The organism is Streptomyces sp. NPDC056224, from assembly GCF_042267665.1.
Taxonomy (GTDB): domain Bacteria; phylum Actinomycetota; class Actinomycetes; order Streptomycetales; family Streptomycetaceae; genus Streptomyces.
This window is the reverse complement of record NZ_JBHJTK010000003.1, coordinates 283,627-338,856: the sequence shown is the minus strand read 5'-3', so window position 1 is coordinate 338,856 and position 55,230 is coordinate 283,627. Positions and strand designations below refer to the sequence as shown.

Sequence of the window (55,230 nt, the reverse complement as noted above, 5' to 3'; positions counted from 1 at the left end):
TCGCCGGGGCCGGCGAGCCGCTGGCACCGGGCATCTGCTCGGTGCTGGCGAGTGAACACCTCGCGGCGGTCCGGACAGGCCGCAGGGGTCCGCACCGGATCTCCATTCAGGGTATTACGTACTCCCTCTTCCCGATCAGGGGACACGGCCGCGCAGCCGCCGGCCCGGCCGCCCGGGACGTGCGCGAGAGCGTGCTGTCGGACTGGCTGCTGGCCGTCGAGGCGGACGCGGGCGACTGGCCCGCCGAACGCCTGGACCTGCTCCAGGGCGTCACCCAGCTGATCGCCGTCGAGCGGGACCGGCGCGACGCCGCCCGCACCGTGCGCCGCCGCCTCGCACAGGAGGTCCTCGAACTGGTCCAGACGGGTGCCCCGCCCGCCGAGATCGCCGCCCGCCTGCGCGTGGCCGCCCCCGTGCTGCTGCCGGGACTGGGCGCCGCCCCGCACTGGCAGGTCGTCGTGGCCCGGGTCGACTGGGAGGGCGGGGACATCCCCGGCGGCCCGGTGGCGCAGTCGCTGCTGGAGGAGATCCTCGTCGACCCCTCCGTCTCGGGGCCGGAGCCCTCGGACCGGATCGCCGTCGCCCACGCCGGGGACGAGGCCATCGCCCTCGTACCGCTGCCGTCGCTGTCCGGGGAGGGCGGGGAGGAGGCGGGCCCCGAATCGGCCCTGCACGCCGACGACCTGCTCTCGGCCGTACGGGACCCCCTGCAGGCCGGCCTGGCCGACGACGGGCGCCTGACGCTGGGCGTCAGCGCGGCCGTGCACTCCGCGGAGGGGCTGCGCGGCGCGCTGGAGGAGGCCCGGCACGCCCGCCGGGTCGCCGCGGCCCGCCCGGGCCGGGTCTGCGCGGCGGGCCACCACGAGCTGGCCTCGCACGTGCTGCTGCTGCCGTTCGTACCGGACGACGTGCGCCGGGCCTTCACGGCCCGGCTGCTGGACCCGCTGCGCGACTACGACCAGCGCCACCGCGCGGAGCTCATCCCGACCCTGGAGGCCTTCCTCGACTGCGACGGCTCCTGGACCCGCTGCGCGACGCGGCTGCACCTGCACGTCAACACGCTGCGCTACCGGGTCGGGCGAATCGAGCAGTTGACGTCGCGAGACCTGTCCCGGCTGGAGGACAAGCTCGACTTCTTCCTGGCACTGCGCATGAGCTGAGGAGATCCGCCCAGGCGGCCGGCCCGGTCCGGCCGGGGTTGGCTGATGATCCGTCCGGACTTTGTGAAAAGGTTCACCCGACCCCTTGGCCGGAGCCTGCGATCCGTGCTCTCATTTCGCCCCAGGGCTCAACGATGTGCTGCTTGAATTGCTTTGGGGAGGGCAATGTGGCGGATACCGCCATGTCGAGTGCCGGATCCACCGGGGGAGACGACCCCCTCCAGCGGGCGATATGGCGGCTGCGCTCGCGCGGCTGTTGGACCGACGCCGCGGCGCTGCTGACACCACACGGCGGCGGGGCCGCCCACGCGGGAGCCGCCGTGCAGCGGACCGCGCTGCTGGTCGAGCGCTGCCTGTTCACCGGGCAGGGCTGGGCCGAGGCCGAGGACGCGCTGCGGATCGCCGAGGCGGTGGCGCGGGACGACGACGACCGCGGCGCGGCCGCGTGCGAGCGGGGCCAGCTGGCGTACGCGGCCACCGTGCTCGGCGTACGCGACCGGGCCGACGAGGCCCGTTCCGCGCTGGGCCGTGCGGCGGCCCTGCTCGCGCCCGGCTCCCGGACCCGACCGCTGCTGGACTTCCGGCGCGGGCTGGTCGCGGAGCACCTGGCGGACGATCCGCAGTCGGCGCGTCCGGCGTACCACCGGGCGCATGCGGGGGCCGAGGCCCACGGGGACGCTCTGCTGCTGTCCTTCACCTGGCGGCACCTGGCGGCGCTGGCCCTGCGGGACGGCGAGGTGGCGGAGGCCCGCGAGGGGTTCACGGAGTCCCTGCGGATCCGCGAGGAGCTGGGCTTCCTGATCGGCACGGCCCCGGCGCTGGCCGCGCTGGCCGAGGTCGAGCCCGAGCCCGAGGCGGCCCGTCTGCGCGCGGAGGCCCGCCGCTTGTTCCACCTCCTGGGCGGCATCCCCACGTGGCTGGCGGACCAGCTCCGGCCGGCCCCGTCTCCCGCGGCGTAGCCCGCGTACCGACACGGCGCCGCGCGCCCGCGTTCCGTACGCGGGCGGGGCGGGATTGCCCTGCGGGGCGATCCCGCCCCGCGGGCACGCCCGGCCCCGGCGGCGACGCCGCAGACGTTTCAGCGCCGGACGTTTCAGCGCCGGACGTTTCAGCCGCAGACGTTTCAGGGGGCCGCCGTCGCGAAGTGTTCGCGTACGAGGGACTCCACCACCGCGAGGTCACCGGCGATCAGCGCCTCCAGCAGCGCCGAGTGCTCCGCCGCGTCGGCGACGAGCTCCGCCCGCCGCACCCGCGCAGCGCCCGGCAGGGGCCATTGCGCCCGGCGGTGCAGTTCCTCGGCCACCTGGACCAGCTGGTCGTTGCCGGCCAGCGCGAGCACCTCCCGGTGGAAGGCCCGGTCCGCCTCCGCGTAGGCCGGTACGTCGCCCGCCGCGGCCGCCTCCGCCGTCGCGGCGGCCGCCGGCCGCAGGGCCTCCCACGTCTCCGCGGGCACCCTGCGGGCCAGCCTCAGCATCACGGGGACTTCGAGCAGGGCCCGTACCTCGGCCAGCTCGGCCAGCTCGCGCGCGGTGTGCGACAGGACGCGGAAGCCCCGGTTCGGGAGGCATTCCACGGCACCCTCCAGCGCCAGTTGCTGCATCGCCTCGCGTACGGGCGTCGCGGAGACCCCGAAGCGCTCCCCCAGCGCGGGCCCCGAGTAGATCTCGCCCGGCACCAGCTCGCCGTCCACCAGCGCCGCGCGCAGGGCGTCGAGGATCTGCCCGCGCACCGAATGGCGTAGCACCTTCCGGGTTTCTTTCTGCGCCGGGATCAACGGCACGCGGTCCTCCTCCAGCTCTCGACCTGTTCTGAGAGGATACGACCTGATCGCGATCGGGTAAGGTAAGGCTAACCTGTTAACGATCGCGCGATTCGGTGGTCCGTCATGACCGTCACGGCCGTTTTCCCCACCCCGGACGTCACGTCCGCCCCGCCCGGCTCCGCGGTGGCGGACGCGTACGCCCGCCTGACGGAGGCGTTCAGCGGCCTGCGGGTCACCGAACGGGCCGCGCACGAGGACCCTCCCGGCGGTGCGGGCTGGGTCCGCGCGGAGGACCTCGCGGCGGGCGGGCCGGCCCTGGACGCCTTCCTCGCCTGGGACGACGCCCAAGTGCTGCGGGACTACGGGCGCCAGGCCCGCCCCGACGTGGTCGCGAGCTTCGGGCTGCACCGGTACGCGTGGCCGGCCTGTCTGCTGGTCACCGTGCCGTGGTTCCTGCACCGACGGGTCCCCCGACTCCCGGTCCGCGAGGTGGCCTTCCACCGGACGCTGGGCCGGATGACCGTGCGGGTCGACGGCTTCGCCTGCCTGCCGGACGACCCGGCGGCCGCCCTCCCGGGTGCCCGCGTCGTGCCCGACGAGGAGGCCCTGCGCGGCGAGGTGCGGGCGGCGGTGGCCCAGCACCTCGGCCCCGTGCTGGAAGGTTTCGGCCCGCGCATGAGACGCGGCCGCCGCGCCCTGTGGGGCATGGTGACCGACGAGGTCGTCGAGAGCCTCTGGTACGTCGGCCACCTGCTCGGCGAGGAGCAGCGGGCCATGGCCGAGCTGGAGGCGCTCCTGCCCGGCTCGACCGCCCCCTACACCGGGGGCGCGGGCTTCCGCACCCTCTGCGGCCCGGACGGCACGGAGCTGCCCACGCGGGACCGGGCCAGCTGCTGCCTCTTCTACACGATCCGGCCGGACGACACCTGCGTCACCTGCCCCCGGACCGGCGACGCTGACCGCGTCGCCCGGCTCACCGCCGCCGCCGCCACCACCGCCACCGCCACCGCCTGAACCCACCCACAAGGGTGACCGTATTCGAACTCAACCACGTCCGGACGGGCGCCAGTTCGAATAACAACACCCTATCCGGCGGGCCCGGCCCCCCGATGGCGTCCTCTTGCCCCGAATCCCGCGTGCACGCCCGGCCACCTGCGCCACTATGGCGCCCGGAAGCCGCACAGCCGCAGACGCGAGGCAAGGAAATCCGCATGAGACTGACCGACATATCGCTGGACTGGCTGCTGCCCGGCAGCCTGCTGATCCTGGGCGTACTTGCGGCAGTTGCGGTACTGGCCCGGGGCAAGCGCGAGAGCGAGAAGGCCGCGGCCGAGGACAGCTGGGAGCGCAGCGAGGAGCGCCGCAGGCGCAAGGAAGCCGTCTACGGGACCGCCTCGTACGTCCTGCTCTTCTGCTGCGCGGCGGTCGCCGCCGCTCTCTCCTTCCACGGGCTGGTCGGCTTCGGCCGGCAAAACCTCAACCTTTCCGGCGGCTGGGAGTACCTGGTCCCCTTCGGCCTCGACGGCGCCGCCATGTTCTGCTCGGTGCTCGCCGTCCGCGAGGCCAGCCACGGCGACGCGGCCCTCGGCTCGCGCATGCTGGTCTGGCTGTTCGCGGGCGCGGCCGCGTGGTTCAACTGGGTGCACGCGCCGCGCGGGATGGGCCACGACGGGGCCCCGCAGTTCTTCGCCGGCATGTCGCTCTCGGCAGCCGTCCTCTTCGACCGGGCCCTCAAGCAGACCCGCCGGGCGGCGCTGCGCGAACAGGGCCTGATCCCCCGGCCGCTGCCGCAGATCCGCATGGTCCGCTGGCTCCGGGCACCCCGGGAGACCTTCGGCGCGTGGTCGCTCATGCTGCTGGAGGGGGTGCGCACCCTCGACGAGGCCGTGGACGACGTGCGCGAGGACAAGAAGGAGAAGGCGAACGACCGGCACCGCAGGCGGGAGCAGCACCGCCTGGACCGTGCGCACATCAGGGCGCTGGGCCGGCAGAACAGGGCGTTCGGGCGGGCACGCGCCCGCGAGGGCGACATGCCGGGGCTGGCTCCCGGAACGGGCTCCGCGCCGGTCGGCGCGGAGCCGGCCATACCGGACCGGGACCAGCTGCCACCCCTGCGCCGAAGGCCCTCCCTGCAGGCCGTCAACGCGACCGACTCCTTTGAGGTGACCGGCCCCCGGACGGTGGACCTCACCGCCGAGGACGACACCCAGGCGCTCCCCCGGCTCGACTCGCTGGAACGCAAACTGAAGGACTTGGAGCAGCAGTTCGGCTGAACGGTCCTCCACCGGAACACCCGGTGGAACCCCGGAACCCCCGAACCCCGGCCCCGGAACCCCGGCTCCCGAACCCCGGAGGGCTCGTCTGTCTCAGGCGAGCCCTCCGTCCAGTTCGAACCAGACCACCTTGCCCCGGCCCGGCCCCGCCACCTCCACGCCCCAGGCGTCGGCGAGCGCCTGCACCAGCATCAGCCCCCGGCCGTGCGTACCGTCGTCGGCGGTCGGTACGTACGGCCGGGGCCGGCGGGAGGCGTAGTCCCGGACCTCCACCCGTAAGCGGGTGGAGGCGAGGCTCGCGGACACTTCCGCGCCCTGCTCGGTGTGGACGAGGGCGTTGGTGACGAGCTCGGTGATGAGGAGTTCGGCCACCTCCGCGCAGTCGGTCCCGCACCGGTGTCGCATCAACTCCCGTAAGGACCGCCGGATTTCGCCCACGGCCTTCAGGTCGGCCCGGCGCACGCTGCGGGTGATCTCCGCCCCGTCCCCCGCTTCCCCGTCCCCGACCGACGGTTCGCGCGGTACGGGCCGGCCCCTCCCCCACGGCTTTGCTGTCTTCGCCCCCACCCGCACGGCGATGTCCCTCCCGTGTCCACTGCTCTCGAACAGGTCTACGGGATGCATGCCCCCTGGGCGGTTCCGCACTCCTTCGGGCTTATGGACGCGGTACGTTGCGGAGGTTGGATCGAGCCATCTGGATCATCCGGCCCACCCCGCCGTCCAGCACGATCTTGCTGGCGGAAAGTGCGAATCCGGTCACCATCTCGGCGCTGATCCTCGGCGGAATCGACAGGGCGTTGGGGTCGGTCACCACATCCACCAGAGCGGGCCCCCGGTGCTTGAAGGCGTCCTTCAGAGCCCCTGTGAGCTGCTTGGGCTTCTCCACGCGCACCCCGTAGGCGCCCGCCGCGCGGGCGAGGGCGGCGAAGTCCGGGTTCTTGTTCGCCGTGCCGTAGGAGGGCAGGCCGGAATCCAGCATCTCCAACTCGACCATACCGAGCGATGAGTTGTTGAAGAGGACCACTTTGACGGGCAGGTCGTACTGCACCAGGGTGAGGAAATCTCCCATCAGCATCGAGAAACCGCCATCACCCGACATCGACACCACTTGACGGTTCCGGTCGGTGAACTGTGCGCCGATGGCCTGCGGGAGGGCGTTGGCCATGGAGCCGTGACTGAAGGAGCCGATGATGCGCCGCTTGCCGTTCGGGGAAAGATAGCGCGCGGCCCACACATTGCACATGCCGGTGTCGACGGTGAATACGGCATCCTCATCGGCGAGTTCGTCGAGGACCGAAGCCACGTACTCGGGGTGGACGGGCGTGCGCTTCTCCACCTTGCGCGTGTAGGCCTTGACCACGCCCTCCAGCGCGTCCGCGTGCTTCTTGAGCATCCGGTCCAGGAAGCGGCGGTCCGTCTTGACCTTCACGCGCGTGTTCAGGGCGCGCAGGGTCTCCCGTACGTCTCCCCAGACCGCGAGGTCCAACTGGGAGCGGCGGCCGAGGTGTTCGGGCCGGATGTCCACCTGGACGATCTTCACGTCGTCGGGGAGGAAGGCGTTGTACGGGAAGTCCGTGCCGAGCAGGATCAGCAGGTCGCACTCGTGGGTCGCCTCGTAGGCCGCGCCGTAGCCGAGGAGCCCGCTCATGCCGACGTCGTAGGGGTTGTCGTACTGGATCCACTCCTTGCCGCGCAGGGCGTGCCCGATGGGTGCCTTGACCCGGCCGGCGAACTCCATCACCTCGGTGTGCGCACCGGCGGTGCCGCTGCCGCAGAAGAGGGTGACCTTGTCCGCCTCGTCGACGAGGCGGACGAGCTTCTCGATCTCGCCGTCGCCGGGGCGTACCGAGGGCCGGGCGGTGACCAGGGCGTGCTCCACGGTCTTCTCGGGCGCGGGCTCGGCGGCGATGTCCCCGGGCAGCGCGACCACGCCGACGCCGCTGCGGCCGATGGCGTGCTGGATGGCGGTCTGCAGCACGCGGGGCATCTGGCGGGGGTTGGAGATCAACTCGCTGTAGTGGCTGCACTCGGTGAACAGCCGGTCGGGATGGGTCTCCTGGAAGTAGCCGAGGCCGATCTCCGAGGAGGGGATGTGGGAGGCGAGCGCGAGCACCGGGGCCATCGAGCGGTGGGCGTCGTACAGGCCGTTGATCAGGTGCAGGTTTCCCGGGCCGCAGGATCCCGCGCAGGCAGCGAGACGACCGGTGATCTGCGCCTCCGCGCCGGCCGCGAAGGCCGCCGTCTCCTCATGGCGGACCTGGATCCATTCGATGTCACCCGTCCGGCGGATCGCGTCCACCACGGGGTTGAGGCTGTCGCCAACGACCCCGTACATCCTGCGGACACCGGCGCGCACGAGGATGTCGACGAACTGCTGCGCCACGTTCTGCTTGGCCATGGGGGAGGCACCCTTCGCGGTCTGCGGACCGGTCTCGTCCGCGTCTCCGTTGCGTGTGCCTCCCATCCAGCCATGTATGCGCCGGTTACGCCTCCCAGACGGCGGCGGCCGTGCGGTCGTCGGCGTAGCCCTTGAGGCGGAGCTGGGTGTCCGCGAGGAAGGCGGCGAGGCCCGGCGGCTGCGGGTCGGCCCAGCGCGCGGCGAGTTCCGCCGCGAGGAGCGCCTCCTCCCGCATCGGCTCGGCCAGGCCGCCCGAGCACAGCATCAGGGTGTCGCCCGGGCGGGCCACGGACGCGCGGAACCGGAAGCCGCCGTCGACGGGCTCGGTGGCCTCGGATGCCGCCGCGGCGGTCCCGGCCGGGTCGCCGGGGAATCCGGCCGCCGGTTCCAGGTCCTGCCACGCACCGGACCGGAGCCGGAACAGCCCGCCCGCGCCGGCCCCGAAGCACACACGGGTCCGGCATTCGGGGTCCACCGGGAGCAGCAGCCCGCGCACTCCGGCGGTGTACGCCTCCTCGGCGAGCCCCAGCTCTGCGGCACGGGCCCGCAGCCGCCCGTACCCCCGGTCGGTGAGGCGCTGGAGGCCGGAGCGCAGGGCGTCGCGGCGTCCGGCCCGGATGTCGTCGGCCAGCCGCTCCTGGCTGCGCCCGACGGCCGCCGCGATGGTGCGGCAGAGCTCGGCGGCGGCCTCGGCGGCTCCGGGGGCGGCCCGGTCGCCGCCGGCGAGGGCCACCAGTACCAGGGCGTCGTCGCCGCTGCCGAAGCGGGCGGTGATCAGGAAGTCCCGGCGGGCCTCGCCGCGGAAGCGTGCGGAGTCCCCGCGCAGGGAGGCGGCGCGCAGGGTGTACGTGCCGTAACGGGCGCCCTCCAGGACGGTGTCGGGGGTCAGCGCGTCGAGAGCGGCGGGGTCGGCGGGCGGGAGCGCGCCGGGCTCGGCCGCGTACGTGGGGGCGCGGTCGCCGAGGTGGCGCACCTCGGGCCGCCGCCGCTCGGGGTCCGCCGGTTCGGGTGCGGGTTCGGGTGCCGGTGCGGGCTCGGGTGCGTCCCAGTGCCGGGTCGGCGGCCCCGACGGCGGGACCGGCGGCACGTCCACGTCCCCGAGGACGTACGCGGTGACACCCCCCGCCCGCGGATCGCGCGGGGGCGCCGGGGGTACGGCTGGAGCGGCGGGTACGGGTGGCTGCTGCTCCGGGGCCGGACGCGGGCCCGGGAGCGGGGCGTGCGGCGGGGCCGGAGGCGGGGGCAGGCCCGGAAGGGGGGCCTGCGGCGGCCCCGGTACGCCGGACTCCGGCGGCGGAGCCGCGTGCGGCGGTCGCACCGGCAGACCCGAATCCCGGCCCGGCACCTGCCCAACGCCCGGAAACGGAACCTGCGGCGGCCCCGGTACGCCGGACTCCAGCAGCGGAGCCGGTGGTGGTGCGGGCGGCCAGCCCGGCGGAGGCGGGGGCGGGGAGCGGCGGGGGCCCGGGAGCAGTGGCTCCGCCGCGGGAGGGGCGGGCGGCGGCTCCGGTGGCCGCACGGGCACCGCCTCGGGCCCCGGCGCCGCCGGAACCTCGCCCGGTCCCGGGTCCCATCCCGGTCCCGGTCCCGGTCCCGGTCCCGGTCCCGGGTCCGTCGTCAGGACCGACGCCGAACGGAAGCGGTTGTCCAGGGTGTCCCCCTGGTCGGCTTCCGGGACCGCGTCCGGGTCCTCGTAGAGCTTCTGCCACCAGTCGTCCGCGCCCGCGCCCTGCTGACTCATGTCCCCATTCTCGGCCTCCCGGTCGGGCGGAGAACGCCGAATGCACGAAAAGGGTCCACCGGACCGCCGCCCGGTGGACCCCTCTGTCATGCCCCGTGACGACTGGCGGACGTCACACGCCCGAGCTGCCGTCCGGGTCACGGATGCGCCGTTCGCGGCAGGTTCGGCCGGTTCGGTCGGTCCGGCTTCAGCGGGACCGGACTCCCCGGCTGAATTCCGGCCAACTACCGCATTGCACGGCAAGCTGCCGCGTAAATGGCGTCTGACCAGCGGATGTTGATGCTGTGGCGGCGTCACCTTGGCAGAGTGGCGGGGGGTGCGGTGATGATGTCCGCGGCGGGTACGCGCCGTGGCCGCTTCCCGCCGGGCGGCGGGTGCTGAGAGATGGGTGGACGGGTTGCTGGGTGCGATAGGCCTGGACGAGGGTCAGGAGTCGGCGTACCGCGCGCTGGTGGCGCTGGGGGCGGTGGAGGTGCCCGATCTCGCGCACCGGCTGACCCTGCCGGTGCCTCAGACCGAACGGGCGCTGCGGCACCTGGAACGGCAGGGCCTCGCCGCGCAGTCCTCCGCCCGGCCGGGGCGCTGGGTGGCGGCCCCGCCGGGAGTCGCCCTGGGCGCGCTGCTCACCCGGCAGCGGCAGGAGCTGGAGCAGGCGGAGCTGGCGGCTGCGCGGCTGGCCGAGGAGTACCGGGCGGAGGCGGCCGAGCCGGCGGTTCACGACCTGGTGGAGGTGGTGCAGGGCGCGAGTGCGGTGGCGCAGCGCTTCCGCCAGGTCCGGCTGGGCGCGGCGGAAGAGGTGTGCGCGCTGGTCACCGGTCGGCCGCAGGGGGTGCCGGGCACGGACGACGAGGCGCAGGACCGGGTCTGCGCACGCGGCGTCGAGCACCGGGTGGTCATCGAGCGGGAGGTGCTGAGCACGCCGGGCGGCATGCGCGAGGCGTCGACGGCGCTGGCCCGGGGCGAGCGGGTGCGGGTGACGGGGGAGGTCCCGACGAGGCTGGTGATCGCGGACCGGAGGCTCGCCGTGGTCCCGCTGACGGCGGGCGGGGCGGAGCCCTCGGCGCTGGTGGTGCACGCGTCGGGGCTGCTGGAGTCCCTGATGGGCCTGTTCGAGGCGGTGTGGCGGGAGTCCCTGCCGCTGCGGCTGGGCGCGTCGGGCTCCCCGGAGGAGTCGGACGGCGCGCCGGACGCCACGGACCTGGAGGTACTGACCCTGCTGCTGGCGGGGATGACGGACGCGAGCGTGGCCAAACACCTGGAGCTGGGCCTGCGGACGGTACAGCGACGGGTGAAGGGCCTGATGGAGCTGTCCGGGGTCACGACGCGGCTCCAGCTGGGCTGGCACGCGTACGAGCGGGGCTGGGTGGCCCGATAGCCCCTGATCGGTCACGCTGAGCAGATGGATCCGCCTCAGCTGCTCCTGGTGGGGCTGGTGCTGCTGCTCGGGCTGCTGGGGGTGCTGGTCCCCGGCGTACCCGGTACCTGGCTGGTGTGGGCGGGCGTCATGTGGTGGGCGCTGCGCGTACGGTCGGCGGCGGCCTGGTCCCTGCTGGTCGCGGCGACGGCCCTGCTGCTGGTGGTGCAGGTGGTGAAGTGGCTGCTCCCGCCGCGCCGGCTGCGGGGAGTGGCGGCGAGCCGCAGGATGGCGGTGTACGCGGGGGCCGGCGCGGTCCTGGGCTTCGTGCTGATCCCGGTGGTGGGGGCGGTCCCGGGTTTCGTGGGCGGCATCTACCTCTGCGAACGGCTCCGCCTCGGGACGCACGGCGAGGCGTGGGCGTCGGTACGCGCGGTGATGCGTGCGGTGGGTACGAGCGTGCTGGTTGAGCTGTTCGCTTGCCTGATGGTGGTGGGCGCGTGGTTCGGCGCGGTGGTGGCGGGGGTCTGACGGCCTAGGACCGCGGCCCGATGCGGGGGGCCACCGCGCCTGCGAGGCTTCCCGTATGACGGACTTCGAGGGTTTCAGCGAGGCGGAACTGACCTACCTCCGCTCACAGCGCCTGGGCCGCCTGGCCACGGTGGACGCGGCCGGACAGCCGCAGGCGAACCCGGTGGGCTTCTTCCCCCAGGAGGACGGCACGATCCTGGTGGGCGGCATGGCGATGGGCACGACGAAGAAGTGGCGCAACCTCCAGCGCAATCCGCGGCTGGCACTGGTCGTGGACGACCTGGTGAGCACCCGCCCGTGGCGCGTGCGCGGCATCGAGGTCCGGGGCCACGCCACACTGGAGGTGGGCCCGCACACCCTGGGCCCCCATTTCAGCCCCGAGGTCATCCGCATCCACCCGGACCACGTCCACACGTGGGGCCTTTGAGGCACCGGGAGGGCTCCCCGCGCCGCACATGCCCGGGCGGGGCCGGCAGTACCAGCCCCTCGGTGGTGAGGGGTTCGCAGGTCCGGCCGGGTCAGGAGATGGGTTCGTCGGCGTACTTTCCGCCGACGCACATCCACAGGCCGGTATCGGAGTCGTACTGGACCTTTCCGCCATTCGCCATGCACGTACGCCCGTCGACACCGGGCACGGCGGCCTGGGCGGCAGAGCCCACGGTTCCAAGAACGGCCAATATCACGGCAGCGGCAAACCCGATAAGTCGTGTACGCATGCGGAGCTCCCGTCAGGACGAGTGATTCGTCGTGCCCAGGTTCACCCCGCACCGCGTCACGGCGCCCAGCCTGTTAGCCCAATCGGGTGATAGGCGTACCTCCGTCATGACACGGATGGCGCACCCGGGGCGCACGTTCGAGGGGCGGGCACCCTGCACAAGCGGCAGGCTGGTGTCATGGCCAACACGCCCGTGATATCCGTAGGGGCACCGGATGAACTCGGCTTGCGGAAAGTCATCATCGACGGTAAGCCCGCAGGCAGGGTGTGGTCCCCCAGGGAGCTGCAAAGACTCCTGCACCGTGCCGGTGTGCCGTTCGGGCACGACATCCATTGGATCGGCGGGGACAGCACCGTCTGGCCGGATCGCCCATGGCCCCGGCGAATCGTCGGCACCGTCATGGCAATCGGCCTCCTGGCGACCGCGAGCGTGCTCGCCAAGATCGGCATAGCGGACACCCTGGACGCCCTCACCTACGGCGGACGAATCGCAGGGTTCACCTTCCTCGTCCTGGCCCTGATCGAAGTGATTGCCACACTGGCCGCCGTCGACTACTGGCGCAAGCGACAGGCGAAGTACTCAGGGGCGGCCGTCCTGTTCGGAGCCCTGATCGCCCTCGGCATCAGCTCGGTGCTCCTCATGGTGCAGATCAGCGGCCATGTGTACAACATTTACCTGCTGCTGTGGGTGCCCCTCACGCTCTGGTCCTCATGGGCGCTGTGGATACTCACCCGCTGCCGGGCGTGGGAAGGAATCCGCAATCCCAGGCGCATCGCCATCGGGGCGGTCATCCCCGCCCTCCTCGCAGCCACCAACCTGACGTATTCGCAATTCTATGTCCCCTATGTGACATCTCCATTGGTGCAGAGTGGAGCCGAATTCAGAACGCCAAGCCTGAACAAGGACAGGAAGACGATGTACCTGCCGGTCCACCTGTACGTGAAGAACTCCGGACAGGTCCCCGTCTATATCCTCGGCAGCATCTTCTGGCTCAAGGGTCTATTGCCCAAAAACAACGGGAGGCCCACCCAGATCGACTCCCGCGAGTTCGTCACACCACCAGGGCGGGCTTTGAACCCCGGAGAAGAGATCGCACAAGACGCGGTCGTCGAGATCAACGATCCAGACAAGTTCAATTTTGAAGCGGTCAGCGCCCAGACCGAACTTTACGTGATCAGAAAAGACAGAATGACAATGACTGCCGATTATGAGCGCTCAAAGAAGGGGATGAAGGAGCTCAGGGCGAGAGGAAAGGATATCCCCAAAGGACCTCCTGGCGCAGAGTTCAGGTATCAATCGGTGATCTCGAACAGCAACGAGCTCCTCAATGTGACCAGAGGCCGACAGTGTGTATCACTGTGGTGGGTGCGGGACACGGACGGTACGACATACATCCATGTGGACGTGACGCCGCCGGGGGAAAGTAAAGCCGCCCTTGACTTCGACAATCCCTATGCGAACAAAGCGACTATCAATCGGTACGGCCTGACGAGGGTACGCGGCTCCATGGCACAGACACCCTTCGTGGAACTCCAGGAGAAGGCTCAGGACCAGCGTTGAGGGTTGTCCCGCACCTCGGCAGGTGAGTCGACCGCCCTCCGCCGAAGGGCGTGACGAGCGTCCGCACGTCCCGTCCGAGCCACCCCGCGCCGACCACGCCCCGCACCGGAACGATTGAATACCCACGTGATCGATTGGACGCAGGTGCTCGACCCCCGCGGGACCGCCGGGCGGGTGCCCGCCCTCCTGGACCAGGTGGAACGCGTCGGCGGCGCCGAAGCATGGGACGGCCTCTGGGACGAGTTGTGTCTCGATGGCGAGACCGTGGTTCCGGCGAGCTTCGCCGCACTTCCACGCCTGGTGGCACTCGGCCGAACAAGCCCCCAGGCGCTGAGCCTGGCCGGATCCATCATGCGCGGGGCCCTCCAGGACCACGGCGCCGACGACCTGCTGCTGAAATGCACCGACGCGGCGGCCCGGCTCCGCAAGCTCCTGGACCAACGCCTGGAGTCCCGGCCAGCCGGCTATCTGCACGCCTTCCGTGACCTGCTGGCCGCCGACGGGCAATACCACTGGAGCGCCGTACTGGGGGACTTCACGGACGACTTCTACCACCTGCGCTGCCCGCACTGCGACGTGGAGGTGACCGTCGCCATCGGCGACTACGGCCGGTACTCGGCGATCCGGGACTGGCATGCCGGAGACACGGAAAGACGCGATCTGAGGCCCGCGCCGCCCGAAGACCTCGTCGGCACCGGACGATGGATGTACGACACGGCGGTCCGTGACGGCCAGGACCGGCTCGCCACCGGCCTCACCTACCTCTTCGGGCGAGCCGAATGCCCTCGGTGTGCCAGCACGTTCGTCATCGCGGCGGAGTACACGGCCGCCAACCTCCCTTCCCCGGGCGAGTGACCCGGGAGCGCGGTGCCGATCGGACCCGATCGAATCGGTTCGGTCACGGCTCTCGCCTGTGTGGTAGCTGTGCGCACGGGAGTTGATCGCTCGACGTGGGCAACGGCTGTACGGCCGGCCCGTGCGTCCGCCCCGCCGCAGGGGGGGGCGGCTGCGGGCAGACGGGATCGGGGGGCCGGGCACGCCGGACACGTTCCGTACGCAACTCGGGCACCGCGTCCTGTGCGGGTGGCGCGGCGGATCAGTCGCTCGTGGCAGCAGACGGCGGCGGCACGTCGTCGCTGCACCCGGGGCCCTGGGCACGGACAGGTGCCGCACAGACACGCGCCCGCGCCCAGGGCCGGGACCTAGGCCCGGCCGCCGCGCTTCGCCGCGTAGTTGGCCCGGCCCTGCGCCGTTTTGAGGCGCCAGTCACGGCGCAGCTCCGAGCGGAGCCTGGCGTCCGTCTTCGCCACGATCCGCTGGTTCTCCCTCAGCAGCTTGCGGTAGCTGTCCAGGCGGCGCTCCGCCAGCTCGCCCGAGGCGACCGCTGCCAGCACCGCGCACCCCGGCTCCGCCTCGTGGGCGCAGTCGTGGAAGCGGCACCTCGCCGCGTACTCCTCGATCTCCGAGAAGACCTGGCCGACCCCGGCCTCGGCGTCCCAGAGCCCGACGCCGCGCAGCCCCGGCGTGTCGATCAGGACGCCGCCGCCCGGCAGGGCGAGCAGGTTGCGCGTCGTCGTGGTGTGGCGGCCCTTGCCGTCGACCTCGCGGGCCTCCTGGACCTCCATGACCTCGGCGCCGAGCAGCGCGTTGGCCAGCGTGGACTTGCCGGCGCCCGAGATGCCGAGGAGCACACTGGTGCCGTCGGCGACGACGGCGGCGAGGACGTCCGTGCCCTCCCCGGTGAGGGAGGAGACGGTGAGGACCTGAACCCCCGGCGCGGTGGTCTCCACGTCCTGGACGAGGTGCGCGAGCGTCGCCGGGTCCGGGACGAGGTCCGTCTTGGTGAGGACCACCAGCGGCTGCGCTCCCGATTCCCACGCCAGGGCCAGGAAGCGCTCGATGCGCCCGAGGTCCAGTTCGACGGCGAGAGAGACGGCGATGATCGCGTGGTCGACGTTGGCGGCGAGGATCTGTCCCTCGGACCGCTGCGAGGAGGTGGAGCGTACGAATGCGGTCCGGCGCGGCAGGTAGGCCTTCACGTAGCGCGGGTTGCCCGCCGCTTCCACGGCCGCCCAGTCCCCGGTGCAGATGACCCGGAGCGGGTCGTGCGGGGTGACGAAGGCGGTGTCGGCGCGGACGATGCCGTCCTCGGTCATGAGGTCGCACTGACCGCGGTCGACGCGCACGACCCGGCCGGGCACGAGACCCTGCTCGGCGTACGGAGCGAACTCGGCCGCCCAGGCATCGTCCCAGCCGAAGGGGCTGAGCGCGTGCGAGAGCGAAGAGGCCTGCGGGAAAGAAGAGAAAGACAAGGGAAACCCTTCACAGGGTGGCCCCGGCAGCATGCGCCCGCTCGATGGCGGTGCGCGAAGAAGTGAGTGAGGTCAGCCGGAGACCACGGAAGTGACATTGATGGTCTTCTGAGTGCGGGCAGCGCCCTGCGCGACGACAGTCATCAATGAACTCACCTCCGGGTCATGCACGTGCTGGCGGTTCCGCACCGGTCGGCGGGAACGGATCCACCGTAACAAGTCCTCTCACGCGCACGCCAATTCTTTTTCCGCCTCCCGTATTCCGCCTCCCGTACGGGGTTCTACGGGCCGCCCGGGTACGAGGCCTCGGCGCGGCCCGAGGCCGCCTCGATGTCCAGCGTGCGGGGCGAGCCGGGGTCGCGCAGGGCGTCCGGCACCTCGCACCGGCCCGCTCGGGCCTCGCAGTGGACCCGGAAGCGGGTGGCCCGGGGCACGGTGAGGACCGTGTGGCCGGAGCCGACGCGGGCGGTCAACCGGTCCGGCGGGGCGGTGAAGGTCGTGTCTGCGTTGCCGGACCCGACGCGGATGTCGGCCCGGGCCGAGGTGAGGCCGGCGGCCCGCAGGTGCCCGGAGCCGATCTCCGCGCGCAGGTCGCCCCGCAGGGCGCTGATGTCGATCTGGCCGGAGTCGACCCGCGCGTCGACGTCGCCGCCCAGACCGCTGAGGGAGACCCGGCCGCCGTCGGCCGTCACCGTCACCGGGATGCCCGCGGGTACGGTCACCTGCAGCCTGACCGAGCAGCCGGACCCGGCGGTCACCCAGGAGCCCGCGCCGGGGCAGTGCGGGGTCAGTCGCAGGGTGTCGCCGAGCCAGCTCTGCTCGATGGTGGGCGCCTTGAGCGCCCAGCTGAGCTCGGCGCGGTAGCCGACCTCCTGGTCCCCGCGGGGGGTGACGGTGACGTCGGAGTCACCGCCCACGATCTGCAGGGCGGTCACGGGCCGGCCGCCGCTGCCGCCCTCCAGGACGAGGCTGTGCACGGTTCCGTACGCCCGGGCCTGCCAGATGACCGGCGTGAGGACGAGCAACGCGCTGAGCAGCGCGGCGACGGTCCACGCCGGCCGCTGCCCCGGCCGGTCCCGCGACGGAGCCCGGAGGGAAGCCGGAGCCGGACCAGAAGGTGATCCCGTGGCCGGGTCCTGAGCCGCGGTCACGGAGTGCCGTCCAGGAAGCGCAGGACGGCGAGGACCCGGCGGTGGTCGCCGTCGGCCGGGGGCAGGTCGAGCTTGGCGAAGATGTTGTTGATGTGCTTGGCCACCGCGCTCTCGCTCACGACGAGTTCGGCCGCGATCCCGGCGTTGGAGCGGCCCTCCGCCATCAGGGCCAGCACCTCGCGCTCGCGCGGGGTGAGGCGCTCCAGGGGGTCCGGTCCGCCGCCCCGGCGCAGCAGGAGCTGGGCGACGACCTGCGGGTCGAGCGCCGTGCCGCCGGAGGCCACGCGCCGCAGCGCGTCGATGAACTCCTCGACGTCCGCGACCCGTTGTTTGAGCAGGTAGCCGATGCCGGAGCCGCTCTGGGCGGCCAGCAGCTCGGCGGCGTACCGCTCCTCCACGTACTGGGAGAGCAGCAGCACCGCGGTACCGGGGCTCTGCCGGCGGATCATCAGGGCCGCCCGGACTCCCTCGTCGGTGAAGCCGGGTGGCATCCGCACGTCGACGAGCGCGAGGTCGGGGCGGTGTTCCTCGACGGCGGCGAGCAGACCCTCGGCGTCGCCGGTCTCGGCGGCCACCTCGAATCCGGCCATTTCGAGGACCTTGACGAGTCCTATGCGCAGGAGGACGGAGTCCTCGGCGATCACAGCGCGCACGGCAGCTCCACGGTGATGACGGTCGGGCCCCCGAGGGGGCTGTGGATCATGATGGTTCCGTCGACCGACCCTACGCGTTTGCGCAGGCCGACCAGGCCGGTGCCGCCCGCCGGGTCGGCTCCGCCCACCCCGTCGTCGGTGACGGTGACGCGCAGCAGGTCCCCGCGGCGGCCGGCCCCGCCCGGCGCGAGGTCGCGTACGACCCGCACCGAACACCGTTCGGCGCGGGCGTGTTTGGCCACGTTGGCGAGGGTCTCGGAGACCACGAAGTAGGCGACGGCCTCGATGGTGGCGCCCGGCCGGGTCCCGATGTCCACGGTCAGTTCGACGGGGAAGGGGGCGCGGGCAGCGATCCCGGAGAGCGCCGCGTCGAGCCCGCGGTCCTCCAGTACGGCCGGATGCAGGCCCCGTACCAGGCTGCCCAGTTCCTCGATGGCCTCTTTCGCCTCGCGGTGGGCCTCGTCGATGACGGCCTTGGCCTCGGGCGGCAGGTCGGTGAGGGTGGCGCGGGCGATGCCCAGGTTCATGGCGAGGGCGACGAGGCGCTGCTGGGCGCCGTCGTGCAAGTCCCGTTCGATGCGTCGGCGTTCGAGGTCGGCGGCGTCCAGGACACCGGCCCGGCTCTCCGCGAGGTCCTCGACCCGCCGCTCCAGTTCCCGGGAACGGTTGGGGCCGAGGAGGGCGGCCGCCGCCGACGCGTCCAGGCGGGCCGCGAGGGCGGCCGCCCAGGGCGCGGCGAGCAGCAGCAGGACGCCGGCGGTGGTGACGAGGTCGTACTCGCCGGTCCAGCCCGGGGTACGGGTGTCCGCGGGCAGGATCCAGCACCAGGCGTAGACGGACGCGCCGGCTGCGCCGCAGGCCCAGATGAGGACCACCAGCGCCCCGGCCGCGGCGGCGAGCGGGCTGACCAGGAGGTGGTAGCCGTACTGCCGCCAGGTGGCCTCCGAGCGCAGCCGTTCGGCCAGTCCGCGCGGGGTCCACCAGCTGCGCTCCCGCACGATCTCCGGCACGTCGAGGCCGAGCAGCGCCCAGAAGCGGCTGCGCTGGAGCGTGGTGAGCAGCGGGCAGAGGGCCAGGACCAGGACCAGCGGGACGGGGCTGCGACCGGGCGCGAGGGCCGCGTACGTGAGGCCGAGGAGGGCGGGCAGGGCCGGCGGGATCGCGGCCACGGTGAAGGTCGTGTTGCGCCGGGCCCACGCCGACCACGGTGTGTGCGCCGCGATCCAGGTGTACGTACGCCTCGGTGCGCCGGGAGTTGCCATGTCCGTACGGTAATCGTCCTGGTCAGGGGCATGCCATCACGTTGGTGCCCGCCGGGGGGTGGTCCTGGCACCACCCCGGCTTCGGACAGTGGTGTGAGTGACCGCGGCGGGGCCGGCCGACGAGGGTGGTGGTGTGCCCGGGGACGGTCCGCCGGGACGGAAGGAGACCCGCCGCCATGGCATTTGTCGCCCCGCAGGCCCGCGCCTGGCGCACCCCTCGCACGGCCGGCCTGTTCACCGGCGCGGGGGTGGCGCTGGTGCCGTGGATGCTGGTGCTGGCGAAGACCGTGCCGCAGACGGCCGAGGTCCCGAACTGGGCCACCGCGTGGATCGGACTGGACCTGATGCTGGCCGCCGGGCTGACCGGGACGGGCCTGCTGCTGCGCCGGGGGGATCCCCGCGCGTCGGCGGTGGCCGCGGCGACCGCCGCGCTGCTGGCGATGGACGCCTGGTTCGACGTCACGACCTCGCTCGGGACCGGTCAGCAGGGCATGGCGCTGCTGCTGGCGGCGGGCGCCGAACTGCCGCTCGCGCTGGCGTGCGCTGCGGTGGCCTTGCGGCGACGGGGCTGAGGGCTCGCCCGCGTGCCGGTCGGAGGGTGCCCGTTTCGTTCAGCCGCAGGTCGGAGCCGCCCTGCCCGGGGGCTGCGGACCGGGGGGGGCCGGAGGAGACCACCGCCCGTTTCGGCCCGCCCGGGCCCGGCCCCCCGGCGACGGCCGCGCGGCGCAGGCTTTCGTGTGCCGCTCCCCCGCCGGGGTGGACGCGCTGGGCGCCGGGTTGACCGATGCGGGGTACACCGGGCGCCTGAAGCCCCGGGCCCCCCTTCCGGGGCCGGCGCTACGCCGTGGTCCTCGACCCGGACGGCTGCGCGGCACCGCTCTTCGCCCGCAGGGCCGGCCCCGGCCACGCCGGGCACGCCGGGCACGCCGGGCACGCCGGGCACGCCGGGCACGCCGACCGTACGCAGCGCCACCCGCCACCCGGCTCCCGGCCGCCGCGCCCCCACCTCCAAGCCCCCGGGGCGCCCCGGGCCCCGCGACGGCTCCGAGAACCCGCAACCGCCCGGTGGGCCCCGGCGCGCCCGGCAGCAGTGCGTCGGGGCCTGCAGGGCTCGGGGGCCGTCGGGGCGCCTTCGGGGTCGGGCGCGGCCGAGACGGTCTCCGGCGCCGCGGCTCCGGGCCCGGGGAGTTCCCGTCCCCGCACCCGCGACGGAGCCCGCGGCCGAGCCCGCGCCGCAGGCCACCCTCCCCTGACGGCCGGCCGCGGCCGCGCCCGGGGCCTCCTCCGCCCGTACACCCGCCCGGGCCGGGAGGGCTGTCAGTGCTTGCGCAGCCGCGACGAGTAGTCCTCCGGCGGCAGGAACTTCGACCACCGCTCGGGAAACTCGGACGGCATCCCGTCGTCCTCGTCGTCCTCCGACTCGCCCTCCGCCATCGCCCGCCAGGCCGCGGCCCGCGCGATCAGCTCGGCGGCCTGCGCCTCGCGGGCCCGCTCGTTCGCCTCGCGGGCCGCCGCCGTGGCCACCGAGGGCCAGACCCGGTCGATCGCCGCGTTGACGGCCGCGCCGACGAGGACCGCGAAGGCCGAGATTCCGATCCACAGCAGCACCGCCACCGGCGCGGCCAGTGATCCGTAGATCGTCGGACCCTCCACGGTGTTGGTCAGGTAGATGCGCAGCAGGAACGAACCGAGCACCCACATGGCCAGGGCCACCAACGCACCCGGCACGTCCTCGATCCAGGGCGAGCGCACCGGTACCGACACGTGGTAGAGCGTCGTCAGGAAGGCGATCGACAGGAGGGTCACCGTCGGCCAGTACAGGATGGCGATCACCTCGGTGCCCCAGGGCACCAGCCGGACCACCGCGTCGGGTCCGACCACCATCAGCGGCAGCACGATCGCGCCGATCAGCAGGGCGATCACGTACAACAGGAAGGCCAGCAGCCGGGTCTTGACGATGCCGCGCTGCCCGTCGAGCCCGTACATCACGGTGATGGTGTCGATGAAGACGTTGACCGCGCGCGAGCCCGACCACAGGGCGAAGGCGAAGCCGAGCGAGATCAGGTCGGGGCGGCCGCGTCCGGTGACGTCGTCGAGCAGCGGTCGGGCGATGTCGTTGACGCCCCGGTCCGACAGGACGGTGCCGACCGCCCGCAGGATGTTCTCCTCGATGCTCTCGACGGTGCGGGTGTCCGTCCAGCCGTCCACATAGCCGAGGAGGCCGAGCAGGCCGAGGAAGAGCGGGGGCAGCGAGAGGAGCGTGAAGAAGGCCGCCTCGGCCGCGAGCCCGAGGATCCGGTACTCGATGCACGAGTTGACGGTGTCCTTCAGCAGCAGCCAGCCCATCTTCCGCTTCGAGACGTTGCGGTAGAGGGCGCGGGCCCGGTGGAGCCGTCCATGGCGTCCGAGGATCCGCTCGGGTGTTTCTTTTGCTGGCTGCACGTCCTTACGGTATCCGCATGGCAGCCACCACCCACACAGTCAGCAATCAGGCCCCGCCCCTCGTGGGCCACGACGTCTACGGGGGCGACCGGGCCCTCACCGAGGGCGTGGAGCGGCACCTCGCCTCCGCGGACCCCGGACTCGTCGGGGAGGTCCGGGACGAGCTCACCCTCCTCGGGCGCTCGGCGGGCTCCGCGCAGGCCCAGGAGTGGGGTGCGCAGGCGAACGAGAATCCGCCGAAGCTGCGGACGCACGACCGGTACGGGAACCGGATCGACGAGGTGGAGTTCCATCCGGCCTGGCACCGGCTGCTCGGGAAGGCGGTGACCTCCGGGCTCACCGACGCCTGGGGGCGCCCGGCCGGCCACCTGCGCCGGGCCGCCGGGTTCTTCGTGTGGTCCCAGGCCGAGGCGGGGCACGGCTGCCCGGTCTCGATGACGCACGCGGCCGTACCGGCGCTGCGGGCCGACCCGTCCCTCGCCGCCGAGTGGGAGCCCCGGCTGACCTCGCACGTGTACGAGGAGGGGCTGCGGCCGGCCGCCGAGAAGGCCGGTGTGCTGTTCGGCATGGGAATGACGGAGAAGCAGGGCGGCAGCGACGTACGGGCGAACACCACGGCCGCGGTGCCGCTGGACGCCTCCGGCGAGTACCTGCTGACCGGGCACAAGTGGTTCTGTTCGGCGCCGATGTGCGACGGCTTCCTGGTGCTGGCGCAGGCGCCGGGAGGGCTGACCTGCTTCCTGGTGCCCCGGGTGCTGCCGGACGGCACCCGCAACGTCTTCGCCATCCAGCGGCTGAAGGACAAGCTGGGGAACCGGTCGAACGCGTCGAGCGAGGTGGAGTTCGACGGGACCTGGGCGCGGCGCGTGGGCGAGGAGGGCCGGGGGGTGCGGACCATCATCGAGATGGTCGCGGCGACCCGGCTGGACTGTGTCATCGGCTCGGCCTCGCTGATGCGGCAGGCGCTGACACAGGCCGTGCACCATACAGAGCACCGCTCCGCTTTCGGAGCACCGCTCATCGACCAGCCCCTGATGCGCAACGTCCTCGCCGACCTCGCCCTGGAGTCGGAGGCGGCCACCACCCTGACCCTGCGGCTCGCGGCCGCCTACGACGCCGGGACCGAGCAGGAGCGGGCCTTCCTGCGCCTCGCCGTGCCGGCCGCCAAGTACTGGGTGACCAAGCGCTGTACGCCGATGGTGGCGGAGGCCCTGGAGTGTCTGGGCGGCAACGGCTACGTCGAGGAGTCCGGGCTGCCGAGACTGCTGCGCGAATCGCCGCTCAACTCCATCTGGGAGGGGTCGGGCAACGTCCAGGCCCTGGACGTGCTGCGCGCCCTCCAGCGGGAGCCCCAGGCGCTGAATGCTTTCCTCCAGGAGGTCGGGCTGGCCCGGGGCGCGGACCACCGGCTGGATTCGGCCATCAAGGACCTGCTGACGGACCTCGCCGACCTGGACGGCATCGAGGCCCGGGCCCGCCGCGTGGTGGAGCGCATGGCCCTGGTGCTGCAGGGGTCGCTGCTGGTCCGGTGGGCCCCGCCCGAGGTGGCGGACGCGTTCTGCGCCTCGCGGCTGGGCGGCGACTGGGGCACGGCCTTCGGCACGCTGCCGCACAGCCTGGACCTGCGGACGGTCGTGGAACGGGCGCGGATCGCGGGCTAGTAGGCCGGGGGCCGCCGGGCACCCCTGCGGTCCCCAGACCGATCCCAACCGGGATCCGGGCCCGTGACCGGGAACAGGGATGGCGCCGCGCCGACTCGGCACCACCCCTGATCCGAGAAGCCCCGAGGAGGAGCTGTCACGCCGCACAGCGACGTCCGGACAGTTTCGGTCGGACGAACGGGACTTGGCGAGAGTTGCATACCGTTGCAACCTTTGAGTCGGCAGCCGCCCCGGCGGCTTCCGTCGCACGTCCTGTTCGCACGGGGAGGTTCCGATGGCCGACACCACCGGCAGTACGGTCGACGCGGCCCGCATCTCGGCCATGGACGCGCGGGAGGCCGCGCGTCTGCTCAAGGGCGTACGGGCGGCCGCGCTGGCCGGGGACCGCCCGCCGGCCGCGCCGCGGCCGGAGATCGCCGAATCCTGGCGCCGGATGCTGGCGGGCGGGGTGCACCCGGACCGGGACGCGCGCTCGCGGATGCTGTCGGCCGCCGAGACCGAGGAGCGGCGGCACGAGTCGCCGCTGCGGGAGGTCCTCCCGGTGCTGCGGGAGGGCCTGCTGCCCGCGCTGGACGGGGCCCTGCACATCATGGTCGTGGCCGACGCCGAGGGGCGGCTGCTGTGGCGGGAGGGCCACTCCTCCATCCTGCGCATGGCGGACCGGCTCGGCTTCGGGGTGGGGGCCGACTGGGACGAGGCCGTGGTCGGCACGAACGGGGTGGGCACCGCGCTGGTGACCCGGCGGCCGGTCCAGGTCTTCTCCGCGGAGCACTTCGTCTCCAGCCACCACGACTGGACCTGCGCGGGGGCGCCCGTACGGGACCCGCGGGACGGCCGGCTGCTCGGCGTGGTCGACGTGAGCGGGCCGCTGGCCACCATGCACCCGGCGACCCTGGCCTGGGTGAGCTCGGTGGCCCGGCTCGCGGAGCGGGAGCTGCGGGTGCGGCACCTGGAGTCGCTGGAGCGGCTGCGGGCGGTGGCGGCCCCGCTGCTGGCCCGGCTGGCCGGGCGCGCGCTCGCCGTGGACCCCAACGGCTGGACTGCGGCCGTGACGGGGCTGGCGCCCGTGGACCGCGTTCCGCTGCCGAAGGCCTTCGGCCCGGGGCGGGTGTGGGTGCCGCAGCTCGGCGACTGCGCGGTGGAGCCGCTGCCCGGCGGCTGGCTGCTGAGGGTCGCGCAGGACCGTGCGAACACGGGCGCGACCAGGGTCGTGCTCGACCTCAGCCGGCCCGGGTCCTGGTCGGCGACCGTGTACGGGGCCGCGGGGAGCTGGTCGCAGGAGCTGAGCCCGCGCCATGCGGAGCTGCTGTTCCTGCTGGCGGAGAGCCCCCGGGGCCGCTCGGCGGCCGAGCTGTCCGGGGAGCTGTTCGGGGACCCGACGCGCACGGTGACGGTCCGCGCCGAGATGTCCCGCGTGCGCCGCAACCTCGCGGGGGTGCTGACCCACCGGCCGTACCGCTTCGCGGACGACGTGGAGGTGGAGCTGATCCGCCCCGAGGACCCCGCCGCGCTGCTCCCCCACTCCACCGCCCCGGCGGTGATCCGGGGCCGCCTGGCGGGGACGGCGCCCGGGGGACCCCGGAGCGGCGGCTGGGGGATGTGATTCCCTGACGTGCATGAGCACCATCGCCCTCACCACGTGGTCCCTGGAAATGACCTCCCCGGAGGACCTGATACCCGCGACCGCCCCGGGCCCGGAGATCACCATCGCCCGGGCGGAGGTCCCCTCCCCCGAGTTCAGCCGCTTCCTGTACGCCTCGGTGGGCGGTGACATCCACTGGACGGACCGGCTGTCCCTGACCCGCGCGCAGTGGGTGGAGCAGCTGGACCGGCCGGGCGTGGAGACGTGGGTGGCGTACGACCGGGGCACGCCGGCGGGCTACGTCGAGTTCGACCCGCAGGCCGACGGCGTGGTGGAGATCATCTACTTCGGGCTGCTGCCGGACTTCCGCGGTCGCCGCATCGGCGGGCACCTGCTGTCGGTGGGCATCGCCCGTGCGTGGGACCTCGCCGAGCGCTGGCCGGACCGCGAGCCGACCCGCCGGGTCTGGCTGCACACGTGCAGCCAGGACGGTCCGACCGCGATGGACAACTACCTGCGCCGCGGCTTCAAGGTCTTCCACACGGAGACGGAGACCAAGCAGGACACCCCGACCCCGGGCCCCTGGCCGGGCGCTTAGGCCGTCCCTTTCGGAACCCGCCCCCTCGGCGTCCGGCGCCGCGGGGTCCGGGCGCCGCCCCAAACCCGCCGCCCCCGACCCCGCGCCCCGACCCGCAGCGTGGCCCCGCCGCGCCCGACCCCGCGCCCCCGACCCCGCGGCGTGGACCCGGCGGTCACGGCGGCGCACCTTCGCCCCGGCACGTGACCCCCGTCACGTCATCCCATCATTCGGGACGACTTCGTCCGGATCGTGGACAGTAGTGGACTCCTCCAAGAGGCACATGACACGCTTCCGCCATGAATGGAGCTGGAATTGCCTTGGTGAGTCGGCGGCACGTCGATCTCGGCCGCATGTCCAGCGCCATCTGTCCGGCGCGCTGACGGAACCAGCCACGCCGCACATCGCCGCCGTCCCCGCCGCCGCGGACGCCGCGATCACCCGTTAGCCCCCTGAGGCCGATGTACCGCCCTGCCCGCCGGCCACCCCGGCAGGGAGCGGGAATCAGCCGCACCCGCTCGGAGTCCAGGGGTCACGCCGCGCCGCCGCCTCCCCCTGCCCTTGCCTTGAGCCGCCGAAGAAGGACGTACCGCCATGGCCGCCACCCCCGAAACGCCCGCAGCCGCGGCTTCCGCAGCCGCCGCGCGCCGCAAGACCGGCCGTCACCGCGGCGAGGGCCAGTGGGCCGTCGGACACCACACGCCCCTCAACGGCAACGAGCAGTTCAAGAAGGACGACGACGGTCTCAACGTGCGGACACGCATTGAGACGATCTACTCCAAGACGGGCTTCGACTCGATCGACCCCAACGACCTGCGCGGCCGTATGCGCTGGTGGGGGCTCTACACCCAGCGCAAGCCCGGGATCGACGGCGGCAAGACCGCGATCCTGGAGCCGGAGGAGCTGGACGACGAGTACTTCATGCTGCGCGTCCGCATCGACGGCGGCCGGCTGACCACCGAGCAGCTCCGCGTCATCGGCGAGATCTCGCAGGAGTTCGCGCGCGGCACGGCGGACCTCACCGACCGGCAGAACGTGCAGTACCACTGGATCCGGATCGAGGACGTCCCGGAGATCTGGCGCCGCCTGGAGGCCGTGGGCCTCTCGACGACCGAGGCCTGCGGTGACACGCCCCGCGTCATCCTCGGCTCCCCCGTCGCCGGCATCGCCCGGGACGAGATCATCGACGGCACCCCCGCCATCGACGAGATCTACCGCCGCATCGTCGGCAACCCCGCCTTCTCCAACCTGCCCCGCAAGTTCAAGTCCGCGGTCTCCGGCTCGCCGCTGCTCGACGTGGCGCACGAGATCAACGACATCGCGTTCGTGGGCGTCAACCACCCCGAGCACGGCCCCGGCTTCGACGTCTGGGTCGGCGGAGGCCTGTCCACCAACCCCAAGCTCGGTGTGCGCCTGGGCACCTGGGTCTCGCTCGACGAGGTTCCCGACGTGTTCGAGGGCGTCATCTCGATCTTCCGCGACTACGGCTACCGCCGGCTGCGCACCCGCGCCCGCCTGAAGTTCCTCGTCGCGGACTGGGGCCCGGCCAGGTTCCGCCAGGTGCTGGAGGACGAGTACCTGAAGCGCAAGCTGACCGACGGCCCCGCGCCCGAGCAGCCCAGCGGCCAGTGGCGCGACCACGTGGGCGTCCACCAGCAGCAGGACGGCCGCTTCTACGTCGGCTTCGCGCCCCGCGTGGGCCGTGTGGACGGCACCACCCTCACCAAGATCGCGGACGTCGCGGCGCAGCACGGCTCCGGCCGCCTGCGCACCACCGCCGAGCAGAAGATGATCGTCCTCGACGTCGAGGCCGACCGGGTCGAGTCGCTGGTCGCGGCCCTGGAGGCGCTGGACCTGCGGGTCAACCCGTCCCCGTTCCGCCGCGGCACGATGGCCTGCACGGGCATCGAGTTCTGCAAGCTGGCCATCGTCGAGACCAAGGCGCGCGGCGCCTCGCTGATCGACGAGCTGGAGCGCCGCCTGCCGGACTTCGCCGAGCCGATCACCATCAACATCAACGGCTGCCCGAACGCCTGCGCCCGTATCCAGGTGGCGGACATCGGTCTCAAGGGCCAGCTGGTCCTGGACGACGACGGCAACCAGGTGGAGGGCTACCAGGTCCACCTGGGCGGCGCCCTCGGCCTGGAGGCCGGATTCGGTCGCAAGGTCCGCGGCCTCAAGGTCACCTCCGCCGGTCTGCCCGACTACGTCGAGCGGGTCGTCAGGAGTTACGAGGAGCAGCGCGAGGACGGCGAGCGCTTCGCGGCGTGGGTCGCCCGCGCGGACGAGAAGAGCCTCTCGTGAGCGAGCGCGCCGCACCTTTCTACTGCCCGTACTGCGGCGACGAGGACCTGTTTCCCCACGAGACGGGCCACGGAGCCTGGGAATGCAGGGCCTGCAACCGGGCCTTCCAGCTGAAGTACCTCGGGCTGCTGGCCCGGGGCGTTCGGTCCGACACCGCTGGAGGGGACGAGATATGACCACTGCTCAAGACGCGAGTCTCAAGACTGCGGCCCTCAAGGCCGCGACGCTCCAGGAGCTGGCCGAGCAGGCCGGCCGCGACCTGGAGGACGCCACCGCGCTGGAGATCCTCACCTGGGCGGCCGAGACCTTCGGAAAGAAGTTCGCCGTGACCTCCTCCATGGAGGATGCGGTCGTCGCCCACCTGGCGTCCCGCGCCTTCCCCGGCGTGGACGTGGTCTTCCTCGACACGGGCTACCACTTCGAGGAGACCATCGGCACCCGCGACGCGGTGGAGGCGGTGATGGACGTCAACGTCATCACCCTCACCCCGCGCCGGACGGTCGCCGAGCAGGACGCGGAGTACGGCCCGAGACTGCACGACCGCGACCCCGACCTGTGCTGCGCGCTGCGCAAGGTCAAGCCGCTCGAAGAGGGCCTGACCGCGTACGACGCGTGGGCGACGGGCCTGCGCCGCGACGAGTCGCCGACCCGGGCGAACACCCCGGTCGTCGGCTGGGACGCGAAGCGGCAGAAGGTCAAGATCTCGCCGATCGCCCGCTGGACCCAGGACGACGTGGACGCGTACGTGGCCGAGCACGGGGTGCTGACCAATCCGCTGCTGATGGACGGCTACGCCTCCGTCGGCTGCGCTCCCTGCACCCGCCGCGTGGCGGAGGGCGAGGACGCGCGGGCCGGCCGCTGGGCCGGGCGCGGCAAGACCGAGTGCGGACTGCACGGCTGATGACGACGAGCGAAGAACTTACGGAGACGGAGCAGATGAGCGTGAGCGACCAGGGCGCCACCGTGTGGCTGACCGGGCTGCCGAGCGCGGGCAAGACCACCATCGCCTACGCGCTGGCCGAGCGGCTGCGCGCCGAGGGCCACCGTGTGGAGGTGCTCGACGGGGACGAGATCCGCGAGTTCCTCTCCGCCGGCCTCGGCTTCAGCCGCGAGGACCGGCACACCAACGTGCAGCGGATCGGCTTCGTCGCCGAACTCCTCGCGAGCAACGGCGTCAAGGCGCTGGTGCCGGTGATCGCGCCGTTCGCGGACAGCCGTGAGGCCGTCCGCAAGCGGCACGCCGCCGAGGGCACCTCGTACCTGGAGGTCCATGTGGCCACCCCGGTCGAGGTCTGCTCGGAGCGTGACGTGAAGGGCCTGTACGCCAAGCAGGCGGCGGGCGAGATCTCCGGTCTGACCGGGGTCGACGACCCGTACGAGGCACCGGAGTCCCCGGACCTCCGTATCGAGTCGCACACGCAGTCCGTGCAGGAGTCGGCTTCGGCCCTGCACGCGCTGCTCACCGAGAGGGGTCTGGCATGACGGCCACCGTCGCACACGTCCACGACGAGACCGCCGCGCCGTACGCGCTGTCGCACCTCGACGCCCTCGAATCGGAGGCCGTGCACATCTTCCGCGAGGTGGCGGGCGAGTTCGAGAGGCCGGTGATCCTGTTCTCCGGCGGCAAGGACTCGATCGTGATGCTGCACCTGGCGCTGAAGGCGTTCGCGCCGGCGCCGGTGCCGTTCACGCTGCTGCACGTGGACACGGGCCACAACTTCCCCGAGGTGCTGGAGTACCGCGACCGGGCCGTGGCGAAGCACGGCCTGCGCCTGCACGTGGCGTCCGTACAGGAGTACATCGACGCGGGCAAGCTGCGCGAGCGCCCCGACGGGACCCGCAACCCGCTGCAGACCGTCCCCCTGACCGAGGCGATCCAGAGCCTCAGATTCGATGCCGTGTTCGGCGGCGGCCGCCGCGACGAGGAGAAGGCCCGCGCCAAGGAACGGGTGTTCAGCCTGCGCGACGAGTTCTCCCAGTGGGACCCGCGCCGTCAGCGCCCGGAGCTGTGGCAGCTCTACAACGGCCGCCACGCCCCCGGCGAGCACGTCCGCGTGTTCCCGCTGTCGAACTGGACCGAGCTGGACGTGTGGCAGTACATCGCCCGCGAGGGCATCGAGCTCCCGGAGATCTACTTCGCCCACGAGCGCGAGGTCTTCCAGCGGAACGGGATGTGGCTGACGGCCGGCGAGTGGGGCGGCCCGAAGGAGGGCGAGAGCACCCAGAGGCGCCTCATCCGCTACCGCACCGTCGGCGACATGTCCTGCACCGGCGCCGTCGACTCCGACGCCACCACGCTGGACGCCGTGATCACCGAGATCGCCGCCTCCCGGCTCACCGAGCGGGGTGCGACCCGCGCCGACGACAAGATGTCCGAGGCCGCGATGGAAGACCGCAAGCGCGAAGGGTACTTCTAGACATGACCTCCACTACCGAGCAGTTCGCCGACCTCGCGGCGACCACCCTGCTGCGCTTCGCGACCGCCGGTTCCGTCGACGACGGCAAGTCCACCCTGGTCGGCCGCCTGCTGCACGACTCCAAGTCGGTCCTGACCGACCAGCTGGAGGCCGTCGAGGCCGTCTCCGCCCAGCGCGGCCAGGACACCCCCGACCTCGCGCTGCTCACCGACGGCCTGCGGGCCGAACGCGAGCAGGGCATCACCATCGACGTCGCCTACCGCTACTTCGCGACGGCCCGGCGCCGGTTCATCCTCGCCGACACCCCCGGGCACGTGCAGTACACCCGGAACATGGTCACCGGCGCGTCCACCGCCGACCTGGCCGTGGTCCTGGTCGACGCCCGCAACGGCGTGATCGAGCAGACCCGTCGGCACGCCGCCGTCGCGGCCCTGCTGCGCGTCCCGCACGTGGTCCTGGCCGTCAACAAGATGGACCTCGTCGGCTACCGGGAGCAGGTCTTCGCGGCGATCGCCGAGGAGTTCACCGCGTACGCCTCCGACCTGGGCGTTCCGGAGATCACTGCGATCCCGATCTCGGCGCTGGCCGGGGACAACGTGGTCGAGCCCTCCTCGCACATGGACTGGTACGGCGGCCCGACGGTGCTGGAGCACCTGGAGACCGTCCCGGTCAGCCACGACCTCACCGCCTGCCCGGCCCGCTTCCCCGTGCAGTACGTGATCCGCCCGCAGTCCGCCGAGCACCCCGACTACCGCGGCTACGCCGGCCAGATCGCCTCCGGCGTGCTGCGCGTCGGCGAGCCCGTCTCCGTCCTGCCCTCGGGCCGCACCAGCACCATCGCCGGCATCGACGCGCTCGGCGGGTCCGTGGACATCGCCTGGGCGCCGCAGTCGGTGACGGTGCGTCTGGCGGACGACATCGACATCTCGCGCGGCGACCTGATCGCCCCGTCCGCGAGCGCCCCCGCCACCACCCAGGACGTCGTCGCGACGGTCTGCCACGTGGCGGACCAGCCGCTGGCCGTCGGTGCACGGGTGCTGCTCAAGCACACCACCCGCACGGTCAAGGCGATCGTCAAGGAGATCCCCTCGCGGCTGACCCTGGACGACCTGTCCCAGCACCCGAACCCCGGGCAGCTCGTCGCCAACGACATCGGCCTCGTCGTCGTACGGACCGCCGAGCCGCTCGCGCTCGACGCGTACGCCGACTCGCGCCGCACCGGGTCCTTCCTGCTGATCGACCCGGCCGACGGCACCACCCTCGCGGCGGGCATGGCCGGCGAGTCCTTCGCCTCCAAGGCCGAGACGACCGTTCAGGCCGACGAAGAAGGGTGGGACTTCTAGATCATGCTTGCCGACATCTACTCCACCTTCGCGAAGGAGGGCGGCCGCGTGGGCAGCGGCGCCCTCGGCAGCGGCCAGGGAGGGGTGGCGCGATGTGCGCGATGACGTACGCGCACCGCATGCGCGCCCACACCCCCCACGAGCCGTACCCGCCCCTGCTCCACAGACGAAGACGTGCGTCATGAGATGACCACGTCACGAGAGGAAGTCCTCCCGTGCCTGCCACCGGTATCGCCACCCGCACGACCCTGCGCCGCGGCCTTGTCGCCGCCGCCCTGCCGCTGCTGATCGGCGCACTCGCCTCCTGCGGCTACGGCTCCCAGGCGGACGAGCCCGCCGACAAGGGCGACAAGACGGCCAACGCCGCGACCGACGGCAAGAAGCTCTCCGCCTCCGAGGTCCGCATCGGGTACTTCCCGAACCTGACGCACGCCACCGCCCTGGTCGGCCTCCAGGAAGGCCTGATCCAGAAGGAACTGGGCGGCACCACGATCAAGCCGCAGTCCTTCAACGCCGGTCCGTCCGAGATCGAGGCGCTCAACGGCGGCTCTCTCGACATCGGCTTCATCGGCCCCTCGCCGTCGATCAACGCCTACGTGAAGTCCAAGGGGACCAACCTGCGGATCGTCTCCGGCTCCGCTTCCGGCGGCGTCAAGCTGGTCGTGAACCCGGACAAGATCAAGACCCTGGACGACCTCAAGGGCAAGAAGATCGCCACCCCGCAGAAGGGGAACACGCAGGACGTCGCGTTCCTCAACTGGATCTCCGAAAAGGGCTGGACGGTCGACCCGGAGTCCGGCAAGGGCGACGTCTCCGTCGTCCGGACGGACAACAAGGTCACCCCGGACGCCTTCAAGCAGGGCTCGATCGACGGCGCCTGGGTGCCGGAGCCCACGGCCTCCAAGCTCGTCTCCGACGGCGGCTCCGTCCTCCTCGACGAGACCGCCCTGTGGCCCGACAAGAAGTTCGTGATCACGAACGTCATCGTGTCGCAGAAGTTCCTCAAGGAGCACCCGGACGTCGTCGAGGCCGTACTCACGGGCACGGTGAAGACCAACGAGTGGATCAACGCGAACCCGGACCGGGCGAAGGCGTCCGCGAACGCGAAGCTGCAGGCGGAGAGCGGCAAGGCACTCGACGCCAAGGTCATCGACCCGGCGTGGCCGAGCATCGCGATCACCGACGACCCGCTGGCGACGACGCTGAGGACCCAGTCCGAGTGGGCGGTCAAGGCCAAGCTCATCGAGCAGCCCGACCTGGTCGGCATCTACGACCTGAGGCTGCTGAACAAGGTCCTGAAGGCCGCGGGCAAGCCCGAGGTCGCCGACGCCGGTCTCGGCGCCAAGTAACCCGTAACCAGCATCCCCAGGAGGTGACGACCATGGCCACCACGCTCGCCAAGGCTGCCGAGGGCATCGCAGCGGAGCAGACGCACGCCGCGCGCATCGAGCGCGTCTCGAAGTCCTTCTCCGGCCCGGGCGGATCGCAGCTCGTCCTGGACGACATCAGCCTCGATGTCGCTCCCGGAGAGTTCGTCACCATCCTGGGGGCCTCGGGGTGCGGCAAGTCCACCCTGCTGAACCTGGTCGCGGGTCTGGACAAGCCGTCCGCGGGGGCCATCGAGACCCCCGGCGGCCGTCCGGCGCTCATGTTCCAGGAGCACGCCCTCTTCCCGTGGCTGACCGCGGGGAAGAACATCGAACTCGCCCTGCGCCTGCGCGGGGTACCCAAGGCCGACCGCCGGCCCGAGGCCGAGCGGCTGCTGGAGCTGGTCCGGCTCGGCGGCGCGTACGGCAAGCGCGTGCACGAGCTGTCGGGCGGCATGCGCCAGCGCGTGGCCCTGGCCCGCGCGCTCGCCCAGGACAGCCAGCTCCTGCTGATGGACGAGCCGTTCGCCGCGCTCGACGCCATCACCCGGGACGTACTGCACGGCGAACTCACCCGCATCTGGGCCGAGACGCACCTGTCGGTCCTCTTCGTCACGCACAACGTCCGCGAGGCCGTGCGCCTCGCCCAGCGCGTGGTCCTGCTCTCCTCGCGGCCCGGCCGGATCGCGAAGGAATGGACCGTGGACATCCCGCAGCCGCGCCGCATCGAGGACGCGGACGTCGCGGAACTGTCCCTTGAGATCACTGAACACCTGCGTGGGGAGATCCGCCGCCATGGCCAGCACTGACACCGCCCCGAAGAGCACGGCCAAGGGCAAGCAGGACGACCTGGCGGGCCTGGAGGCCGGCCTGGACGCCCTGGACGCGGTCCAGACGCACCGCACGCCGGTCCGCGAGATCTTCGTCAAGAAGGTCCTGCCGCCGTTCCTGGCCGTCGGCCTCGTACTGCTGGTCTGGCAGATCCTCGTCTCGGCGAAGGTGGCCGAGGAGACCAAGCTCCCCGCGCTGTCCGCCGTGTGGGACAGCCTGTCCGACATGTGGCTCAAGGGCACGCTCCTGGAGGTCATCTGGACCAGCGTGTCGCGCGGTCTGCTGGGCTTCCTGCTGGCCCTGGCCATCGGCACCCCGCTCGGTCTGCTGGTCGCCCGGGTGAAGTTCGTCCGCGCCGCGATCGGCCCGATCCTGCAGGGCCTGCAGTCCCTGCCCTCGGTCGCCTGGGTGCCCCCGGCGGTGCTCTGGTTCGGCCTCAACGACGCCATGATGTACACGGTGATCCTGCTGGGCGCCGTCCCGTCCATCGCCAACGGCCTCGTCTCCGGCATCGACCAGATCCCGCCCCTCTACCTCCGGGCCGGCCGCACCCTGGGGGCCACCGGGCTGAGCGGGGCGCGGCACGTCGTCATGCCGGCCGCGCTGCCGGGCTACCTGGCCGGTCTCAAGCAGGGCTGGGCCTTCTCCTGGCGCTCCCTGATGGCCGCCGAGATCATCGCCAGCTCCCCCGACCTGGGCCTGGGCCTCGGCCAGTTGCTGGAGAACGGCCGCAACAACATCGACCTGCCGGGCGTGTTCCTCGCGATCATCCTGATCCTCGTGGTCGGCATCGCCATCGACCTGCTGATCTTCAGCCCGGTCGAGCGCTGGGTGCTGCGCAGCCGCGGCCTGCTGGTCAAGTGAGTCCCGTGTCCCCCGCACCGGCACTTCTGGTCATCGCCCACGGCAGCCGCGACCCGCGGCACGCGGCGACCGTGCACGCCCTCGTCGGCCGGGCCCGGGCACTGCGGCCCGGCCTGCGGGTGGAGACGGCCTTCCTCGACTTCAACACCCCGTCCGTGGGGCAGGCCCTGTCCTCGCTGTACCTGTCGGGCGTGCGGGACGTCGTGGCGCTCCCGCTCCTGCTCACCCGGGCGTTCCACGCGAAGTCCGACGTCCCGGCGGCGCTGGCCGAGTCGACGGCCCGGCTGCCGGGGCTGGCGGTCCGGGTGGCCGATGTCCTCGGCCCGTCCACGCTCCTCGTCTCGGCCCTGGAACGCCGGCTGGCCGAGGCCGGACTCACCCCGGCGGACCGCGCCACCACCGCGGTGGTGCTCGCGTCCGCCGGTTCCACAGACCCGGAGGCGATCGCAGCGATCGCTGAAACCGCGCGGGAGTGGCGGCGCACCGGTTGGTGCGCCGTGCGGCCTGCGTTCGCCTCCGGAGCCTTTCCCGCGGGGTTCTCCCGTACGGAGGACGCCGTACGGGCCCTGCGCGGCGAGGGCTTCGCCCGGGTGGCGGTGGCTCCCTACGTCATCGCCCCGGGGCGGCTCCCGGACCGCATCACGGCGGGCGCCGAAGCCGCGGGCGCGGACGTGATCGCCCCGGTCCTGGGCGCGGCCCCGGAACTGGCCCGCCTCCTGCTGCGCCGCTTCGACGCCGCCGTCTCGGCCCCGGCCCGCCGACCGGCCCTGTCGGCGTAGCCGCGCCTCAGCCACGACACCGCCGCGTCCCGGGCTCGCCCCGCGCCCCGCTCGCGGACGTGGCTGAACAGGGCTGATCCCCCCTCACGGCCCGACCCGCCTCGTCCCGGGCTCCACCCCGCGCCTCGAACGCCGACGGGGCCGTCATTGCGCCGACGGGCGGTCCAGCCGCCGAGCCAGGCGGACGGCATCGGCCGAGTCCAGCCCCTCCGGCGTTCGAAGCGCGGGGGCGGGGGCCGAGCCCCGGTCTTCGAGCCGCGCCCACTCATCCCCGGCGGCGGGGGCCGGGGGCCGGGTCCTGTCGTCACAGTGGCGTCGGTCAGGCCCGCGGCGTCCGGTGCCGTGCACCGCACGGCGGAGGGCGCCCGAGTACCGGACGTACTCGGGCGCCCCGACAACACGGCGAGGTGCGGTGCGGTGCCCGGGGGACCTCCCGGCGGTAGCCGGGGGAGCGTCGCGGGCCAGGCGCTACTTCGACGACAGGGCCTGGGACCGGGCCGCGGCCTCGTCCGCGAGGGCGGTCAGGTCCGCGATGGACATCGCGCCCGGCGGCAGGCCCTCGCGGGCGAAGATGTTCGCCGCGTGCCGCAGCACGTCGTTGACCGGCGTCGGCACCCCGTGCAGCCGGCCCAGCAGGGAGATCTCGCCGTTGAGGTAGTCCGCCTCCACCGACCCAGTCCCCCGCGCCAGGCTCTGCCACGAGGACCCGCCCCGAACCCCCGGCGGCTGGTTCACCTTGCCGTCGCGCGCGTCCGCCTGCTCGGCTTCCGAGGCGTACGCGATGCCCGCGGCCGCGAAGGCCGCCTTGGCCTCGCCGACGGCCCGCCCCAGCAGCGCCGCCTTCGCGGCGTCCGGCTCGGGGCCCGTCGTGGCCTGGACCGCGTTGCCCAGGTTCCCCAGCAGCTTCGCGTACTTCCACCGCATCACGTCCTCGACCACCGGTGCCTCGAACCCCGCCTTCCCGAGGTCCGCCGCGACCGCGCGGGACACGGCATCCGTGCCGCCCGCCGCCAGGCCCACGTGCAGGATGCCGGTCAGCGGCGCGCACAGCGCCGAGACCACTCCCGGCTCCAGGAACGTGGAGGGCAGCCATACGCACACCCCGTACACCCGTGCGAAGCGCCGTAGCGCCAGGCGCTCGCTCTCCACGCCGTTCTGCGCGCACAGCACCGGCAGCCGCTGCGCCGCCGTTCCGCCGCCCGCGACCTCCGCGTCGCCCCACGCGTCGAGCGCGGCGACGGCGTCCTGGGTCTTCACCGCCAGCAACAGCACGTCGTCCGGCCGCAGTTCGCCCAGTTCCGCCGGCCCGGTGACCACGGGCAGCCGGTGCGTCCGGGTCCCGTCGGCCGTCGTGAGCCGCAGGCCGTCCGCCCGCAGGGCCTCCGCGTGCGCGCCGCGCGCGACGAGGACGACCTCGCCGCCCGCCTCCGCGAGCCGTCCGCCGATGGTGGCGCCGACCGCGCCCGCGCCGATGATGATGTAACGCATGCCCCCGAGCCTGGCACATCCGGCGCCCCGCGTTACCGTCGGGGCATGGTGAACCAGGTATTCGCGCTCGGCGGGGACCTGCCCGTGCGGCGGCTCGGTTTCGGTACGGGCGGCCTGGTCGGCCCGGGCTACTGGGGCCCGCGCGGCGGGCGCGCCGAGGCCCGGGAGCTCCTGCGCACGGCGGTGGAGCGCGGGGTCACCCTCATCGACACCGCCGACAACTACGGCCCCGACCTGGCCGAGGAGCTGATCGCCGACGCCCTTCACCCGTACGGGGAACAGCTCGTCGTCGCCACCAAGGGCGGGGTGGTGCGCACCGGCCCCGATCAGTGGCACGTGGCGGGGCGCCCCGAGCAGTTGCGGGCGATGTGCGAGGCGAGCCTGCGGCGGCTGCGCGTGGAGCGGATCGGCCTGTACCAGCTGCACCGCTTCGACCCCTCGGTTCCCGCGGCCGAACAGCTGGGCGCGCTGGCCCGGTTGCGGGCGGAGGGCAAGATCCGGCACATCGGGCTCGACACGGTCACCGCCGAGCAGTTGCGCGCGGCGGTGGAGTCGGTCCCGGTCGCCTCGGTCCAGAACGCGTACAACCTGCTGGACCGCGGTTCGGCCGAGGTGCTCGCGCTGTGCGAAGCGCGCGGGATCGCCTTCCTCCCGTACTACCCGCTGGGCAGCGGCGCCCTGACCCGCGAGAGCGCAGCCGCCGTCAGCGCGGTGGCCGCGGCGCACGGCGCGAGCCCGGGCCAGGTGGCGCTGGCGTGGCTGCTGCACCGCTCGCCGGTGCTGTGCCCCACTCCCGGTACGGGTTCGCCCGCACACCTGGCGGAGAACCTGGACGCGGCGTCGGTCCGGCTCACCCCACGGGAGCTGGAGCTGCTGGACGCGTTGACGACCGTCCGGTGATTCCCGGTGGGGCACGACGCCGGCCGCGTCACCGACCTGTCCGGACAGCTCTTGAAGCCCCGTGCCGCGCATGAAGATTTCATGAAAGGCCCAACCTCGAACGCGATCTGATCATCTTCTCCGCCGAGTCCGTCACCGCCCCCGAGGTGACGACCGGCGATCGAGGAGGTTGGCATCCCCCATGAGGCTGCCCCACAAACGCCGCGCGGATCGCACCGGAAGTCCGGACGCCGTGGAAAGCCCGGACCAGTCGGAAGGTCCGGAGCGCACACGGCGCCGCGCGGGCCGGGCGAAGAACCGTAGGAGAGCCGCCCGCAAGGCCCGTCGCCGCCCCATCGACTTCCCCAGGCACGGCCGGCGGGGCTGGCGGCGCTGGATGCCCTCCTGGAAACTGACCTCCGGCTTGTTCCTGCTCTTCGCCGGCGCCCTCACCGGCCTCTTGACCGCCGTCTACCTAAAGGTCGAGATCCCGAACGCGCACGACTCCGCGCGCCGGCAGGCCACCGTCTACTACTGGGCGGACGGCAGCCGGATGGTGAGCGTCGGCGATGTGAACCGGCAGGACGTGAAGCTCTCCCAGGTGCCCGATTCCGTCCAGCGCGCCGTCATCGCGGCGGAGAACGCGGATTTCTACAGGGACTCGGGCGTCTCCGTGACGGGCATCGGCCGCGCCGCTGTCAACATCGTCAAGGGCGATGAGACCCAGGGCGGCTCGACGATCACGCAGCAGTACGTGAAGAACACCTATCTGAGCCAGGATCAGACCGTCGAGCGAAAGATCAAGGAACTCTTCCTCTCCCTGAAGGTCAGCAACCGGCGGCCCAAGACGGAGATTCTTGAGGGGTATCTCAACACTTCTTGGTTCGGCCGCGACGCGTACGGCGTCCAGGCAGCCTCATACGCGTACTACGGCATCCCCGCCAAGGAGCTGAACCCCAGTCAGGGAGCTCTGCTGGCCGCTGTCCTCAAAGGCGCGGAAAGCTTTGACCCGTCCCTCAGCGCCGGCAACCACGAACGCGCGGAGGACCGCTGGAGCTGGATCCTGGACCGTCAGGTCAGCACGGGCACGATGAGCGCCGAGGAACGCGCGAAGTACACGGAATTCCCCGAGCCGAAGCCTCCCGTCAAGCCGACCAGTCAGGCCGGGCAGATCGGCTACCTCGTCGACATCGCCAACAAGTACCTCAAGAGCCGCAGCGGGATCACGGGCAAGGAGCTGGCCAGCGGCGGCTACAGCGTTCACACCACCTTCGAGAAGGACAAGGTCCTCGCGCTGACCAAGGCCGTCGAGCAGGTACGTGCGGACCGACTGGACCCGAAGAACCGCGCGGACGACGAGCACGTGCAGGTCGGCGCCGCCTCGATACGCCCCAAGGACGGAGCGATCGTCGCGGTCTACGGCGGCTCGGATGCGATCGAACACTTCACCAACAACGCGGACACCTCAGGCGTCCCCGCTGCCTCGGCGTTCAAACCCTTCGTGTACGCCGCCGCTCTGGAGAAGGAGCTCGAAGGCAGGGAACGCTCCGCCGAGAGCGCTGATCCGGACCCTCTGAAACCCGCGCCGATACGGGCGCCCATGGCATCCATGAACCTCCACTCGGCCCTGGTGGACTCCTCCCACACCCCCTTCGTGGAGACCGGCAAGAAGATCGGGCTGAAGAAGGTCAAGGAGCTCGCGGTCGCGTCGGGACTGCGTGAGGAGAGCATGGCCAAGCTGGAACCGACCTTCTCCATCGGTACCTCCACCCCCAGCGCCGTCCGGCTGGCCAGCGCCTATACGACCTTCGTCAATGAGGGCCGGGCCACCGAGCCCTACTCGGTGTCCAAGATCGAGCGGAACGGCGTCGCGGTGGACGGCTTGGGCCGACCCAAACCGCGGCGGGCGATGAGCTCCGAGGCAGCCTCGATCGTGGGCGCGGCGCTCCGTCAGGTGGGCGGGAGCGCCGTCGGACCGCCGAAGGACCGGCCGGCCGCCCCGTCCTGGGCAGGCAAAACCGGTCCGAACGACCGTATGAACTCAGCCTGGTTCATCGGCGCGACGCCGGACCTGAGCACTTCGGTCGCGATGTTCCGTACGAAGCCCGACGTCCCACAACTGCTGCCCATGCAGGGTGTGGGCGGCCCGGATGCCGAGCGGGGCAGCGCCTTCCCGCCGCTGATCTGGAAGGCTTACAACGAGGCGGCGGTGCCTGCGCCACCGTACCCGGCGGATGGTCCCCAGGACCGCCCGTGACGGTCTAGCGCGGGACGCTCTCCGGTGTCGGTCCGGGGGCGCGATCGACCCGATCGTGCCCCGGACCGACGGGACGGGGGACAGCGTCGGGGTCAGCCGGCCACCCAGGACCGGCTCACGGGCGGAAACGACCTCTCAGGGGGTCGGGCACACCTGCCAGGCGAGGTGGTAGAGGGTGCTCACGCTGGCGTCCGTGGAGTCCATGGCCATGAAGCTGGTGGCCGTCTGCGGGTTGGACGTGCCCGCATTCACGCGCAGTTCGGTATTGATGTTGAAGTTGCGTTTCTCTCCGCACGGCGCCCAGACGAGATCGGCATACTCCGTCTTGTCGCTCGACTGCCAGTTGTCGTTGAGCGGCCCGTTGAACTGATGGGTCCGCTGGGAAGTCTGGGGCATTCCCTGGAAGTAGTAGTTCGCCCGTTCCTGACCCCAGGCGCCGGGCTGCAGAAATGCGAATCCGCGGTAGTCCGCCTGGACGATGGCGTAGGTGAAACCAGAAGGTACGTGCACGCGGAGATTGAGCTGGCAGTTCTTGCGGAATGCCGTGGGCGGGGCGCCGGGGCCGACCTGCGCGAGGTATTCACTGTAGGTGACCGTGAAGGCGGTGTTGTCCGGTGCGACGGCCACCTCGGCGGTGCCTTCGCGGCAGCCGGATCCGTTCACCGTGGCGAGCTCGATCACGATCTTGTCCGGCGGAGCCGTGATCAGCGGGCCGGGACCGGCCGCTCCGGCCGGTGTCGCCGTGGCGATCAGCGCGGCGGCCGCGCCGATGGTGAGCAGGGTACGAGACAGGGAATGAGACATCGTTGTCACTCCTGACCATGAGTCGGGTTCCTGCACTCACTCGGTGCCGGACTGCCGGCGTCAGACCGCGGTGCATTCCTTCCACTCGAAGTGGTAGACCGTGCTGACGCTGCCGTCCGTCGAGTCCATGCTCATGAAGCTCAGGGCCTGCGGGTTCGACGTCCCCGCGTAGACGCGCAGTTCGGTGTTGACGTTGAGGTTGCGCTCCTCGCCGCACGGCGCCCAGACCAGGTCGGCGTAGGACGTCTGGTCGCTCGCCTGCCAGTTGTCCGTGTAGGGACCGTTGAACTGATGGGTCGTGCGGGCCGTCTGCGCCGAGCCCTGGAAGTAGTAGTTCGCGCGCTCCTGGCCGAAGGCCCCGCGCTGGAGGTGGGCGAAGCCGCGGTAGTCGGCGCGGGCGATGGCGTAGGTGAACCCCTGGGGCACGTGGATCCGGAGGGCGAGCTGGCAGTTCTTCCGGAACTCGGTACTGCCCGCGTCGGCTCCCGCCTGGGCGAGGTAGTTGCTGTAGGTGACGGTGAAGGCGGTGTTGTCGGAGGCCGCGGCCACGTCCGCGGTCCCCTGCGGACACCCCGAGCCGTTGACTCCGACCACGTCGACCGTAATTCTTCCGGGCGGTGTGGACGCGTCATCGGCCTGCGCGGGTGCGGCCAGGGCCGCGGCCGACAATGCCGCCACGGCCGCGCCGGAAATAAGTCTGCGGAGCAACATCTCGATTTTCTCCATTCGTGCGGACCGGCCCTGAATTGGGCATGCACATGCCATCACGAACGATTGGGACCGGGAAGGGTGTGATACGGCCAACAGCGCCCGGCCGCAATTCTCTGGCCGGTTCCGCGCAAGGCCCCGGCCCCCTCCCCACCCCCTCATCAGCCCGCTCCCGCCGCGCGCGACCACCGCCGGCCGCCCGAGGACCGGGAGAATGACCGGAACCACCCGGAGCGGCCGGTCCGCCGGCGGACCGGGGCGCGCCCCCGCTCAGCCCCGCGTCAGTTCCACGAGCTTCACGACGGTGTTCCAGTTCCGGCTGGTCGCGTCGATGCCCTTGAGGACGGAGGGCCTCAGCAGGACCGGAGCCAGGTCGGAGCGGCCCAGGCCGTTCGGCGTGTAGAGGTAGATGACCCGGTCGCCGAGCCGGTACTCCTCCGGGAGGTACGCCTCCCGGTCGATCGCGGCGAACCGTTCGGCGCCGGGCTGTTCGGAGAGGAAGGTGGCGTGCAGCTGCTTGCCCTCCAGTTCGGCGGCCGGGAAGGGGCAGGCCCCGGCGACGGCCCGCAGGTACGCGCCGTCCGTCACCAGGCACGGCACGGGGAAGCCGAAGTGGTCCTCGATGGCCGCCTCCAGCTCGCGGGCGAGCACCGTCGGGTCCTTCTCCGTGCTGGTGAAGACGGCGTTCCCGCTCTGCAGGTACGTCTGCACGTCGCCGTGGCCGAGCCCCTCCAGCACGGAGCGCAGCTCCGCCATCGGGACCTTCTTGCTCCCGCCGACATTGATGCCGCGCAACAGGGCCGCGTATTTCTTCGCCATGAGGGCACCCTAAGGGTTGCCCCGCGATTCCCGGCGGGCGCACGACATCGGTTGCGGCACCTCGCCGCGTCGTCGGAACCCGCGGTGTACGCCCGGTACGGGGGCGCCCCTCCGCCTTGCGATGCACCGCAGCCGGCGCCGTGCGCCACGCACCGGTGATACCGGCCCACCGGGGACGACGAGACCACCGCGGATGCCGATCCACCGGGGAATGCGGGACGGCCCTCGGGGTCGCCCTACGGCAGTTCGGCCTCGATGAGGTCGGCGGCCCGGCGCGTGCCGCCCTCGGTGGCCATCTGCGCGCGGACGGCTTCCGCGCGCCGGGCGACCTCGGGGTCGGCGAGCAGGCCGAGTACCGCTTCCCGCAGCGTGGCGGCGTCCGCCCGGTCCATCGGGACGTGCCGGGCCACGCCGAGCGCGGCCAGCACGTCGGCGTTGCCGAACTGGTCGACGGCCTGTGGGACGGCGACCATCGGGGTGGCGGTGGCGAGGCCCTCCTGGCTGCCTCCGGCGCCCGCGTGAGTGATGAAGGCGTCGGCCTGCCGCAGGATGTCGAGCTGGGGAACCCACCGGTGGACCTCGACGTTGGCGGGGACCGCGCCGAGGTCCGCCTCGTCGGTGAACTTGCCGATCTGCAGGACGACGTGCCAGTCGGGCAGGTCTCCGAAGGCGTCCGCGCAGGCGCGGTAGAAGGCGGGCTGCCTGGTGAAGGCGGAGCCGAGCGAGACCAGCAGCACCTTCCTGCCTTCGGCCGATTCCGGGCGCTGCCAGCGCCCCTGGGTCGCCGCGCGGTCGCCCTGGCAGGCGCCGACGAAGGTGTACACGGACTCGTCGACGCGGTCGGCGTTCGGCTGGAGCGCCCGGGGGATCAGGACGAGGCTGCGGCGCGGGCGGCTCTGGAAGCGGTCGACCTGGTCGCCGAGGCCGTTCTCGGTCAGCCAGGCCGCGAACCTCGCGTAGTACGCCCGTCCGCGCTCCGACGCCTTCAGTTCGGCGGACATCGGCGCCGCCACCTCCTCCTCGTACCCCTCCCAGGCAACGGAGTTCGGCGAGAGGGAGACGGCGGGCACACCCCAGCGGTGGGCGAGGACGGGTGCCGGGTAGGCGGTGATGTCGTGGATGACGAGGTCCGGTTCGTCGCCCTCGAATGCGGCTGCGAGCTGCGGGAGCGCCTGGACGGCGTCGTCAAGGAAGGGCTCCAGGTTGTCGATGAGCTCGGTGCCCCATGCCTCGGGATCGTCGTCGGTGGGGAGGGTCGAGGTCCAGATCACCGGCGTGGCGCCGGTCTCGGCGATGGTCTCGGCGAAGGCGGCGGGGACGGCGTAGCTGACGCGGTGGCCCCGGGCGACGAGTTCCCGGATCACTTCGATGCTCGGGTTCACGTGCCCGTGGGCGGCGATGGAGAACATGGCGATGTGCGCGGGCTTGACTGAGGTCATGTCCACGACCTTAACGAGACGATACGTCTCGTGCAACGTGGCCGACGCAAGTCGGGCTTCAAAAAATAGGTAGACCGGTCTATTCTTTGGCCATGGTTGGAACCAAGGGCGCCAAGACCCGCTTGCGGCTGGCGGAATCGATGCTGGAACTGATCCAGCGGCACGGATACAGCGGTACGGGACTCAACACGGTGGTGGAGCACGCGGGCGCCCCGAAGGGGTCCCTCTACTTCCACTTCCCTCAGGGCAAGGAGGCCCTCGGAGAGAAGGCCGTCGAACTCGCGGCCGCGCGCTTCGGCTCTCTCGTCGCCGACTCGGCGCAGGACTCGGCCACGCCGGGTGAGCTGCTGCGCCGGGTGATCGACGAACTGGCCGGGATGCTCGACGACAGCGGTTTCCAGCTGGGATGCCCGGTCTCGGTGGTGACGCTGGAGATGGGTGCGCAGAGCGAACGGCTGCGAGACGCCTGCGCCAACGCCTTCGAATCGTGGATCGCGCCGGTGAGTGAGCTGCTCGTCGCCCACGGCCGTCCTCGTCCCACGGCGCGTGTCCTGGCGACCGCCGTGGTCAGCATGGTGGAGGGAGCGGTGATCGTGTCGCGGGCCCAGCGGTCAACCGAGCCGCTGTACTGCGCCGCCCAGGCGATCACCGTGCTGCTGGAGCAGGGTACGGAGGACTCGGCATGAGCCTGGAGAACCGGCACGCACTGGTGCTGGGCGCGAGCGGCTTCATCGGGCGCCACGTGGTGCTCGCGCTCGGCCGGGCCGGCGTTCGAGTGAGCACGGCCAGCCGGAGCCGTGAGTCCTACCAGCAGCTGGCCCGGTGGCTGGCAGGGCGCGGGCACGACCGGGTCCCGGCCGACCTCCGGGTCGATTTCACCAAGGCGTCACTGATCGAGGGCGACTGCGACGACATCACCGAGATCTACAACTGCGCCGGTGCCTTCCGGTTCGGGATGTCGGTGGACGAGGCACGTCGCGCCAACGTCGACAGCGTCCGCACGGTCGTCGCGTTCGCGGCGCGGCTGCCGAACCTGCGCCGCCTGGTTCAGGTCTCCGGGTACCGCGTGAGCGGGCAGGACCCCGCCCCGTGGAGCGAAGAGCACCGACGCGAAACCTACCGGGCGCTGGGCGCCTACGAGGCGTCCAGGGTCGAGGCGGACGCCGTCTTCCAGCACCTGGCAGCGCAGTTGGGCGTTCCGTGGTCCATCGTCAACCCGGCCAGCGTCATCGGGGACAGCGCCACCGGGGAGTCCGACCAGCACCTGGGACTCGCCTCCAACGTGAAAGACCTCTGGCAGGGCTCACTTCCCGCGCTACCGGGCAATGGGCGAACCTTCGTCCCCGTGGTCGCGGCCGACCACCTCGCCCGGTTCATGACCCTGCTGCCGATGGACGCGGCCACCCGGGGCACCGCGTACTGGCTGCTGGATGACGACACGCCCGCGCTGCCCGACCTGCTCACGCTCATAGCGGAGCACTACGGCGTCAAGGCACCCCGGACACGGGTGCCGGTGCCCCTGCTCAAACGGCTTCCCCGCCGGCTCACCAAGGCCGATCCGGAGACCCTGACGTTCCTGTCGACCGACCGCTACCCGACCGACTCGGCCCGCGCCCTCGCCGCCCGGCACCGGCTGACCATGCCGGACACCGCCACGACGATCCGCCGCTGGGCCGACCACCTGGCAGCCCACCGCTTCGGCGACGCGCCCGCAGGGGACAGACGGTTCACCTGGCCGGGCGGAATACGGACGTTCGAACTGGGTGAGGCGGGCGCACCCACGGTGGTGCTGCCCGGTCTGCCGGTCAACGCCGATACCTGGGCACCGGTCGTCGCAGCGGTCGGGCACGCCCGCGCCGTCGACCTGCCGGGCCTGGGCATGAGCACGGGGCGCCGCGACGACTGGCCGTCCTGGCTGACCGCACTGGTGACCGAGACCGGTGCCCGTCACCTGGTGGGCCACTCCATCGGAGCCGCGGCCGCCGTCGAGGCCGCGACCGCCCACCCCGACGCGGTGGATCAGCTCACACTGGTATCACCGTTCTTCCTGCAGGCGCATCCGCCCCGCACCGCCACGTGGACGCTCCTGACCCGCCGGCACCTGAGCCGGACGACTCCCACGGCGCTGGCCGAGCGACTGACCGGCGCCACGGGCCACGCGACCGCGCTCCGATCGGCTGTCGCGGATCTTCGCCGCAGCACCGTCGCGGCCACCACCGCCCGGCTCCTGGCCGCCACCGGGAACGCACGGTGGCGAGCAGACCTCCGGGCCCAGCTGCAGCGCTACCCGGGGCGCGTCCACATCGTCATCGGCTCCCACGATCCGCTCACCGTTGAGGCACGGTCCCTGCTGGACAGCCTCCCGCACGCCACCGTGACAGTGATCGCCGGTGCGGGGCACCATCCCCAGCTGACACACCCGGAAGACGTCGCTCAGGCCATCGGTGAGCAGAACACCTCTCCGGGCCCGGGCCCGGGCCCGCAGGCAGAATCCGGCGTCGGGGCGGTATGACCTCCGCTTCCTCACCTCGCCCCGGACGAGGCGGCGGGCGGCGCAGGGCCTGATGCCGCGTCAACGCGCCGCACGCCCGGATGGGAGACTTGGCGCATTCACGACGATCCGGATCCGGAGAAGACATGGACGAGGCGCGGGCCAGGGACGTACTGGCGCAGGCCGGCCTGGGCGGCGGCGCCCTGCTGGCCCTGGGCGAGAACGCGGTCTTCGCGGTCGGGGACCTCGTGGTGAAGGTGGGCCGCGCGGACCCGGCGCTGCTCGGCCGGGCCGAGCGCGAACTGGCCGTCGCGCACTGGCTGGCGGGGGCCGGGGTCCCGGCGGTCCGCGCCGCCGAACCGGAGGCGCGGCTGGTGGGCGGGCACCCGCTGACGCTGTGGCACCGGCTCCCGGGCGCGGTGCGCCCCGCGGGCCCCGAGGACCTCGCCGTACTGCTTCGGCGGCTCCACGCCCTGCCCGCGCCGCCGTTCCCACTGGCCGCGCGGGATCTGCTGGGCGGCGTCGAACGCTGGCTCCGGCTGGCCGGGGACGCCATCGACCCTGCGGACGCCGCGTACCTGCGGGACCGCCGCGACGCCTGTGCCGGTGAGGTCGCCGGGCTCGTGCCGCACCTGCCCCCGGGCCCGATCCACGGCGACGCCCTGCCCCGCAACGTGCACGTCGGCCCGGACGGCCCGGTCCTGGTCGACCTGGAGACCGTATCGGCCGACCTGCGCGAACACGACCTGGTGGTGATGGCCCTCTCGCGCGACCGGTACGGCCTGCCCGCCGAGTCCTACGAGGCGTTCGTGGCGGCGTACGGCTGGGACGTCCGCGACTGGGAGGGCTGTTCGGTGCTGCGCGGCGCCCGGGAGACGGCCAGCTGCGCCTGGGTCTCCCAGCACGCCCCCACCAATCCAAAGGCCCTGGCCGAATTCCGCCGCCGGGTGGACTCCCTGCGCGAGGGCGACGGGGAAGCGCGCTGGAGCCCGTTCTGATGATGCTGCCGCTGACCGTCCACCGGGCCCGCCTCGGCGCGGACGAGTTCAAGGTCATCCGTCCGGCCCGGCCGCCGCGGCGCGCGGCGCTCCTCGACGGCGCCTGGTACCTGAACGCCTACGTCGACCAGGAGGCCGCCCGGCTCGTTTCCGGGCTGTGGACCCTGGCCGCCTCCTCGCCGCGCTCGCTGATCCACCTGCCGCTGCGTGGCTCCCGCCCGGACGCCGCGCCACGCGGGCTCGACCTCGTCCTGCTCCACCACTCGCTCCAGTTCGCGCCGTCGCGCTGGAAGGAGCTGCGAGGACGGCTCGGCCCGGGCCGGCGGCGCAGCGTCGACCTGTCCGTCCGGGAGCCCGGCACCGGCCCCGCGTCCCTGCGGCACGCGGACAACCTCGACGTGTTCCGCCAGCACCTCCACGCCGAGACCCTGTTCGTGACGGGCAGCGCCAAGGTGTTCCGTGAGACCGCCGGCGTGTGGCGCCGGGTGGCCGAGGACGGCCCGGGCCACGTCCGCGACGGCTCCCGCCACGGGCACTGCTGCGCGCAGGTGCGCGGCGGCGACGCCCGGGCCCGGGACATCCACGTCGAGTACACCGACGAGTGGGCGGAGTAGGCCCGCCCGCCGGAGCCGGTCAGCCCCCCGCGCCGGCCGGAGCCGGTCAGCCCCCCGCGCCGGCCGCGCCCGCCGAGCCCGCGGCCCTTTGCCCGGCGCGCGCCCGCCACTCGCTGCCGATCTCCCGGATCAGCGCCGGATAGACCCCCAGGTACCGGAAGGGCTTGATGCCCAGCATGTACAGGGCGCCGAGCCGCCCGTTGGGCTTCACCAGGACGGCCATTTGACCGCGGTAGCCGCCCGCCCCGTCCGGGACCCAGCCGATGTGCATCACCCCGTGCACGGTCCGGTTGCCCATCTCCGCCGCCCACTCGTCGTGTGTCTGGAAGACGGAGGTGAACGGAGCCGCCGTCAGGTCCGGCCCCTTGGGGCCCTCGCGGAGGTCCGCCGGAAGCCGGCCGCGCAGCGAGGTCAGCCGGCCGCCGACACCTCCGTCGGGCTTGTCCCAGCCGAACAGCGCCCCGAGCTTCCAGCGGATCGCGAAGAGGGCGCGCGCCACCGGGGAGTCGATCGGCTCCCCCTTGCCCTGCGCGAACTGGTCCACGAGATGGGCGAGGTCGTCGGGACCGCCTGGTGTGGGCAGCGCCCACACGTCCTCGACCTGGAAGTCGCCGGCGATCTCGTGGATGCGCCAGGGACGGGAGGTGTGCGCGGTTTTCGGGAGTCTCATGAGCAAGCCCCTATCTATACGATGCCGTATAGAAGAAGGCTAGCACCCGTCTATACGGCACCGTATAGACGGGGGATACGTGAGCGGAGACACATCATGGGCACGACGCGCACGCCTCGCGGCGCCTGGATCGAGGAGGGGCTGCGGGCGCTGGCCGCCGGGGGCCCGGAGGCCGTCCGCATCGAGTCGCTCGCGCAGGCGCTCGGCGTCAGCAAGGGCGGCTTCTACGGGTACTTCGGCAACCGGGGCGCGCTGCTCAACGAGATGCTCGACACGTGGGAACGCGAGGTCACCGAGGCCGTGATCGATCGGGTCGAGAGCGGCGGCGGGGACGCCCGGACGAAACTGGACCGGCTCTTCACGATCGTCGCCTCGTACGGGGACAAGCCGATGACGGGCGTGGCGGTCGACCTCGCGATCCGCGACTGGGCCCGGCGCGACGAGGCCGTCGCGCAGCGGCTCCGGCGTGCCGACAACCGGCGGATGGATTATCTGCGTTCGCTGTTCGGCGAGTTCTGCCCCGACGAGGACGAGGTGGAGGTCCGCTGCATGCTCACCTTCTCCGTGCGGATCGGCAGCTACGTCGTCGCCGCCGACCACGGCGGCCGCAGCCGCGCGGAGGTCATGGAGCTGATCAGGAACCGGCTCCTGCGCTAATGCTGTGACCGGCAAGGTCCACCGGGTCGCGGCCCGCGGCGTCCGGTGCCGTGCACCGCGGGCCGAACGCCCGTCGGCCGCGTCACCAACCTGCCCGGACAGCCCTCGGGCCCGTGCGGTCAGGCGCTCGCCGGGACGAGACCCCTCAGCGGCCAAGCGGTGTCGATCACCGCGTCCGGGGTGCCCTGGCGGCGCAGGTAGGACTGGAAGTCCCGGGCCCAGCGGGCGTGCCAGGTGCCCTGGCGGGCGTGCAGGTCGGCCGGGGTGAGCGCGGCCACCTCGGGGTGGCGCGCGGCTATCGCGCGGGCCACCTCCACCGCCGCCAGGGCGTCGGCCCCGGCGTCGTGCGCGTCGTCGAGGGTGACCCCGTACACCCCGCAGACCGCCTCCAGGGTCCGCTTGCCGCGCCGGTAGCGGTCGACGGCCCGGTCGATGGTCAGCGGGTCCACCACCGGCCCGGTCTCTCCCCCGGGCTGCGCCGGGGGCACCGCCACCCCGCCCAGCCGCTCGGCCAGCGACGGCAGTCCGTGCCGTGCCAGCTCCGCGGAGAGCAGGGTGAGGTCGAAGGCCGCGTTGTACGCGACGACGACCGCGCCGCTGCGCCAGTGCCCGACCAGCACCTGGGCGACCTCGTCCGCGACCTCCCGCACCGGGCGGCCTTCGGCGACCGCCCGCTCGGTGCTGATCCCGTGGATCGCGGCGGCCTCGTCCGGGATCGGTATCCCCGGATCCGCGAGCCAGCCGCGCCGCCCGCGCACCTCCCCGCCCCGCACCTCGACCACCGCCGCCGTCACGATCCGCGACTCCCCCGGCTCCGTGCCGGTCGTCTCCAGGTCGAACCCGATCAGCACACCGCCGTACCAGTCCCCCATCACGCGCTTTCCCCCCGTACACCGTCGGTCAACGGCTTTCAGCGTGCCACGGGCCACTGACAAGCCGTCCGCCGGGTCGGGGCCGCGGCTCGGGCCCGGCCCCTCACGACACCGGCCGGGAGTCCTCCCACACCGATTCGAATTCCTCGCGGTACGTCGTGAACAGTCCGTGGTCGGCGTCCTTCGGGACGCCGCGGCCGCCGCCGCGCAGGACCAGGACCGGGGATTCCATGCCGCGCGCCCGCCGCAGGTAGGACTGGACGACCGCGATGCCCGAGGACTGTCCCTCCACCAGATAGGCGGTGAAGCGCGGGGTTTCGTCGAAGACGTGGATCTCGAAGCGCGAGGGGTCGTGCAGGCCCGCCCGGACCCGGCGGACGTGCAGGATGTTCATCTCCACCGAGCGGCTCAGCTCGCCCTTGCGCAGCCCGAGCTCCCGTTCGCGCCGCTTGACCGCGCTGCTCGCCGGGTTCAGGAACAGCAGCCGCACCCGGCAGCCGGACTCCGTGAGCCGGACGAGTCTTCGGCCCGAGAAGTTCTGGACCAGCAGGTTGAGCCCTATGCCGATGGCGTCGAGCCGCCGCGCGCCCCCGAAGAGGTCTTCCGCCGGAAGCTGGCGCTGCAGCCGCACCCGGTCGGGGTGGACCGAGATGACGTCCGCGTACCGGTCCCCCACCAGGTCCTCGACGGCGTCGATCGGCAGCCGGTCCGCCGACGGGCTGCCCGAGACCCCGCCCAGCACCTCCAGCAGCCGGGCCGAGGCCCGCTCGGCCTGTTCCAGTACCGGCCGGGACAGCGCCCGGTTGCGGGAGACGACGTTCCGGGTGACCTCCAGCTCGTCCAGCGCGAGCTCGATCTCGCGCCGGTCGTCGAAGTACGGTTCGAAGCAGGGCCAGTGCTGGACCATCAGCTCCCGCAGCTGGGGGAGCGTCAGGAAGCTCAGCACGTTGTCGTCGGCCGAGTCGAGCAGATAACCCTTGCGCCGGCTGACCTCGCGCACGGCCACGGCCCGCTGCACCCACTCCTGCCCGGCGGGCCCGGCGGCGGCGACGACCCAGTCGTCCCCTCCGTGCACCGGCTCGTAGACCGGCCGCAGCACCGCGCCGACCACCGACCGCAGCCGCTGTTCGATGAGATTCAGCCAGATGTACGCACGACCCGCCCGCTGCGCCCGCGTGCGGACCTCGCTCCAGGCCTCCGCGCCCCAGTCCAGCTCGGCGCCGGCCCGCGCGCTCCCGGTCGCCTGCGGGGCCAGCGACACCGCCCCGGCCGGCACTCCTGCGGGTGTCGCCCCTGCGGCGTCCGCTGGGCCGCCCTCGTGACCGTTGTCACCAGGGGGCAGCTCCAGACCTCCCGAGCTCACCCGTGCACCGCCTTCTGCGTCTGGACGCCCGTCTCCAGTGATCACGGAAGGGTACTCCGCGCGCGCGACCCGGTGCAGCCCGATGGCCCTTACAGCGACCGCCCGTTGACCCATTATCCGATGCCCGGACAGTCGGCCGAGCAGCAAATCAGCTCTGCGGGTCACCCGGAGGGACCAACCCAAGTTCACGCGTGAGAGCCCTCTTTCGGGGAAGATCTGGCAGTGACGTGGTCCAGCCGGATCAGCCGGAGCATGATGGGAAGAGTCGTTATCTATGCAGGTCTGGCCGGGACAGGCGTATCCGCTCGGTGCCACTTACGACGGCGCCGGCACCAACTTCGCGGTCTACTCCGAGGCCGCCCGCCGCATCGAGCTGTGCCTCCTCCACGACGACGGCTCGGAGACCGCCGTGGAGCTGCGCGAGACGGACGCCTTCGTCCGGCACGCGTACCTGCCCGGCGTCATGCCGGGCCAGCGCTACGGGTTCCGCGTCCACGGCGCGTACGCCCCGGAGCGCGGCAAGCGCTGCAACGCGGCGAAGCTCCTGCTGGACCCGTACGCGCGGGCGATCAGCGGCAGCGTGGACTGGGCCGAGGCGGTGTACGGCTACCACTTCGGCCGGCCCGACTCCCGCAACGACCTGGACTCGGCCCCGCACACCATGAGCTCGGTCGTGGTGAACCCGTACTTCGACTGGGCCAATGACCGGCCGCCGCGCCACGAGTACCACCACACGGTGCTCTACGAGGCCCACGTCAAGGGTCTGACGATGAGGCATCCGGACCTCCCCGAGGAGCTGCGCGGCACGTACGGGGCGCTCGCGCACCCGGCGGTCATCGGGCACCTGGCCAAGCTCGGGGTGACGGCGCTGGAGCTGATGCCGGTGCACCAGTTCGTCAACGACCACCGGCTGGTCAACGACGGACTGAGCAACTACTGGGGCTACAACACCATCGGCTTCTTCGCCCCGCACAACGGCTACGCCTCGGGTGACCGCGGCCAGCAGGTGCTGGAGTTCAAGTCGGCGGTCCGGGCGCTGCACGAGGCCGGGATCGAGGTGATCCTCGACGTGGTCTACAACCACACCGCCGAGGGGAACCACCTGGGCCCGACGCTGTCCTTCCGCGGGCTGGACAACGCCTCGTACTACCGGCTGGCGGACGACCCCCGGCACTACATGGACACCACCGGGACCGGGAACTCGCTCCTGATGCGCTCCCCCCACGTGCTCCAGCTGATCATGGACTCGCTGCGCTACTGGGTCACCGAGATGCACGTGGACGGCTTCCGCTTCGACCTGGCGGCGACGCTGGCGCGCCAGTTCCACGAGGTGGACCGGCTGTCGTCGTTCTTCGACCTGGTCCAGCAGGATCCGGTGGTCAGCCAGGTGAAGCTGATCGCCGAGCCCTGGGACCTGGGCGAGGGCGGCTACCAGGTGGGCAACTTCCCGCCGCTGTGGACCGAGTGGAACGGCAAGTACCGCGACACCGTACGGGACTTGTGGCGCGGGCAGCCGCGCACGCTGGCGGAGTTCGCGGGGCGGCTGACGGGCTCCTCGGACCTCTACCAGGACGACGGGCGGCGGCCGCTGGCCTCCATCAACTTCACCACCTGCCATGACGGTTTCACCCTGAACGACCTGGTCTCCTACAACGAGAAGCACAACGAGGCCAACCGGGAGGGCAACCGGGACGGCGAGACCCACAACCGCTCGTGGAACTGCGGGGTGGAGGGACCGACCGAGGACCCGGAGGTCCTGGAGCTGCGCGAGCGCCAGATGCGCAACTTCACGGCGACGCTCATGCTGTCGCAGGGCGTGCCGATGCTCAGCCACGGCGACGAGTTCGCGCGCTCGCAGGACGGCAACAACAACGCGTACTGCCAGGACAACGAGCTGTCCTGGGTGCGCTGGCCGGAGCCGGGCAAACCGGCACCCGCGCTGCTGGAGTTCACCCGGCGGATGGTGTGGCTGCGCCGTGACCACCCGGTCTTCCGGAGGCGGCGGTTCTTCCACGGGCGGCCGGTGGAGGGCACGCACGACGAGCTCTCCGACATCGCCTGGTTCACCCCGCACGGCGAGGAGATGCGGGCCCGCGACTGGCAGGCGCAGCACGCGCGGGCGCTGACGGTGTTCCTGAACGGGGAGGCGATCTCCGAGCCGGGCAGCCGCGGGGAGCGGATCACCGACGACTCGTTCCTGCTGATGTTCAACGCGGGCGCCGACCCCCAGGACTTCACCGTTCCGGCGGGGCACGGGGCGCAGTGGCGCCTGGTGGTGGACACCGCCCGTCCGGACGTGCTGCCACCCGGCACGGGGCCGCAGTATGCGGCCGGGGACCGGGTGGCGCTGGCGGGACGGTGCCTGGTGCTGCTTCAGCGCCCGGCGTAGGCGCCGTTCCCGTCGACGGCGGGGGCCTTCCCGGGCTCCGCGGACCTCGCGGGCTCCCCGGCCTCGCCAGCCTCCCCCGTCTCCCCCGTCTCGCCGGTCGCCCCGTCGGCCGCGGCGGCGGTCTGCCGCACGGGTACGGGCGCCTCGGCGCGGGCGCCGGCGGACGGCACGCGGGTCACGAGGGCGAGGCTCAGGGCCAGCGCGGCCGCCCCCACGGCCACGGAGAAGGCTCCGGCGGGCCCGTACCACTCGGCGAGCCGCCCGGAGACGGCGAGCGCGACGGCCTGGCCTGCGACCAGCGAGCTGGCGGCGAAGGCCATCGCCTCGGCGAGCCGGGCCGGTTCCACGACGCGCTCGGTGAGCGCGAAGGCGGTGATCAGGTGCGGTGCGTAGGCCGCCCCGAGCACGGTGACGACCGCGTACAGCGGCCACAGAGCGTCGGTCGCCAGCAGCGGCACGGACAGGAGCAGCGCGGCACCCGTGGCGGCCCGCCAGCGCAGCCGCAGCCCGAAGCGGGCGGGCAGCGCGCCGAGTGCGAGGCCCACGGCGGCACTGACGACGCCCATGGCCGCATACACGATCCCGGCCTGGCCGGGGACGCCCAACCGCGCGGTGAGCGAGGCGATTCCGGCCTGGCAGGCTCCGAACATCGCGCTCTGGAGGGCGAGCGAGCCGCGGACGGCGTGGACCACGCGCGGCTGCCCGACACGGTTCCCCTTCACGCGTGCCCGCGCGCGCCGCCGGTCCCCCGGACCCCGTCCGGGGGTGCCCCCGGCGACGGCGGCGGTCGGGTGCAGCGCGTAGGCGGTACCGAAGACGGCGACGAGTCCGGCCGCGCCGCCGAGGGCGACGGCAGGGTGCGCGACGAGCGCGGCGAGGCCCACGACGGCGGGTCCGAGGACGAACGAGACCTCGTCCAGGGTGCCTTCGAGCGAGTGAACGGCGCCCACCACGCCCTCGTCGGACCCGGCGCGGTGCGCCAGGGCCACGGAGCGGGTCCGGGCTAGCGGCCCGATCAGCGGTACGGAGGCGCCGGTGACGGCGCCGATCGCGGCGAGCGGGACGGTGTCGAGGCGTCCCAGGGCGCCGGCGACGAGGGCGGCGGTCGCGACGGCGTTGACGGCCGCCGCGCCGAGCACGACCGGCCGCTGCCCGTGGCGGTCGGCGAGCCGGCCCAGGACGGGGCCGAAGACCACCTGTCCGGCGGAGAGGGTGCCGCCGACGATGCCGGCGGTGGCGAGGGAGCCGCTGGTCTGGACGACCAGCAGGACGCTTCCGAACTGGGACATCGCGACGGGCAGTCGGGCGAGGAAGGAGACGAGCGGGAGTAGGGGCCCGGTCAGGGCTATGACTCTTCGATAGGTGTTGACGGTTCCAGCCACTCGAGCAACGCTAACCAGGTGCGGTCACCCGGATGCATGGGGTAATGGCACGGAATCCGGCAGGCTGGGTACGTACGTTCTCATGAGCCAGCCGCAGTCAAGCATCCCAGCGGAATCTGATGTTCCGACACCTGTCACTCCGGCGTCGACCTACCGTCTCCAATTGCGTCCGGAGTTCCCCTTCGCGGCGGCAGAGGCGGCCGTGCCGCACTTCGCCTCGCTCGGCGTGTCACACCTGCACCTGTCCCCCGTGCTGGAGGCGGTGCCCGGCTCGGCGCACGGGTACGACGTCACCGACCACTCCCGGGTCCGCGAGGAGCTGGGCGGCGAGAGCGGGCTGCGCTCGCTCGGCGCGGCCGC

Annotated in this window: 51 protein-coding genes (2 of these 51 cut by a window edge); 33 read left to right on the top strand and 18 right to left on the bottom strand. The window is 72.5% G+C overall.

All coding sequences use genetic code 11. The features are described 5' to 3' along the window. Positions 1–1,160, top strand: partial view of a PucR family transcriptional regulator gene (locus tag ACFCZ1_RS07155; protein ID WP_376677364.1) — the 3' portion only. The gene continues 520 nt to the left of window position 1, outside the view; the window shows 1,160 of its 1,680 coding nt (coding positions 521–1,680); the start codon falls outside the window, past its left edge; the stop codon is at positions 1,158–1,160. Positions 1,161–1,342: 182 nt separating this feature from the next. Further along, complete coding sequence (locus ACFCZ1_RS07150; protein WP_376677363.1) at positions 1,343–2,119, top strand: hypothetical protein; 777 nt, start codon at positions 1,343–1,345, stop codon at positions 2,117–2,119. A 164-nt stretch (positions 2,120–2,283) separates the two neighbouring features. Here ACFCZ1_RS07150 and ACFCZ1_RS07145 read toward each other — a convergent pair whose 3' ends face one another. Beyond that, positions 2,284–2,955, bottom strand: a complete 672-nt coding sequence (locus tag ACFCZ1_RS07145; protein WP_376677403.1) for a GntR family transcriptional regulator — start codon at positions 2,953–2,955, stop codon at positions 2,284–2,286. Between the two features lie 90 nt (positions 2,956–3,045). On the opposite strand from ACFCZ1_RS07145, the gene ACFCZ1_RS07140 reads away from it, so the two are divergent. After that, positions 3,046–3,936: a (2Fe-2S)-binding protein gene (locus ACFCZ1_RS07140; protein ID WP_376677362.1), complete on the top strand. Its 891-nt coding sequence runs from the start codon at positions 3,046–3,048 to the stop codon at positions 3,934–3,936. Positions 3,937–4,133: 197 nt separating this feature from the next. Next, positions 4,134–5,195: a DUF2637 domain-containing protein gene (locus tag ACFCZ1_RS07135; RefSeq protein WP_376677361.1), complete on the top strand. Its 1,062-nt coding sequence runs from the start codon at positions 4,134–4,136 to the stop codon at positions 5,193–5,195. A 93-nt stretch (positions 5,196–5,288) separates the two neighbouring features. Here ACFCZ1_RS07135 and ACFCZ1_RS07130 read toward each other — a convergent pair whose 3' ends face one another. The 3 genes from ACFCZ1_RS07130 to ACFCZ1_RS07120 all read right to left on the bottom strand — a co-directional run bounded on the left by ACFCZ1_RS07130 (position 5,289) and on the right by ACFCZ1_RS07120 (position 9,334). Further along, positions 5,289–5,819: an ATP-binding protein gene (locus tag ACFCZ1_RS07130; RefSeq protein WP_376677360.1), complete on the bottom strand. Its 531-nt coding sequence runs from the start codon at positions 5,817–5,819 to the stop codon at positions 5,289–5,291. A gap of 31 nt (positions 5,820–5,850) precedes the next feature. Beyond that, positions 5,851–7,593: a pyruvate dehydrogenase gene (locus tag ACFCZ1_RS07125; RefSeq protein WP_376677402.1), complete on the bottom strand. Its 1,743-nt coding sequence runs from the start codon at positions 7,591–7,593 to the stop codon at positions 5,851–5,853. 85 nt (positions 7,594–7,678) lie between these two features. Then, complete coding sequence (locus tag ACFCZ1_RS07120) at positions 7,679–9,334, bottom strand: protein phosphatase 2C domain-containing protein (RefSeq protein ID WP_376677359.1); 1,656 nt, start codon at positions 9,332–9,334, stop codon at positions 7,679–7,681. A 397-nt stretch (positions 9,335–9,731) separates the two neighbouring features. Here ACFCZ1_RS07120 and ACFCZ1_RS07115 point away from each other — a divergent pair, with 397 nt between their 5' ends. The 5 genes from ACFCZ1_RS07115 to ACFCZ1_RS07095 all read left to right on the top strand — a co-directional run bounded on the left by ACFCZ1_RS07115 (position 9,732) and on the right by ACFCZ1_RS07095 (position 14,350). Then, positions 9,732–10,709 carry a helix-turn-helix domain-containing protein gene (locus ACFCZ1_RS07115; protein WP_376677401.1) on the top strand — a complete coding sequence of 326 codons (978 nt, stop codon included), beginning with the start codon at positions 9,732–9,734 and terminating at the stop codon, positions 10,707–10,709. A gap of 24 nt (positions 10,710–10,733) precedes the next feature. Continuing rightward, positions 10,734–11,219 (top strand): DUF456 domain-containing protein, encoded by a 486-nt coding sequence (locus ACFCZ1_RS07110; protein ID WP_376677358.1) that lies wholly within the window; start codon positions 10,734–10,736, stop codon positions 11,217–11,219. A 55-nt stretch (positions 11,220–11,274) separates the two neighbouring features. Next, positions 11,275–11,646, top strand: coding sequence for a PPOX class F420-dependent oxidoreductase (locus ACFCZ1_RS07105; protein WP_376677357.1), 372 nt, complete (start codon positions 11,275–11,277; stop codon positions 11,644–11,646). Between the two features lie 466 nt (positions 11,647–12,112). Next, on the top strand, positions 12,113–13,495 hold the full coding sequence (locus ACFCZ1_RS07100; RefSeq protein WP_376677356.1) for a hypothetical protein: 1,383 nt from the start codon (positions 12,113–12,115) through the stop codon (positions 13,493–13,495). A gap of 126 nt (positions 13,496–13,621) precedes the next feature. Next, entirely contained in the window at positions 13,622–14,350 is a 729-nt protein-coding gene (locus ACFCZ1_RS07095; RefSeq protein ID WP_376677355.1) for a hypothetical protein, read from the top strand. A 347-nt stretch (positions 14,351–14,697) separates the two neighbouring features. On the opposite strand, the gene rsgA is transcribed toward ACFCZ1_RS07095, so the two are convergent. From rsgA to ACFCZ1_RS07075, 4 genes are all read right to left on the bottom strand, one after another. Beyond that, entirely contained in the window at positions 14,698–15,840 is a 1,143-nt protein-coding gene (gene rsgA, locus ACFCZ1_RS07090; RefSeq protein ID WP_376677354.1) for a ribosome small subunit-dependent GTPase A, read from the bottom strand. A 248-nt stretch (positions 15,841–16,088) separates the two neighbouring features. Continuing rightward, positions 16,089–16,958, bottom strand: a complete 870-nt coding sequence (locus ACFCZ1_RS07085; protein WP_376677353.1) for a hypothetical protein — start codon at positions 16,956–16,958, stop codon at positions 16,089–16,091. Then, positions 16,955–17,611, bottom strand: a complete 657-nt coding sequence (locus ACFCZ1_RS07080) for a response regulator (protein ID WP_376677352.1) — start codon at positions 17,609–17,611, stop codon at positions 16,955–16,957. Before ACFCZ1_RS07080 ends, ACFCZ1_RS07085 begins: the two co-directional genes overlap by 4 nt. Further along, positions 17,599–18,873, bottom strand: coding sequence for a histidine kinase (locus tag ACFCZ1_RS07075; protein ID WP_376677351.1), 1,275 nt, complete (start codon positions 18,871–18,873; stop codon positions 17,599–17,601). The genes ACFCZ1_RS07080 and ACFCZ1_RS07075 overlap by 13 nt, the downstream gene beginning before the upstream one ends. 176 nt (positions 18,874–19,049) lie before the next feature. On the opposite strand from ACFCZ1_RS07075, the gene ACFCZ1_RS07070 reads away from it, so the two are divergent. Beyond that, positions 19,050–19,445, top strand: a complete 396-nt coding sequence (locus ACFCZ1_RS07070; RefSeq protein ID WP_376677350.1) for a hypothetical protein — start codon at positions 19,050–19,052, stop codon at positions 19,443–19,445. Between the two features lie 745 nt (positions 19,446–20,190). Here ACFCZ1_RS07070 and ACFCZ1_RS07065 read toward each other — a convergent pair. Then, entirely contained in the window at positions 20,191–21,315 is a 1,125-nt protein-coding gene (locus ACFCZ1_RS07065) for a YihY/virulence factor BrkB family protein (protein WP_376677349.1), read from the bottom strand. A gap of 17 nt (positions 21,316–21,332) precedes the next feature. On the opposite strand from ACFCZ1_RS07065, the gene ACFCZ1_RS07060 reads away from it, so the two are divergent. From ACFCZ1_RS07060 to ACFCZ1_RS06995, 14 genes are all read left to right on the top strand, one after another. After that, positions 21,333–22,976, top strand: coding sequence for an acyl-CoA dehydrogenase family protein (locus tag ACFCZ1_RS07060; protein WP_376677348.1), 1,644 nt, complete (start codon positions 21,333–21,335; stop codon positions 22,974–22,976). A 274-nt stretch (positions 22,977–23,250) separates the two neighbouring features. After that, complete coding sequence (locus ACFCZ1_RS07055) at positions 23,251–24,579, top strand: GAF domain-containing protein (protein WP_376677347.1); 1,329 nt, start codon at positions 23,251–23,253, stop codon at positions 24,577–24,579. A gap of 13 nt (positions 24,580–24,592) precedes the next feature. After that, on the top strand, positions 24,593–25,156 hold the full coding sequence (locus ACFCZ1_RS07050; RefSeq protein WP_376677346.1) for a GNAT family N-acetyltransferase: 564 nt from the start codon (positions 24,593–24,595) through the stop codon (positions 25,154–25,156). Between the two features lie 278 nt (positions 25,157–25,434). Continuing rightward, on the top strand, positions 25,435–25,518 hold the full coding sequence (locus tag ACFCZ1_RS07045) for a putative leader peptide (RefSeq protein ID WP_312847410.1): 84 nt from the start codon (positions 25,435–25,437) through the stop codon (positions 25,516–25,518). 211 nt (positions 25,519–25,729) lie between these two features. Next, positions 25,730–27,439, top strand: coding sequence for a nitrite/sulfite reductase (locus ACFCZ1_RS07040; protein WP_376677345.1), 1,710 nt, complete (start codon positions 25,730–25,732; stop codon positions 27,437–27,439). Then, positions 27,436–27,615 carry a hypothetical protein gene (locus ACFCZ1_RS07035; RefSeq protein ID WP_360896096.1) on the top strand — a complete coding sequence of 60 codons (180 nt, stop codon included), beginning with the start codon at positions 27,436–27,438 and terminating at the stop codon, positions 27,613–27,615. The genes ACFCZ1_RS07040 and ACFCZ1_RS07035 overlap by 4 nt, the downstream gene beginning before the upstream one ends. Further along, positions 27,612–28,340, top strand: coding sequence for a phosphoadenylyl-sulfate reductase (locus tag ACFCZ1_RS07030; RefSeq protein ID WP_376677344.1), 729 nt, complete (start codon positions 27,612–27,614; stop codon positions 28,338–28,340). Before ACFCZ1_RS07035 ends, ACFCZ1_RS07030 begins: the two co-directional genes overlap by 4 nt. Before the next feature lie 35 nt (positions 28,341–28,375). After that, positions 28,376–28,921: an adenylyl-sulfate kinase gene (gene cysC, locus ACFCZ1_RS07025; RefSeq protein WP_215148038.1), complete on the top strand. Its 546-nt coding sequence runs from the start codon at positions 28,376–28,378 to the stop codon at positions 28,919–28,921. Continuing rightward, positions 28,918–29,856 carry a sulfate adenylyltransferase subunit CysD gene (gene cysD, locus ACFCZ1_RS07020; RefSeq protein ID WP_376677343.1) on the top strand — a complete coding sequence of 313 codons (939 nt, stop codon included), beginning with the start codon at positions 28,918–28,920 and terminating at the stop codon, positions 29,854–29,856. The genes cysC and cysD overlap by 4 nt, the downstream gene beginning before the upstream one ends. A gap of 2 nt (positions 29,857–29,858) precedes the next feature. Further along, the gene (locus tag ACFCZ1_RS07015) at positions 29,859–31,199 is read left to right on the top strand and encodes a sulfate adenylyltransferase subunit 1 (RefSeq protein ID WP_376677342.1); all 1,341 of its coding nucleotides are present in this window, start codon (positions 29,859–29,861) and stop codon (positions 31,197–31,199) included. 215 nt (positions 31,200–31,414) lie between these two features. After that, on the top strand, positions 31,415–32,548 hold the full coding sequence (locus ACFCZ1_RS07010) for an ABC transporter substrate-binding protein (protein WP_376677341.1): 1,134 nt from the start codon (positions 31,415–31,417) through the stop codon (positions 32,546–32,548). 32 nt (positions 32,549–32,580) lie between these two features. Beyond that, a complete protein-coding gene (locus ACFCZ1_RS07005) occupies positions 32,581–33,375 on the top strand; it encodes an ABC transporter ATP-binding protein (RefSeq protein ID WP_376677340.1) in 795 nt (264 codons plus the stop codon). Continuing rightward, entirely contained in the window at positions 33,362–34,261 is a 900-nt protein-coding gene (locus tag ACFCZ1_RS07000; protein WP_376677339.1) for an ABC transporter permease, read from the top strand. The genes ACFCZ1_RS07005 and ACFCZ1_RS07000 overlap by 14 nt, the downstream gene beginning before the upstream one ends. 5 nt (positions 34,262–34,266) lie before the next feature. Further along, positions 34,267–35,040: a sirohydrochlorin chelatase gene (locus ACFCZ1_RS06995; protein WP_376677338.1), complete on the top strand. Its 774-nt coding sequence runs from the start codon at positions 34,267–34,269 to the stop codon at positions 35,038–35,040. 468 nt (positions 35,041–35,508) lie between these two features. Here the strand turns inward: ACFCZ1_RS06995 and ACFCZ1_RS06990 are convergent, their stop codons facing one another. Next, positions 35,509–36,528, bottom strand: a complete 1,020-nt coding sequence (locus tag ACFCZ1_RS06990; RefSeq protein WP_376677337.1) for a ketopantoate reductase family protein — start codon at positions 36,526–36,528, stop codon at positions 35,509–35,511. A 45-nt stretch (positions 36,529–36,573) separates the two neighbouring features. Between ACFCZ1_RS06990 and ACFCZ1_RS06985 the strand changes: the two genes are divergently transcribed. Together ACFCZ1_RS06985 and ACFCZ1_RS06980 are read left to right on the top strand one after the other, a co-directional pair. After that, complete coding sequence (locus ACFCZ1_RS06985; protein ID WP_376677336.1) at positions 36,574–37,428, top strand: aldo/keto reductase; 855 nt, start codon at positions 36,574–36,576, stop codon at positions 37,426–37,428. A gap of 181 nt (positions 37,429–37,609) precedes the next feature. Beyond that, positions 37,610–39,664, top strand: a complete 2,055-nt coding sequence (locus ACFCZ1_RS06980) for a transglycosylase domain-containing protein (RefSeq protein ID WP_376677335.1) — start codon at positions 37,610–37,612, stop codon at positions 39,662–39,664. A gap of 135 nt (positions 39,665–39,799) precedes the next feature. Here ACFCZ1_RS06980 and ACFCZ1_RS06975 read toward each other — a convergent pair whose 3' ends face one another. From ACFCZ1_RS06975 to mgt, 4 genes are all read right to left on the bottom strand, one after another. Next, positions 39,800–40,468: a DUF4360 domain-containing protein gene (locus ACFCZ1_RS06975; protein ID WP_376677334.1), complete on the bottom strand. Its 669-nt coding sequence runs from the start codon at positions 40,466–40,468 to the stop codon at positions 39,800–39,802. A 60-nt stretch (positions 40,469–40,528) separates the two neighbouring features. Beyond that, positions 40,529–41,179, bottom strand: coding sequence for a DUF4360 domain-containing protein (locus ACFCZ1_RS06970; protein WP_376677333.1), 651 nt, complete (start codon positions 41,177–41,179; stop codon positions 40,529–40,531). 267 nt (positions 41,180–41,446) lie between these two features. Beyond that, positions 41,447–41,995 (bottom strand): DUF1697 domain-containing protein, encoded by a 549-nt coding sequence (locus ACFCZ1_RS06965; RefSeq protein WP_376677332.1) that lies wholly within the window; start codon positions 41,993–41,995, stop codon positions 41,447–41,449. A 236-nt stretch (positions 41,996–42,231) separates the two neighbouring features. Next, positions 42,232–43,434 (bottom strand): macrolide-inactivating glycosyltransferase, encoded by a 1,203-nt coding sequence (gene mgt, locus ACFCZ1_RS06960; protein WP_376677331.1) that lies wholly within the window; start codon positions 43,432–43,434, stop codon positions 42,232–42,234. A 92-nt stretch (positions 43,435–43,526) separates the two neighbouring features. On the opposite strand from mgt, the gene ACFCZ1_RS06955 reads away from it, so the two are divergent. The 4 genes from ACFCZ1_RS06955 (at position 43,527) to ACFCZ1_RS06940 (ending at position 47,537) form a co-directional block, all read left to right on the top strand. Beyond that, the gene (locus ACFCZ1_RS06955) at positions 43,527–44,120 is read left to right on the top strand and encodes a TetR/AcrR family transcriptional regulator (protein ID WP_376677330.1); all 594 of its coding nucleotides are present in this window, start codon (positions 43,527–43,529) and stop codon (positions 44,118–44,120) included. Next, positions 44,117–45,946 carry an alpha/beta fold hydrolase gene (locus ACFCZ1_RS06950; RefSeq protein ID WP_376677329.1) on the top strand — a complete coding sequence of 610 codons (1,830 nt, stop codon included), beginning with the start codon at positions 44,117–44,119 and terminating at the stop codon, positions 45,944–45,946. The genes ACFCZ1_RS06955 and ACFCZ1_RS06950 overlap by 4 nt, the downstream gene beginning before the upstream one ends. Before the next feature lie 125 nt (positions 45,947–46,071). After that, a complete protein-coding gene (locus ACFCZ1_RS06945; RefSeq protein WP_376677328.1) occupies positions 46,072–46,923 on the top strand; it encodes a phosphotransferase enzyme family protein in 852 nt (283 codons plus the stop codon). Next, positions 46,923–47,537, top strand: a complete 615-nt coding sequence (locus tag ACFCZ1_RS06940; RefSeq protein WP_376677327.1) for a hypothetical protein — start codon at positions 46,923–46,925, stop codon at positions 47,535–47,537. Before ACFCZ1_RS06945 ends, ACFCZ1_RS06940 begins: the two co-directional genes overlap by 1 nt. A 46-nt stretch (positions 47,538–47,583) precedes the next feature. Here the strand turns inward: ACFCZ1_RS06940 and ACFCZ1_RS06935 are convergent, their stop codons facing one another. Then, entirely contained in the window at positions 47,584–48,207 is a 624-nt protein-coding gene (locus ACFCZ1_RS06935; RefSeq protein WP_376677326.1) for a DUF2867 domain-containing protein, read from the bottom strand. A 96-nt stretch (positions 48,208–48,303) separates the two neighbouring features. Between ACFCZ1_RS06935 and ACFCZ1_RS06930 the strand changes: the two genes are divergently transcribed. Then, the gene (locus ACFCZ1_RS06930) at positions 48,304–48,864 is read left to right on the top strand and encodes a TetR/AcrR family transcriptional regulator (protein ID WP_376677325.1); all 561 of its coding nucleotides are present in this window, start codon (positions 48,304–48,306) and stop codon (positions 48,862–48,864) included. A gap of 119 nt (positions 48,865–48,983) precedes the next feature. On the opposite strand, the gene ACFCZ1_RS06925 is transcribed toward ACFCZ1_RS06930, so the two are convergent. Continuing rightward, positions 48,984–49,736: an exonuclease domain-containing protein gene (locus ACFCZ1_RS06925; protein WP_376677324.1), complete on the bottom strand. Its 753-nt coding sequence runs from the start codon at positions 49,734–49,736 to the stop codon at positions 48,984–48,986. Positions 49,737–49,839: 103 nt separating this feature from the next. Next, the gene (locus ACFCZ1_RS06920; protein WP_376677323.1) at positions 49,840–51,099 is read right to left on the bottom strand and encodes an SAV2148 family HEPN domain-containing protein; all 1,260 of its coding nucleotides are present in this window, start codon (positions 51,097–51,099) and stop codon (positions 49,840–49,842) included. A 274-nt stretch (positions 51,100–51,373) separates the two neighbouring features. Between ACFCZ1_RS06920 and glgX the strand changes: the two genes are divergently transcribed. After that, positions 51,374–53,488, top strand: a complete 2,115-nt coding sequence (gene glgX, locus ACFCZ1_RS06915) for a glycogen debranching protein GlgX (protein ID WP_376677322.1) — start codon at positions 51,374–51,376, stop codon at positions 53,486–53,488. Here the strand turns inward: glgX and ACFCZ1_RS06910 are convergent. Continuing rightward, entirely contained in the window at positions 53,473–54,870 is a 1,398-nt protein-coding gene (locus ACFCZ1_RS06910) for an MFS transporter (protein ID WP_376677321.1), read from the bottom strand. The genes glgX and ACFCZ1_RS06910 overlap by 16 nt on opposite strands. An 82-nt stretch (positions 54,871–54,952) precedes the next feature. Between ACFCZ1_RS06910 and treY the strand changes: the two genes are divergently transcribed. Then, a protein-coding gene (gene treY / locus ACFCZ1_RS06905; RefSeq protein ID WP_376677320.1) for a malto-oligosyltrehalose synthase crosses the window boundary here: on the top strand, positions 54,953–55,230 show its start. It continues 2,026 nt past the right edge of the window; the window shows 278 of its 2,304 coding nt (coding positions 1–278); the start codon lies at positions 54,953–54,955; the stop codon falls past the right edge of the window.

What these genes read in the sequence shown, in the direction of transcription:
- ACFCZ1_RS07150 (WP_376677363.1), top strand. Translation starts at nt 1,343, where the DNA reads ATGTCGAGTGCCGGATCCACCGGGGGAGACGACCCCCTCCAGCGGGCG.
- ACFCZ1_RS07055 (WP_376677347.1), top strand. Translation starts at nt 23,251, where the DNA reads ATGGCCGACACCACCGGCAGTACGGTCGACGCGGCCCGCATCTCGGCC.
- ACFCZ1_RS06935 (WP_376677326.1), bottom strand. Translation starts at nt 48,207, where the DNA reads ATGAGACTCCCGAAAACCGCGCACACCTCCCGTCCCTGGCGCATCCAC.
- ACFCZ1_RS06980 (WP_376677335.1), top strand. Translation starts at nt 37,610, where the DNA reads ATGAGGCTGCCCCACAAACGCCGCGCGGATCGCACCGGAAGTCCGGAC.
- ACFCZ1_RS06990 (WP_376677337.1), bottom strand. Translation starts at nt 36,528, where the DNA reads ATGCGTTACATCATCATCGGCGCGGGCGCGGTCGGCGCCACCATCGGC.
- ACFCZ1_RS07060 (WP_376677348.1), top strand. Translation starts at nt 21,333, where the DNA reads ATGGCAGCCACCACCCACACAGTCAGCAATCAGGCCCCGCCCCTCGTG.
- ACFCZ1_RS06975 (WP_376677334.1), bottom strand. Translation starts at nt 40,468, where the DNA reads ATGTCTCATTCCCTGTCTCGTACCCTGCTCACCATCGGCGCGGCCGCC.
- ACFCZ1_RS07070 (WP_376677350.1), top strand. Translation starts at nt 19,050, where the DNA reads ATGGCATTTGTCGCCCCGCAGGCCCGCGCCTGGCGCACCCCTCGCACG.
- ACFCZ1_RS07030 (WP_376677344.1), top strand. Translation starts at nt 27,612, where the DNA reads ATGACCACTGCTCAAGACGCGAGTCTCAAGACTGCGGCCCTCAAGGCC.
- ACFCZ1_RS06955 (WP_376677330.1), top strand. Translation starts at nt 43,527, where the DNA reads ATGGTTGGAACCAAGGGCGCCAAGACCCGCTTGCGGCTGGCGGAATCG.
- cysC (WP_215148038.1), top strand. Translation starts at nt 28,376, where the DNA reads ATGAGCGTGAGCGACCAGGGCGCCACCGTGTGGCTGACCGGGCTGCCG.
- ACFCZ1_RS07110 (WP_376677358.1), top strand. Translation starts at nt 10,734, where the DNA reads ATGGATCCGCCTCAGCTGCTCCTGGTGGGGCTGGTGCTGCTGCTCGGG.
- ACFCZ1_RS07045 (WP_312847410.1), top strand. Translation starts at nt 25,435, where the DNA reads ATGAATGGAGCTGGAATTGCCTTGGTGAGTCGGCGGCACGTCGATCTC.
- ACFCZ1_RS06965 (WP_376677332.1), bottom strand. Translation starts at nt 41,995, where the DNA reads ATGGCGAAGAAATACGCGGCCCTGTTGCGCGGCATCAATGTCGGCGGG.
- ACFCZ1_RS06940 (WP_376677327.1), top strand. Translation starts at nt 46,923, where the DNA reads ATGATGCTGCCGCTGACCGTCCACCGGGCCCGCCTCGGCGCGGACGAG.
- ACFCZ1_RS06945 (WP_376677328.1), top strand. Translation starts at nt 46,072, where the DNA reads ATGGACGAGGCGCGGGCCAGGGACGTACTGGCGCAGGCCGGCCTGGGC.
- ACFCZ1_RS06970 (WP_376677333.1), bottom strand. Translation starts at nt 41,179, where the DNA reads ATGTTGCTCCGCAGACTTATTTCCGGCGCGGCCGTGGCGGCATTGTCG.
- ACFCZ1_RS07100 (WP_376677356.1), top strand. Translation starts at nt 12,113, where the DNA reads ATGGCCAACACGCCCGTGATATCCGTAGGGGCACCGGATGAACTCGGC.
- ACFCZ1_RS07135 (WP_376677361.1), top strand. Translation starts at nt 4,134, where the DNA reads ATGAGACTGACCGACATATCGCTGGACTGGCTGCTGCCCGGCAGCCTG.
- glgX (WP_376677322.1), top strand. Translation starts at nt 51,374, where the DNA reads ATGCAGGTCTGGCCGGGACAGGCGTATCCGCTCGGTGCCACTTACGAC.
- cysD (WP_376677343.1), top strand. Translation starts at nt 28,918, where the DNA reads ATGACGGCCACCGTCGCACACGTCCACGACGAGACCGCCGCGCCGTAC.
- ACFCZ1_RS07005 (WP_376677340.1), top strand. Translation starts at nt 32,581, where the DNA reads ATGGCCACCACGCTCGCCAAGGCTGCCGAGGGCATCGCAGCGGAGCAG.
- ACFCZ1_RS07015 (WP_376677342.1), top strand. Translation starts at nt 29,859, where the DNA reads ATGACCTCCACTACCGAGCAGTTCGCCGACCTCGCGGCGACCACCCTG.
- ACFCZ1_RS07000 (WP_376677339.1), top strand. Translation starts at nt 33,362, where the DNA reads ATGGCCAGCACTGACACCGCCCCGAAGAGCACGGCCAAGGGCAAGCAG.
- ACFCZ1_RS07125 (WP_376677402.1), bottom strand. Translation starts at nt 7,593, where the DNA reads ATGGCCAAGCAGAACGTGGCGCAGCAGTTCGTCGACATCCTCGTGCGC.
- ACFCZ1_RS07130 (WP_376677360.1), bottom strand. Translation starts at nt 5,819, where the DNA reads ATGCATCCCGTAGACCTGTTCGAGAGCAGTGGACACGGGAGGGACATC.
- ACFCZ1_RS07075 (WP_376677351.1), bottom strand. Translation starts at nt 18,873, where the DNA reads ATGGCAACTCCCGGCGCACCGAGGCGTACGTACACCTGGATCGCGGCG.
- ACFCZ1_RS07050 (WP_376677346.1), top strand. Translation starts at nt 24,593, where the DNA reads ATGAGCACCATCGCCCTCACCACGTGGTCCCTGGAAATGACCTCCCCG.
- ACFCZ1_RS07105 (WP_376677357.1), top strand. Translation starts at nt 11,275, where the DNA reads ATGACGGACTTCGAGGGTTTCAGCGAGGCGGAACTGACCTACCTCCGC.
- ACFCZ1_RS06930 (WP_376677325.1), top strand. Translation starts at nt 48,304, where the DNA reads ATGGGCACGACGCGCACGCCTCGCGGCGCCTGGATCGAGGAGGGGCTG.
- mgt (WP_376677331.1), bottom strand. Translation starts at nt 43,434, where the DNA reads ATGACCTCAGTCAAGCCCGCGCACATCGCCATGTTCTCCATCGCCGCC.
- ACFCZ1_RS06925 (WP_376677324.1), bottom strand. Translation starts at nt 49,736, where the DNA reads ATGGGGGACTGGTACGGCGGTGTGCTGATCGGGTTCGACCTGGAGACG.
- ACFCZ1_RS07120 (WP_376677359.1), bottom strand. Translation starts at nt 9,334, where the DNA reads ATGAGTCAGCAGGGCGCGGGCGCGGACGACTGGTGGCAGAAGCTCTAC.
- ACFCZ1_RS06950 (WP_376677329.1), top strand. Translation starts at nt 44,117, where the DNA reads ATGAGCCTGGAGAACCGGCACGCACTGGTGCTGGGCGCGAGCGGCTTC.
- ACFCZ1_RS07040 (WP_376677345.1), top strand. Translation starts at nt 25,730, where the DNA reads ATGGCCGCCACCCCCGAAACGCCCGCAGCCGCGGCTTCCGCAGCCGCC.
- ACFCZ1_RS07140 (WP_376677362.1), top strand. Translation starts at nt 3,046, where the DNA reads ATGACCGTCACGGCCGTTTTCCCCACCCCGGACGTCACGTCCGCCCCG.
- rsgA (WP_376677354.1), bottom strand. Translation starts at nt 15,840, where the DNA reads ATGCTGCCGGGGCCACCCTGTGAAGGGTTTCCCTTGTCTTTCTCTTCT.
- ACFCZ1_RS06985 (WP_376677336.1), top strand. Translation starts at nt 36,574, where the DNA reads ATGGTGAACCAGGTATTCGCGCTCGGCGGGGACCTGCCCGTGCGGCGG.